A 57,671-nucleotide genomic window follows, 5' to 3' on the forward strand; every position below is an offset into this window, starting at 1 on the left:
CGTAGGAAGAAATATTTGTAGAGCAATAGAGAGTCAATATGTTTGTGAATATATTTTTAAACTTATGTCTAATTTGATTCAAAATATAAAATATGATGATACAAATACTTATACAAATTATAATTTTGCGGATATGAAAAAAGATTATAAGGGAAGTAATTTTCTTGAAGTTCCACGAGGGGTTTTATTACATAGTTTAAATATAGAAAATGAAAAGATTAAAAATTATCAAGTAATAGCTCCAACCACATGGAACGCAACTCCTAAAAATAGTGATGGTCTAAGAGGTGCTTATGAAGAAGCACTAGTTGGAATCAAAATAAGTGATACTTCAAAACCTATTGAGGTTTTAAAAGTTTTACACTCTTTTGATCCTTGTTTAGCTTGTGCTGTGCATATTATTGATACAAAGGGTAAAAATTTATCTAATTATAAAATTCATTAAAAATATCTTTATTTTTAGAGTATACCTTATAAGTTACCTCTTTATAAGTAAACTCTAAATAGTTTGCATGAAGCCACAATCTATGAGAATTTGTTACTGCAAATCTATCTTCATCACTTAGGGTTTTATTTAAATAGTTCTCAGCATTTTCATCATCAACACCATAAATAGGATCACCTAAGATTCTATGACCTTCTGAATAAAGATGAACTCTAATTTGATGTTGTCGTCCTGTTAGTGGTAAAGCTTCAATTAGTGTTATATTTTTTTCTTTATTATAAGAAATTGGTTTTATAACTGTAACTGATTCTTTCCCCTCTTCACAAACTTTCATTCTAACGCCGATAAGAAGCCCTTCCCTATCTAAGCCTTTGTCAATTTGTAATTCTTCTTTTATCTGTCCTTGCACAATTGCTAGATATGATTTATGATATTTTTTATCTTGGAACATCTCTTTTAATTCTATTTCACTTTTTTTATTTTTACCAACAATAATAAGTCCTGAAGTTTCAGCATCAATTCTATGAATTAAATTTGCATTTTCTCCAAAATGAAATCTAATTTCATCAAGTAAAGAATAAGGAGTACTTTTAGAAATTGGATGAACCATTAGGTGTGTTGGTTTATCAAAAATAGCGAAATCCTCGAACTCTAAAAGAGGCTTTAACCCCCTTGTTATCCCTTCAAAAACTGCCATATAAATATAATCTGTTGGTATATTATCACTTGGTGCTATTGTGTTCATTTCTTCATCAAAGATTCTTCCTTTAGAGGCGATTCTTTGGGCTAATCTATGATCTATTTTTAAATCTTGAAGTAAAAAAAGGCTTAATTTCTTGTCTTTAATTGCTTGATATTTTTTTAATATAAATGGCAAATTTCTTTCCTATTCTTTTTTTGAAAATCTATTGGTTTTAAATAGATTTTTTATTTTATATTTTGTCTTTTTAGATACAATATCATACTAAAATAATTAACAATACTTTATAAAAACGAAAACAAGGGACTTTAATATGGTTGAAAGATATGCAAGAGAAGAGATGAGTTCAAAGTGGACTCAAGAAGCAAGATATGCAGCCTGGCTTGAAGTTGAAAAAGCAGCTGTAAAGGCTTGGAATAAATTGGGATTAATCCCAGATGAAGATTGCGAGAAAATAGTAAAAAATGCTACTTTTTCAGTAGAAAGAATTGAAGAAATCGAAGCTATTACAAAACATGACTTAATTGCATTTAATACAAGTGTATCTGAATCATTAGGTGCAGAATCTAGATGGTTTCACTATGGTATGACTTCATCAGATGCTGTTGATACGGGTGTTGCGATTCAAATGAGAGATTCTTTAGAAATTATTATTGCAGATGTAAAAATGTTAATGGAATCTATTGAAAAAAGAGCACAAGAGCATAAATTTACTTTAATGGTAGGAAGATCTCATGGTATCCATGGTGAGCCTATTACTTTTGGTTTAACATTAGCTGTTTGGTACGATGAAATGGCAAGACATTTAGAAAATTTAGAACAAACTATGGAAGTTATTGCTGTTGGTCAAATTTCAGGAGCTATGGGTAACTTTGCTCATGCACCTTTAGAGCTTGAAGAGTATGCAATGGCAGAATTAGGACTTAAACCTGAACCTTGTTCAAACCAAGTAATTCATAGAGATAGATATGCTAGACTTGCTACTGCTTTAGCTTTAATGGCATCTTCTATTGAAAAATTTGCTGTTCAAGTAAGACACTTACAAAGAACAGAAGTTTATGAGTGTGAAGAGTATTTTGCAAAAGGTCAAAAAGGATCTTCTGCAATGCCACACAAAAGAAATCCAATTTTAACAGAAAACATCACGGGACTTGCAAGAATGATTAGAGCATATGCAGTTCCAGCTATGGAAAATGTTGCACTTTGGCATGAAAGAGATATTTCTCACTCTTCAACAGAAAGATTTTGGTTACCAGATGCATTTATAACATCTGACTTTATGCTACATAGAATGAACAGTGTAATTGCAAATTTAACTGTAATGCCTGAAAATATGATGAAAAACCTTAACTTAACGGGTGGATTAGTATTTTCTCAAAGAGTACTACTTGAACTTCCACTAGCTGGTGTTTCAAGAGAAGATGCATATAGAATTGTACAAAGAAATGCAATGAAAGTTTGGGAAGAGATACAACAAGGTAAACCTAGTACAAATGAAAAAGGTGAGTCTTTATATCTTCAATACTTATTAGCAGATGATGAATTAAGACAATCTTTAAGTGAAGTACAAATAAGAGAATGTTTCAACTTTGAATACTATACAAAAAATGTGGATAAAATTTTCAACAGAGTATTCAAAAAATAATATAAAATATTTAAGGTAGGCTAAATTATGGGAATTATGATAAAAAAAAGAAATGGTCGTAAAGAAGTTTTAGATATTACTAAAATCCAAAAAATGACTATAGATGCAACTGCTGATTTAGATGGTGTATCTCAAAGTGAATTAGAATTAGATGCACAAATTAAATTTATCGATGGAATGAGTTCATCTGATATTCAAGACGCATTAATAAAAACAGCTGTAGAAAAAATTGACATAGATGTTCCAAACTGGACATTTGTAGCAGCTAGGCTATTTATTTTTGATTTATATCACAGAGTTGGAAAATCAACTCATGGAATCAAAGGTGAGCCTTATTGTCATTTAAGAGATTATTTAAAATATGGAAAAGATGCAGGAAGATTAATTCCAAATCTCGGTGTTGGTTATGATTTAGATGATTTAAACTCTTATTTAAAACCTGAAAGAGATTTCCTTTTCAATTATTTAGGAATCAAAACTTTATATGATAGATATTTAATTAAAAATAACAAAGGTCTACCAATTGAGTTGCCACAACATATGTTTATGGCAATTGCAATGTTTCTAGCTCAAGATGAAGAAGATAAACAACAAAGAGCAAAAGAGTTCTATGACGTAGTTTCAAAATTTGAAGTTATGCTTGCAACTCCTACATTATCAAATGCAAGAACAAATAGACATCAATTATCTTCTTGTTATATTGGAAGTTCTCCTGATAATATCGAGGGGATTTTTGATGGTTACAAAGAGATGGCTCTATTATCTAAATTTGGTGGAGGAATCGGTTGGGATTGGAATCAAATCAGAGCTTTAGGTGGTGTTATTGATGACCACAAAAGTGCAGCTGGTGGTACTGTTCCATTCTTAAAAATCACAAATGATATTGCCCTTGCAGTTGATCAATTGGGTACAAGAAAAGGTGCAATTGCCGTTTATCTTGAGCCTTGGCATATGGATATTGTAGATTTTATTGACTTGAAGAAAAACTCAGGTGAAGAAAGAAGAAGAGCTCACGATTTATTTCCAGCACTTTGGATTACAGATTTATTTATGGAAAGAGTTTTAGAAGATGGTCATTGGACTTTATTTGATCCTTATGAAGTGAAAGATTTATCTGAGTGTTATGGTGATGAGTTTAAAACTAAATATATTGCTTATGAAAATGATGACTCAATTACAAAAAATGTAATGAAAGCAAAAGATTTATGGAAAAAAGTATTAACTTCTTACTTTGAATCAGGAAGTCCTTTCTTATGTTTCAAAGATACAGCAAATAGAGCAAATCCTAATCCACATGTTGGACATATTAGAAGCTCAAATCTTTGTACAGAAATTTTCCAAAATACAAATCCAAACTACTATAAAATCAGACTTGAATTTGTAGATGGAACAGTTGAAACTTATGATGAAGAAGATTTAATCATTGTTGATGGTGGAATCACAAAAAAAGCAAATAAAGTATCTGCACTTGATTCTGTAAATGGGAAAAGAGTATTTATTGTTGAAAAAGAAAAAATTGATGGAGATACAGCTGTTTGTAACTTAGCATCTGTAAACTTATCAAGAATCAACACCAAAGAAGATATTGAAAGAGTTGTTCCAATTGCAATTAGAATGCTTGACAATGTAATTGATTTAAACTTCTATCCATTACGAAAAGTAAAAGCTACAAACTTAAAATCAAGAAGTATAGGTCTTGGAGTTATGGGTGAAGCTGAAATGGTTGCTGAATACAAACTTGTATGGGGTGAAAATGACCATTTTAAAAAGATTGATGAAGTTATGGAAGCAATTTCATACAACGCAATTAAATCAAGTTCTGATTTAGCACTTGAAAAAGGTATTTATGCAACTTATGAGGGTTCTAATTGGTCAAAAGGTATTATGCCTCATGATCATGCTCCACAAGCTGTAAATGCACTTATAGAGAAGGATTTATTTGATGCTTCTTATAACTGGGATGAGTTAAGAGCTAAAGTAAAAAAAGATGGTATGAGAAATGGTTACCTAATGGCTGTTGCTCCAACTTCATCTATTTCTATTTTAGTAGGAACTACTCAAGCAATTGAGCCTGTTTATAAAAGAAAATGGTTTGAGGAAAATTTATCTGGATTAATTCCAGTAGTTGTACCAAAACTAAGTCCTGAAACTTGGAATTACTATACACCTGCTTTTGAAATTGACCAATTAAAAGTTATAAAAGCAGCAGCAATTAGACAAAAATGGATAGACCAAGGTCAATCTACAAATATTTTCATGAGCTTAGATAAAGCAAGTGGTAAATACTTACATGAAATCTATACATTAGCTTGGAAATTGGGACTTAAATCAACATACTATTTAAGAAGCCAATCACCTGAAGCAAAAAATGATGTTGAAGATAGAAGTTTAGAGTGTAGCGGTTGTCAATAAGATAACCTTACATTCTTTACATACAAACAATTATAAATATACAATAAAATTTTAGAAAAAAGCAAAGGACTTCCAAATGGAGCGAAAAACCATATATAACCCAGACTCAAAAGAGAGTTTAAATGATAGAAGAATTTTTGGTGGAAATAGTGATGGAATGATTAATTTTACTAAAATGAAATATCAGTGGGCACTTAATTTATGGGATACAATGGAAGCTAATACTTGGTTTCCAAAAGAAGTTCAAATGACAGGTGATGCTAAAGACTATAAGTTTTTAACACCTGCAGAAAAAAGAATGTATGACTTAGTTTTATCACAATTAATTTTCATGGATTCATTACAAACAAATAATCTAATGGACAATATAAACCCATATATTACAGCTCCTGAAGTAAATGCTTGTTTATCAAGACAATCTTATGAAGAAGCAAATCATAGTAAATCATATGCAGTTATGGTTGAATCAATTTCAGATAATACAGATCAAATCTACAATATGTGGAAAAATGATGCAAAACTTAGAGAAAAAAACAACTATATTGCAGATGTTTACAAGAGTCTAACCGCTGGTGATGATGGTGAAATATCTGATACAAAAATAGTATTAGCACTTTTTGCAAATCAAATCTTAGAAGGATTATATTTCTATGCAGGATTTGCAGCTATGTATGCCCTTGGAAAATCAGGGAAAATGCTAGGAAGCTCACAGATGATTAGATTCATTCAAAGAGATGAAGTAACACATCTATTACTTTTCCAAAACATGATAAACAGTGTAAGAAAAGAAAGACCAGAACTATTTACACCTGAGTTAGAAGAGACTGTAAGAGGAATGTTCAGAAAAGCAGTAGCTCTAGAAGCATCATGGGGAACATACATAACACAAGGACAAATCCTAGGATTTACAGATAAAATAATCGAACAATATATTCAATACCTAGCAGATAAAAGACTAGATGCAGTTGGATATAAACCAGAATACAATGTAAAACACCCTATTCCATGGGTAGATGGTTATGCAAGTTTTAATGACCAAAGAACAAATTTCTTCGAAGGAAATGTAGTAAATTACAGTAAAGGTTCAATCGACTTCGACGATTTCTAGAATTCCATCTTTTGACCAGACTCGGCGTTGGAACAATTTTTTTACTCAGTCACATACTTATTGTATGCTCCTTCGCAAAAAAAATGCTCCGCCTTGATTCTGAACAAAATATGAAATTCTAATATATTAATGTGTTTTAAATTTTGACCGGAATTGTCTATAAACTAAAATAAATTACTTGGAGGTTCTAATTGAAAATAGTGAGTAAATAAACACAACATTTAAAGACTTTGAAAGCTTTAAATGTGTGCTAATGTTTTTGTAGTGAGAAATACTAACATACATATCTTTCAATTTCCTTTAAAAAGTGTACTTTTTGTACACGGATATTTTTATATATTTCTGTTGAGTACTAAAATAACTTTATATTTTATACTCTAATTCTAATAAATAGTAATTCCATAAGGAGAATTAAACATGCAACGAAAAAATTCAATTCAAATCAGAAATGACGAAACAGATATTTTAAAAATATTAACAACTTATGCAAGAAAACAAGGAAGTAAAAGTCCTGAAAAATTGTATATGGTATATACGAAACTAGTATATAAAACACTAAATATTGAGAGTGGATTAAGAGGACAATTTAATTCTCATCAATTATCTATTATTGCTACAATTGAGATATTGATTGCACAAACAGTTATTGAATTAATAAAAGAAAATATTCAATATAAAAAGATATATCAAATTGTAAAACAAAAACTTCAAAGTTTTGTAGGATTGATTAGTGTTAAAGAAATTTACAGTACTGATATAGAACTTTACAATATTAAATTAGCTTCATAAAAAAAGCTAAAACTCCCAAGAAATCCAGCCTTTGTTGAAGCTAAGGTTTGATTCTTTATTTTCGGTGAAAAGAGAGGACTGTTTGAGTGAAGAAAGGTACTAAATGTACCTTTTGTAGCGAGTTCCGCAACGCAGAAAATAAAGGAGCGAAACTTAGGAAGCTTTGCCTTCAACAACTTGGCTGGGAGTTTCTTTTTGCGTACTTTTTCTTACGGTTAAGAAAAAGTGCATTCATATTTAAACTCCTCCTAAACCAAATTTGTTAAACTAATCTCTTTTTAATTGGAGAAACTAAATGTTCACAGAAACAATAAAACCAAGATTCTTAGAAACAGATGCTCTTGGGCATATTAATAACAATACTTATGGTGTATGGTTTGAAGCAGCTCGTGATGAGATATTTCGTATCTTTATGCCAACAGCAAATATCAAAGAATGGAATCTAATTATGGCTCATAGCTCTTTTGATTTTTTAAAAGAGGTATTTTGGGGTAAAGAAGTCATTGTTAAAACTGGTATTTCAAAACTTGGTAACTCTTCTATAGAGTTATCCCATGCAGTTTATCAAAATGGAAAACTTTGTACCATAGGAAAATGTATACTTATACATTATAATTTTACTACAAAGATATCCGTTAAAATTCCTGATAAAATCAGATTAGAGCTAGAAAGTCATCTGTTTGCAGAGTCTTGGCCTGCTTTATTAGCTGAGTTAGAATTATTATAAAAATATAAAGTTTAAAGGAAAAATATGAGAAATATCTTTATTATAGCACTGATTGTTGTTTCTATGGGATATATGTTTTCGATTTTATTTGATAAATATAATGTCGCAGTAGAAATTCAAGACAAAACTACATCACCGCAAAATAAATAAAGAACTTAAGCTTTTAACTCCTGATAGACTTCTTGTAAATGGTTGTTCGTTAACGTGAGGATATTATAGAGTTTTTGTAGCTAGTAGTTTATTTGGAGTATATATCTCCCCTTTTGTCTGCATAATGCTCCCAGCCTGTATCTTTGTGCTCTAATGTCACATCAAAGTTACATACCTTGCTACGAGAACAATTTACTTTTACATCAATTACTTTTACTTCATTTGCGAATAAGTTTATATCTAAAATTTCTTTTCTATATAAAAACAATTATAATTTGATCCACCATGTTCAACATTATTAATAAGTCCACCAATTCCTGAACGATGTTTTAATAAATACCCTAAATATGTTTCATGCATTGGTTTATAATCAATAAGTTTTCCCACATCAAAATCAACTGTAATATCTAAGTAATTTAAAAATCTAGCACTACTTAATATATTGTTTGGATCTTCATGCACATCATCATATTCTGCTTCAAGAATTCTACTTGTATAAGAGACCCCCTCTCCTAAACCAATTCTAACTGTATTATCTAAGAAATCTAGATTATAGTATGCTTTTATATAAACAAGTGCTTCATATGCATTGTTATTAACTTTTTCATTAAAAGTTGAAAGGCCACCTTTAAGATAAATATCTATAGGTAAGTTTAAAAAGTTTTCTTTTAATAAATAACCACCATCAATCGTTACTACTGCCAAATATTTATCTGTTGTAGCAGGATTCCCAGTTAAAATCTGACCTAAATCATTTTTATCAGCTATTCCGTAAGCCACTCTCATTAAGTATTTATCATCAGCATTTAATGCTAAGTTTAGTAGTAAAATAAGAAATAAAAAGAATTTCATATATGTCCTTAAATGTTTAATATTGGAATATTGTTGTTAATCAAATAAATTTCGGAATACTAACTAAATATAGCTGAGATTTAGGAGCATTTTTTTCAATATTTAACTGTAAAAAGTGTATTAAAAATATTTGATAACAAGGGTATTCTAAAGTTGTAGTGTTTTACTGTATAAGCGAAATACCAAAGAGCTAAAATAAGTTATATTTTACTCTTTAGTATAATTTACTTATAAATCAATTATAAGTTCTTTTAATTTTTGTTTCATCGTGTTAATGTCGATGAGCTATTACTTTAAAGTTTATTCTAAAATTTCTGTAAATCTTTTTTAAAATTTTGTTTCATCGTGATAATATTCATTAATTCCATTAAAACCTTCTAAGAAGTATAAAAAGTGATTTACTTCTTCTATTTCTTCTTCAGTGATTTTATCTTTCATTGATGGCATTACTTCAAAGTGTTTAATAACTCCCTCAAGACAGATTGTTTTTGCTAAGTTAGGATTGAATAAATAATCCTTTAAAAAATCATTTGTTTGAATTAGATGAAACTCCATATCTTCTTTATGACCTACTTGTTGTTTAAGTCTAAAAGATATCTCATTTCCTGTCGGTGCTTTTAATTTAAGGGTTTGATTGTTTTCTTCTAAAAAGTTCTTCATTAAAAGTGGAATTGGCATTGATTTAACATGGCATTCGCTACATTTATTATCAAAAATCTTCTCACCACTTATATATATATCTCTATCAAACTCAGATGGAAGGTTTGCTGCCACAGTTGAGCTTATTAGTGCAAAAGTCATTATTAACGTTTTCATTCTAACTCCTTTTTATTAATTTTAGCACAAAAAATATAATATAATTAATTTTTTTGATAGAATTTAAAAAATTATAAAGAGGATTTATGGCTGTAGAAATAGAAAGAAAATATTTAATTGATTTAGAAAAACTTGGAACTTTAAAAAATGCTAACAGAATAAAACAAGGATATATAACTACAAATAAAGATGCAGTTGTAAGAGTTAGAGTTAAAAAGGATAAGGGATATTTAACAATAAAAAGCTCAAATATTGGAGCATCAAGATTAGAATTTGAATATGAAATTCCCTTAGATGAAGCAAATGAAATGTTGGATAAACTATGTCAAAAACCAATTATTGATAAAAATAGATATATTGTAGATTTTGCTAATCATGTTTGGGAAATTGATATTTTCTATGGAGATAATGAAGGTTTAGTAATTGCAGAAGTTGAACTAGAAGATGAAAATGAGCATATAGAACTTCCCTTATGGATAAAAGAAGAAGTTACAGGCGATATTAAGTATTACAATTCAAATCTTATGAGCTATCCTTATAATAAATGGAAATAAGAAAATTAACTAATATAAAAAAAATAAAAAGGTAAATAATGCAAAGAGTAAAAGAGTTTATAGAAAAACAAATAATTGATTTAGAAGAGTTTGATTATAAAATTGAACAAGAAAATGAGTTTATATATGTTTTATTTTCACAAATACTAGGAAAAAAGATAGATAAAGAGTTAACATTCAAACTTTTTGATGATATTTTATTTTATCATTCATTAAATTATGGTTGGAAACCGCTTGAAAAAACTATAAATAATAGATATTTTTGGATTGACTTATTGTTTTAATAGTATTTTTTTAGAAAAAAATTGTAATATGTATTTTTTAAATAAGGAATAAACAAATGTCACTATTTTTTCTATTATTATTGAAAATATTCCCCTTATATATAAATATAATTTTGGGATATTTTTCAACAAAATTATTAGATGTTAAAAGAGAATCAATTGCAAGTATTTTGATTTATATTTTAGGGCCAATCGTTGTGTTCTCTGCCACACTTAGCGTTAAAATTGATATGTCAATACTTTTTCTCCCAGTGTTTTTTTATGTATTTTGTTCGGCTATTGCTTTTATCACATTATATGTATTTCGTAAAAGTTGGAGTGACCCAAGTGGAAATATATTGGCATTTAGTGCAGGTACTGGAAATACGGGATATTTTGGTATTCCTTTGGCAATTATATTTTTTCCACCTTATTTAGCAGATATTTATATTTTTACTGTTCTAGCTTCACTTTTATATGAAAGTACAACGGGATTTTATGTTACAGCAAAAGGAAACTTTACTGTAAAAGAGTCTTTTCATAAGATGTTGAAACTTCCTATTTTATATGCATTTATTTTAGGTGTAATCTTTAATCTGTTAGGAGTTGTAATACCTGAGGAAGTTAGTTCTTATACTGCACAGTTCAAAGGTGCATATGGAATTTTAGGAATGATGATGCTTGGTATGGGTTTAGTTGGATTGAAAAAAGGAAGTGATTTGGATGTAAAATTTATATCAATTAATTTTACAATGAAATTTATCTTTTGGCCGCTTGCAATTTTAGGTGTTATTTATTTAGATAGAAATTTCTATATGTTTTTGAATGAAGATTTATATAAAGTTATGTTTTTATTTGCAATTGTTCCTCTTGCTGGAAATACAGTAACCTTAGCAGTTTTATTAAATGCAAAACCAGAGAAAGCAAGTTTTACAGTACTATTAAGCACTATAGTTTCTATAATTTATATACCAATAGTTCTTGCTCTATATGGTGGATTTTAGCAATAAATCACCTAAAAATAAAGTTTAAGAAACTTTATTTTTAGGTGGAAGTGTATCAATATATTCTTCAATAGATTTTGCAACTCTTTTAGAAAAAGCAACAGCTTCTACAACTGTTCGGGCACCCGTAACTACATCTCCTGAAGCAAATACACCTTTTCTTGCAGTTACTCCATTTTCATCACTTTCTAAAAGACCATTTTCTCCAAGACTAAGACCTGTATTGTTTTTTACTATTAAGTCTCTTGCTGTTTGACTAATTGCAATTAATATTGAATCTGCTTCTTCAAAGGCAATAGAATTATCATCTTCTTTAGTATTTTCATATTTTATTCCAGTTTCACTAAACTCTAAAGGTGATTTAAAAAGATTAAATTTCACTCCATCTATTTTTGCATGTTCTATTTCTATCCTTTCAGCAGGCATATCTTCTTCACCTTTTCTATACATAATAGAAACTTCATGGGCACCATTTCTAATCGCAGTTCTAGCAACATCCATAGCAACATTTCCAGCTCCTACAACTATTACTTTTTCCCCTAAATCATACGCTTTTGGAGTTTTTAAATAATCTATTGCAAAATGAACATTTCCAAGACTTTCCCCTTTAATCCCTAGTTTTTTAGGTCGCCATACACCTGTTCCTATAAATACAGCATCAAAATCATCTCTAAACATATCATCAAGGGTGATATTTTTTCCTATCATAATATTTTTTCTAATTTTTACACCAATTTTTTTCAGTTTTTCTTCAATAGTATCAAGAATAGTTCTATCAAGTCTAAAATCAGGGATCCCATATCTTAAAACTCCACCAATTTTGTCATTTGCTTCGTACATAGTCATGTTATAACCTTTTAAGGCCATCATCATGGCTAAACTAATTCCAGCTGGACCAGAACCAATAATTGCAATATTTCTTCCATTTTGCTCTGGTTTTTCAAAGGCTCTATAATTCATATAATATGTTGAAATATAATTTTCAATTCCACCAACATTTACAGGAGTGTGTTTTTTATTTAATACACAATGTCCCTCACAATGTTTTTCATGGGGACAAACAAGTGAACAAATGATTGATAAAGGATTATTATCAAATACTTTTTGTCCTGCTTCTTTTATATCTCCACTTAAAAATAGTCTTATCATTTCTGCAATTGGTGTTCCCACTGGACAACCTATTTGACATTTTGGTTTTTTGCAGTCTAAACATGTTTGTGCTGAATTTATTATATGTTGCATTGTATTCTCTTTGAAAAATATTTATGCTCAAATTATAACAAATAAATTAAATTTTTAAATTAATTTAAATCAATAAGTTGCTTTTATATATACTTTCTATGTTTATTGAGTATAATGCGGAAATTTAATCTAATTTAATAATTAGAAGTTATAATTAAACTAACTATATTTGAAGGATTGTGATGTCGTTGATTAAAAAACTAATTTTGTTGTTAATATTTTTTATTGTTCTTAATATTTTCTCTATTTTTGAATTTGATTATAAGAGTTATTTATCAGATAACGAAAGTTTAAGTACATTAACAAGTAAAAATGATGAAAAAGATTTTCTAAATCAATTAAATGATTTCAAAAATAGAGTTTTTAGTTCATTTGCCGATGAAAAAAAAGAAGTGAAAGCACTTAATTTAGAACTAATTAAAAAAGATGGGCTTATTGAGATGAGTGGTTCATTTGCAAATGAAAATGATGCAAAAAAAATCGCAGATATTCTTAATATAAACCGTGAAGGTAACTTTCAATTTGATACACAAAGTCTTATTGAGGAGTCTTTATTAGATGATTTAGTTTTATTGGTAACTCCTTTAAAGGATTATTTTACAGATAATTCAAAATTAACTGTACTTAATAATCAAGTTTTTTTATCAGGAGAATTAATTAATCCAAGCTATAAAGATTTATTAGATTCAATTCTTTTAAGAGTTAAAGTTGATTTAAAAACTAATATTACTCTTCCAAAAGCTGAACTAACACATGCTGATAAAGTAATAAATAAAATGGAACAAGTACTTGATAGTAAAGTAATAAAAGATGAAAAAACAAATGCATCTGCTACTGATAATACTAAAGTTAAACCATCTTCTGCTGTATCTAATGAAGTTAAGAAAAAAGATATTCAATCAACAATTAATAAACTTTTATCAAGCAAAAAAATTAATTTTGAAAGAAGAAGTACAAAAATAACAGAAGATTCAAATATTGTTGTTAAAGAAATTGCAAAGATTTTACAAGATAATCCAAGTTTCAAAATTGAAATAGCAGGGCATACTGATTCAAGAGGAAGTGATTCTTTAAACAAGCAAATATCTCAAGATAGAGCTTCAAGTGTTCGTGATGTATTGATTTCACTAGGAATAGATAAAAACAGAGTTACGGCTATTGGTTATGGAGAAGAATTTCCAATTGCTCAAGATGATGAAAATGGTCTATCAGAGATTAATAGAAGAGTTGAATTTAATATTTTAGGAGAATAGTTTGATGTTTGAAATTGCTTCATTAATTGTAGTAAATTTAATTATTGCTGCAATTATTGGTTTTATTGCAGGATATTTAATTGGAAGGCCTAGAACTGCCAAAATTGATTCTATTGAGAATCCTAATGGTTCAAGTAATACTCAAGACAGTAAAGTAAAACCTGTAATTAACCCTGTTTTTCGTAAAAATGCACAGGTTGATTATAAGCCTTTAGTTTTAAGCTCTCCTAGATTAGTTGGTAAAGATAATTTACAAAAAATAAAAGGTATTGATGCTACTATAGAGAATAACCTAAATAATTTAGGTATTTATCATTTTGATCAAATATCTAAATGGTCAAATAAAAATTGTGATTGGATAGAAGAGTTTTTACATTTTCCAGGTTGTGCAAAAAACAATCAATGGATAGAGCAAGCAAAGATTTTACAATCAGGAAAAGAGACTATTTATAGTCAAAAAATAGAAAATGGTGAAATAGCAGATTAGTTATAATCTGCTTATTTCTTTTTAGTCTTTTATTCTTACCACATATCTTCCAACAGCTTTTCCTGCTAACAATAATGAATATGCATCTTTAACTTCATTTAACGTAATTTCATTAGTGATGCTATTTAATGTGCTTATCTTCCATTTACTAGCTATTTTTTCCCAAGCAGCTTGTTTTTTCTCTAATTTACATTCAACAGAATCAATTCCAATTAATCTTACTCCTCTTAATATAAAAGGGAATACATTTGTATTTAATTCATGAGATGATGTAAGACCACAACAAGTTGCTACTCCATCATATTTAATATATTTTAATGCATTTGCTAATACTTCTCCACCAACTGTATCAACAACACCTGCATATTTTTCACCCATCATTGGTTTTTTTGCTTCTTCATTAAATGTATCTCTTAATATTACTTCACTAGCACCAATTCTTTTTAAATAGTCAGTTTTTTCTTCTTTACCTGAAATGGCAACAACTGTAAATCCAATTTTACTTAAAATAGATACAGCAATAGATCCAACTCCACCTGTTGCTCCTGTCACTAAAATGCTTCCAGATTCTGGTCTAATGCCATTATCCATAAGTTCATTTACACTTAAGGCAGCTGTTAATCCAGCAGTTCCAAAAGTCATTATTTCTTTATCTGTGATTGCATCAGGTATTCTAGCTACCCAATCAGCAGGTATTTTTACAAATTCAGCATGTCCACCATTTGTATTCATTCCCATATCATAACCAGTTACTAAAACTCTTTCACCTACTTTAAATATTGAAGAAGTTGATTCATATACAGTTCCTGCAACATCAATTCCTGTAATATGTGGGAAGTTTCTAGTAACCCCTGGATTCCCAACTGAACTTAATGCGTCTTTATAATTTAATGAAGAGTAAGTTACTTTAATTACTATTTCATTTTCACCACATTTTGGAATAGCTACTTCTTTCACGTCTGCTGTAAATTCTTTATCACCAATTTTTTCTACTAAAAAAGCTTTCATGTATATCCTTTATTATTTACTTATGATAAAAGTTTAGCTAAAATACAAATAAAGTGCAAGAACTATCTTTTAAGAAAGGTACTGTCTAAAAAGATACTATGGAGTAAATAATGACTAAGAAAATAGATATAAAAGACAAAAATATGATAATAAAATGTCCTGTAGAAACTGCAATCGATGCACTTGCAGGAAAATGGAAGATTCTAATTTTATGGTATTTAAAAGATGAAAAGAAAAGATTTAATGAACTTCAAAAACTTCTTCCAAGAGCAACACAAAAGATGTTAATTCAGAAATTAAGAGAGTTAGAAGATGATGGTTTAGTTCATAGAGAAGTTTATCCTATTGTTCCACCAAAGGTTGAATATTCTCTTACAACTTATGGACAGAGTTTAAAACCTATTTTAAAACAATTATATATTTGGGGAGATATTCACAAAAAGAATAAAGCTATTTAATACTTTTTTCTTTTAAAATAAAATAAATTACCATATTAATCCCTGCGCTTGAAAGTATAGTAGCCATTACCATGATTTGATATCTAACAGCTATTAAAGGATCTACTCCTGATAATATTTGACCTGTCATCATTCCTGGTAGTGAAACTAATCCAACAGCTAACAAAGAGTTTATTTGAGGAATTAAAGCTGATTTAAAAGCTGTATTTCTTGCAATTTCAAAACTTTCATTTCTTGATATCTCTTTATCAAATCTCTCAATTGCAATTGATAATACATTCATAGAATTTGCAAGTATCATTCCTGCAATTGGTATTACATATTTAGGCTCATAAAATGTATCTAAATCTAAAATGAAATTTATAATTAATATTAGATGCAAAAAACTAGAAACACTTATAGCCAATGCAATTTTATAAAACTGTACCAATGACTTGTCTTGTGAATTTCTAAGACTAATCCAAGATGAAACTAACATCATAAATATTAATATAAATATACCAAGATATATATTTTTTTCATGAAAAAGATATATAAGTATATATCCTACTAATAAAAGCTGAACAATCATTCTTATTGTTGAATATAATATTTCAGTACTATTATTTGCCCATTTATTATAAAAATATCCAACTATTAACAGTGGTATTAATGAATAAAGTAAATTTACTAATGTGATTGTTTGCATAAAGTATTTTATCTAAATTTAACTAGTTTAATTTAAATTCTAAAGGTAAATTAAAATCTAAAAACTCTTTATTTATTGCTTTATCAAATACTTCAAACTCTTTGGTATCGTATAAAGCATTTAAAGCTGCCTTATCAAGTCTTTCTTTATTACTTGAGGATATCAGTCTAATATTTATGAATTTACCTGATTTGAGTACTCTAAAGCTAACTATCACATTTCCTTGTTCATGCAGCTTTTTTGATATAGTAGGATAGCTTTTATTTTTATTTATTTCTTCTCTTAATTTAGAAGCATATTTATCTATAAGCATATTTTCTTGATGATCTATTTTAGGAATTGGTTCTATAGTTTTTTGAGTACTTTGTTCAGTTGGAATTGTTTTTTTAATCTCTTTTACTTCTTCTATATTTTCAGAAGTTTTTTGTACAGTTTCTTTTATCACTTCTTTTACTTGAACTTTTTCTTTTTCAACTTTTTTTGGAGTTTCTTTTTTTATAGCTTTAATCTTTTCTGCAGGTTTTTGTATTTCTTCTTTTTTTATCTCTTTAATGATTTCTTTAACTATCTCTTTTTTTTCTTCAACAATTGGTTTTTCAATTTGCTTTTCTACTTCTACAATTTTCGTTAATTGAAATTGAATAATTGGATTACTTATATTTGGTAATGATGTGATTATTGGTGTATTTCTATAATAAAGAAAAAGTAAAATATGTAAGGATGTAACTACAAAAAAAGAAGCAAAAATTATAAATTTATTCATAAATTTATAATTTAACTTTTAAGTAAATCTTTTAGACTATCTTTTGGATTTTTCCCTAGAAGTACAAGATTTACTTCATTTGCAATGGGAGTATATATTTCATATTTTCTAGAAAGATTTTGAATAGCAACAGAAGTTTGAACACCCTCTGCTACTTCACCTAATTCTTCTAAAATATCTTCTAATTTCTTATCTTGTGATAATCCAAGCCCTACTCTAAAGTTTCTACTCATAGTAGAATTAGCTGTTAAAAATAAATCTCCAGCGCCACTTAGTCCTAAAAATGATGATTTTTTAGCTTTAAAAACTTTTCCAAATCTTTGCATTTCCACTAAACCACGAGCTATTAATGAAGCTTGAGCATTTTTCCCAAGATTTAAACCTTCGCAAATTCCACTTGCAATTGCTAGTACATTTTTATATGCACCTGCAACTTCTGCACCTATTACATCAGAACTATAATAAGTTTTAATAAAATTTGGGAAAAAAGGTTCGAACTTTTTATAAAGTTTTTTTGAACTAGAATTTATAACTAAAGCACATGGAAGTCCTTTTATAACCTCAGCTGCAAATGAAGGTCCTGAAATAAATCCAATATTTTTTTCAGGCACAAAAGGTGCATAAATTTCATTTAAAAATTCACCACTAGATGCTTCAATACCTTTTGAGGCTACTAATATCTTTTGTCCATTAAAAACAAAATTTTCTTTTAACCAAGCTCTAATTTCTTGAGCTGGTATTGCAATTACTAGATATTCACATTCCAATGCAGTTTGTAAATCAACAAAGTTTTTTACATCTCTAGGTGTTCTTGATGTTATAAAAACCTCTTGTTTTTGACTAAGTGCAAAATGAAGAGCACTTCCCCATTTACCTGCACCTATAACTGCAATAGAATTTTTTCTCATATTATGATAATCTTTGTTTCAATAAATCATTAACTTTAGCAGGATTAGCAGTACCTTTTGATTCTTTCATTGTTTGACCAACAAAGAATCCCATTAGTTTTTCTTTACCTGATTTATATTCTGCTACTTTTTCTTCATTTGCTGCAAGAATTGTATCAATAATAGCTAATAATGCACCATCATCACTTACTTGTTTAAGTCCTAGTTTTTCAATTGCTTCATCAACATTAGTTGCTTCATTTTCAAATAAATAATCAAGTACTTCTTTAGCTGCTTTTCCTGAAATTGTATCATCTTCAATTCTTTTTACTATTGTTGCTAATGTAATTGCATCAATAATTGAATCTTCGATTAAAGCACCCTCTTTTAATCTTGCTAATAGTTCAACAGTTAACCAAGTTACAGCATTTTTAGCATTAATTCCTTGAGTCATCATTTCATCAAAATATTTAGCCATTTCTAAAGATGCAGTTATTACAGAAGCATCATATTCTTTTAGTCCAAACTCTTTTACAAATCTTTCTTTTTTCTCATCTGGTAATTCTGGAATTACTGAATATTTAGCCAACATTTCATCTGTAATAATTACAGGTAAAAGGTCTGGATCTGGGAAATATCTATAATCAGCGGCATCTTCCTTACCTCTCATAGATCTAGTTTCTCCAGTATTTGGATCAAATAATCTTGTTTCTTGAACTATTTCTTTCGAGTGAACTCCATCTTCCCATGCTTCAATGTGTCTATTTACTTCATATGCAATTGCTTTTTCTATAAACTTAAATGAGTTCATATTTTTGATTTCACATCTTGTATAAAGATTTGTATCACCTTTTGGTCTAATAGAAACATTTACGTCACATCTAAAAGATCCTTCTTGCATATTAGCATCACTAATCCCTAAGTATCTTACAATAGAGTGTAGTTTTTTAAGATATAAAATAGCTTCTTCTGCACTTCTCATATCTGGTTCTGAAACGATTTCTAAAAGTGGAGTTCCTGCTCTATTTAAATCTACTTGAGAAACAGATCCTGAGTGGATGCTTTTCCCTGCATCATTTTCTAAGTGAGCACGTGTAACACCTATAACTTTTTGTCTACCATCAGCAAAATCAATAATAAGTTCACCAAGACCAACTACAGGAACTTCAAATTGTGATATTTGATAACCTGATGGTAAATCTGGATAAAAATAATTCTTTCTATTAAATACAGATTTTTGATTTATTTTTGCTTTTAATGCAGTTCCAAGCATGATTGCTTTGTGAACAGCTTCTTTATTTAGTGAAGGAAGTGCTCCTGGTAATCCTAAGCAAGTTGGACATACATTTGTATTTGGTTCTTCACCAAAACTTGTTGCACAAGAGCAAAAAAGCTTACTATTTGTATTTAACTGTGTATGTACTTCTAACCCTATAATTACTTCAAACATATTTTCTATTCCCTTTATCTTACTATTTTAATATCAGCTGTAAGTTTTTGTTTCTCAAAGTGATCTTTTAAATATTTTTTTTCTCTTGTACTCATAATATCATTAAAGATTTTTGCTTTTACACTTTCGTAAGAAAGTGGTGCAGAACCTTGTTTTTTTACAATAAATAATGCCATATATTGTTTATTTGCAGTGAAAATTGGAGTAAAAGTATTTTCTTTTGTCTCATTTAATAAATACTGCATTTGACCTTGTAATTTATCAATAGTTAATGTTATTGGTTCTCTTGTAACTTCAGTAGATATAACCAATGGATTTTTGATTGTGCTAATTAAAGCAGCTTTGTCTTTTGATGCATATTGAACAACCTCATAATTACTTGCAGCTAAAAATTGATTTTTATTTTTTTCATAATAAAGTTTCATATCTTCTTCTGTTGCAATTGTTAATTGACCTTTTACAATTTTTTGAACAAGTTTTTGTCTTATTACAGCATTTTTTGCTTCATTTTCAAAAACTTCATAATCTGGATATTTTTGTTTAACTACTGATTTGAATGTATAAACATCCATACCATTTGAACTAGCAAGTTTTTCCGTATAATCATTTATATCGAAAACATCTGCTGTAATATTATTTTCTTGAACCAATTGATCATAAAGAATCTTGTCAATTAAATAGCTTACCGCTTCATTTTTGCTTATATTATTTACCGACATAGTTTTGTCTATATCATAAAGAGTTATTGGCTCATCATTTACAATTATTGCTATACCATTTACCATTGCAGCGAATGATATTCCTGAACTCACAAGTAGTGATAAAAAAAGTTTGTACATTATTATTCCCTCTTTCATAAAACAGACATTTTACCAAAAAAATAGTAAATATCTGTTTTGATTGAAAAAAGATTATAAATTTTTAGATTTTGTTACTTTATTAACTAGATAAAAGATTGAATTATAATCAAGACCTGATTCATCACTTAATCCAATTTCACAAGTTTTAGATGTAGAAAATGCCATTTTAGCACCACTTGTTTGCTCTTTTAGATATCTAAGTGCTGATTTATTTAATTCAGGAAAATTAAACCCTCTATCTCCTGCAAAACCACAACATTTTACATCTGCTGGAATTATTACATTTGTTGAGCAAAGTTTTGCTAAAGAGTTAAATTTATCTTCTAATCCCATTTTTCTTGAACTACAAGTTGTATGAATTGTAATTGGTTCTTCAATTGCTGTAAATTCTAACTCTTTCGTTAAAAATTCTAAAGCAAATTCAATTGGTTCATAAATATTTAATTTATGTGAAAAACTTTCAAGCATTTTTTTAGTACAAGGACTTGTATCGCATAAAATTGGATATTCACCAAATTCACTTACATGTAATAATGCATCTTCCAATTGAGCTGATTTTGTATGTGCAGCATCATTAAAGCCTTTTGATGAAAATGGCATACCACAACATAAGTTTGGAAGGTTTTGTGGGAATAAAATTTGGTAACCAGCTTTTTGTAATAGTTCTACTGTTACATCAAATAATTGTTTCTCCTCTTGTGATGCATCATTTAATCCCATACTTCTTGTTATACATGAAGGGAAATAAACTACTTTTTTATTACTAACCTTTTGTTCAAAATTAATATTAATACTTGTAGCTTTTGGCATAGTAATACTCCATTTAGGAAGAGTATTTCTACTTAGGTCTCTGAATGTTTTAGTAACCGTTTCCATACTAGGTGTTCCTAAAACTTTGTGAATAAAGTTTGCAGAATGAAGACCAATTCTTACACCTTTTAAAGTTGCTGAAAAATTATTTGCAACAAAATTTGCAATTGATTTAGATGTATCTGAAATTTGCTCCGCTCTTAAGTGTTTAGTTAAGTTTCCTGTATCAATTTTAACAGGACAAGCAGATGAACATAAACTACATGTTGCGCATGTTTCTATTCCATCATATTGATATAAATCTTTGTACTCTTTTGCTTCTTTATGCTCTCCAATACTTTCAAGTCTTGAGATTTCTCTATTTACAACAATTCTTTGTCTTGGTGTTAATGAAAGTTCATTTGATGGACATGTAGGTTCACAAAAACCACATTCAATACATTTATCAACTATTTCATTTGTTGCAGGAAGTGTTTTTAAGTTTTTCAAGTGGGCTTGTGCATCATCATTTATAATAACACCTGGATTTAACAATCCTTTAGGGTCAAATAAATTTTTTATTTTCTTCATCATCATATAAGCATCATAACCCCACTCAACTTCAATAAATGCAGCCATGTTTCTACCTGTTCCATGTTCTGCTTTTAGGCTCCCTTGGTATTTAACTGCAACACTATGAACTACATCATTCATAAAGTCATCATATCTTTTTACTTCTTTGGGATCTGAAAAATCTTGTGTAAATACAAAGTGGAAGTTACCTTCAAGTGCATGCCCAAAAATCAAAGCTTCACTGTAATTATGTTTTTTAAATAATTCTTGTAATTCTAATGTAGCTTCAGCTAAACACTCAATAGGATAAGCAACATCTTCAATTATAACTGTAGTTCCAGTTTCTCTCACAGCTCCAACTGCTGGAAATAGACCTTTTCTTATTTTCCAATAAAGAGTATATTCTGCAACATTTTTTGTAAAATAAATATCTCTAACAACTGAAAATTCACTTAATAATTCTTCTATCTGAGCAGTTTGAATATCAAGTTGCTCATCACTTATAGCTCTTGTTTCAATTAAAAGTGCAGTTACCTTCTCATCAAAATCTTTAATAAAAACTGGCATTGCTGGATCATTCTCAATACTTGCAAGTCCTGCTCTATCCATTAACTCAACTGCTTCTACATTAATTGTTTTTGCTTCTTTTGCAAGTTTTAATTTAGTAACTGCTGAACATGCTTCTTTAATATCTTTAAAATAAATAAGAGTACTAGCCTTATCTTTTAAATCTTCAACTGTGTAGTATGTGATTTCTTCAATAAAGGCTAAGGTTCCTTCGCTTCCAATGATTAAATGTTCTAATATTTCAAACTCATCATCAAAATCAATTAAAGAATTTAATGAGTAACCACATGTATTTTTAATTTTATATTTTCTTTCTATTTTTGCTCTTAATTCCTCATTTGCTTTTGTATCATCTGAAAATGATTTTAAATTTTTTAAAAATTCACCATGTGTTTTTCTAAATGAGTCTTTACTTTTTTCACATGAAGTATCAAGTTTTGTTCCATCAGAAAATATTAGTTTCATTGATTTTAAAGTTTTATACGAGTTTTGTGAAATCCCACAACACATTCCAGATGCATTATTTGCAGCAATCCCACCTATCATAGCAGCATTTATAGAAGCTGGATCTGGACCTATTTTTTTTGAATATCTTGCAAGTAATCCATTTACTTGAGCACCTGTAAGTGCTGGTTCTAATGAAATATAACTAACATCACTAGCAATTTTGAAATTAGAGAAATTTCTTGAAGTAATTATTAAAATAGAATCACTAATAGCTTGTCCAGAAAGAGAAGTTCCCCCTGCCCTAAAAGTTATGCTTAAATTCATAGAGTTTGATAATTCTATAATATCTTGAACTTCTTTTGCATTGTCAGTTTTAATTACAATTTTTGGAATCAATCTATAAAAAGATGCATCTGTTCCATAAGCTAAAGTATGTAGCTTGTCTGTGAAAATTTTTTCTTTTGGGATTTTATGAATTATTTGATCATAAAAATCTTGATATTTTGCTTCTAACATTTTTTATCCTTTTTTATATATATATTTTTTTGATTATGAAAAAAATATTTATCATTCAAGGCGTGGTACGGTATAGATTCTTTGTTGAGAGTCGTAAATAAAAGCAAACATTTTATCTTTTATTTTAAAAACAATATTAGAGAGTAATTTTAAAAAGTTTTTATTTTGCATTTTTGCTTCTTAATTAAATAAAGTTAAGAAGCTTTTGCCCCTTAACTTTTTGTTTACATACTTGAACTAATTCCAAATATTTCTGGATAAAATACAAGCAATAATAATACTGCTACTTGTATAAATATAAATGGTAAAACACCTTTATAAATTTCAACAGTTCTAACACTATCTGGAACAACACCTTTTAGGTAAAAAAGTGCAAACCCAAATGGTGGGGTTAAGAATGAAGTTTGTAAATTCATTGCAATTAATATTGCAAACCAAACTGGATTTATATCTAAGTTCATTGCAATTGGAACTAAAATAGGAACAATAATATATGAAATCTCAACGAAGTCAATAAAGAATCCTAAAATAAATATTGCTAACATTGTAAATAATATAAATGCAATTTTTTCATCACCTGGTAAATTCATCATAAAGTGTTCAACAATTTCATCTCCACCAGTATAAGTAAATACCATTGAGAATGCTGTTGCACCAATTAAAATACCAAATACCATTGAAGTTACTTTTACAGATTCAAAAGCTGCTTCTTTTACCATGTCCAGTGAAAATGATCTATAAGCAACAGCTAATAATACAGCACCCAAACACCCAATTGCTGAAGATTCAGTTGGTGTAGCAATTCCAGCAAAAATCGAACCTAATACAAATAATATCAGTGTTAATGACGGAATAATATCTATTAATGCTTTAATTACTTGTTTCATTTTTGAACCACGAGAAGGATCTTTTGGAATTGCAGGTGCCATATCTTTTTTAAAATATGAAACAATTAAAATAAATATAATATAAGCTGCAACTAATCCAAGTCCAGGCCAAACAGCAGCTGAAAATAAATCACCGACAGGAACTCTAAATACATCTCCTAAGATAATTAATACAATTGATGGAGGAATTATTTGACCAAGTGTTCCAGATGCACAAATAGTTCCACATGCAAGTGGAGTATTATATTTGTATTTCATCATAACAGGTAATGAAATAACACCCATTGCAACAACTGATGCACCAACAACTCCAGTAGAAGCTGCTAATAATGTACCAACTAAAACAGTTGAAATAGCAACTCCACCTCTGATTTCACCAAATAAGAATCCCATAGATTCTAAAAGTTTTTCAGCAAGTCCTGTTTTTTGTAAAATAATACCCATGAAAATAAACATTGGTATTGCCATTAAAACAGTATTTTCCATAATTGACATAATTCTATATGGCATAAAGTCAAACATAGAAAGACCTTCACTTATTCCTTCTGTTAAACCTTCAATTAAACCATCATCAAAACCAATCTCTACAATTCCTGCAATTACACCAAATAATAAAGATACTGCTGCAAAAGTAAATGCTACTGGAAAACCATAAAGTAGCATTACTAATGAAGCAAAAAACATAATTATACCAATCATTTGTTTTCTCCTTTATCATCTATGTCAACAACATGATGTTTATGTTTATTTAATTCATTTTTAAGATTTTCAATTTCACCTTTTAAATTATATTCAGTTGATCCATGAAGACCTTTATATATATTTAGATTTTTTATAAAAAATCCAATAGTTGTGATGATAAGTAAAAAGAATGATAATGGAATTAATGATTTTACAATCCATCTATATGGAAGACCACCTGGATCGCCACTTTGCTCATTTGAATTAAAAGATTCAACAACATAAGGAATTGATTCAATTCCTATTAAAAGTGCAACTGGAAGTATAAATAGAATTGCTCCAATCATATTAACTCTAGCTTTTTTCTTTTCAGTCAATCTATCATAGATTAAATCCACTCTTACGTGACCATCTTCTTTTAGTGTGTATGATATTCCTAATAGAATAACCACAGAAAATAAGTGCCACTCCATCTCTTGCATTGCAATACTACCTGTATTAAAAAAGTATCTCATAACAACGTCATAAGTTACATTTAAAATCATTAGTACTAATACAAATGCAGTTAGATAACCAATTGCATCAGCAAATTTATCAAAACCACGTTCTAGTTTTAACAGCATAATAATCCTTTTGAAATCATAGATAAGTTAAATAAATATAAATTAGTTTATACATTTATTAAACTTATTATATCTATTTTATTTTTAGAAGCTAACTCTCTTAGAAAGAGAGTTAGAGTTTTTTATAAATTGTCTTTTAAGTATAAGAAATCAGACATTTCTGTCCATTTTCTTGCTTGTTTTTGGTAAGCTTCTTGAGATTCTAATACTTCTTTTACTATTGGAGATTCTTTTTTAACCTCTTCTAATAAGTCTGCATTAGCTTTTTTCATAGCATCCATAACATCTTTAGGGAAAGTTTTAACTTTGATATCTGGGAATTCAGTTAACATTGTTGACCAAGCTTTAGCACTCATGTCATAGTTTTGAATATACATATCATAAGCTGATACTCTCATTGCTGTTAATAGAATTTGTTGATAATCTTTTGGTAATTTTTCAAATGATTTTTCATTTACTAAAAACTGTAATTCAGTTGCTGGTTCATGCCAACCTGTGTAATAGTAAGGTGCAATTTTATGGAATCCCATACTGATGTCCATACCTGGGCCAACCCATTCTAAAGCATCGATAGTTCCTCTTTCAAGTGAAGTATATAATTCACCTGGAGCTATATTTGTAACAGATAATCCAAGTTTTGCCATAACTTCACCAGCAAAACCAGGAACTCTCATTTTTAAACCTTGTAAATCAGCAACAGTATTGATTTCTTTTCTAAACCAACCACCCATTTGATTTCCTGTGTTTCCACCTGGGAATGATAAAACACCATGCTTTGCATATGCTTTTTTCATTAATTCCATTCCACCACCATAGTAGAACCATGCATATTGTTCAGGTGTAGTCATACCAAATGGCATTGTTGTAAATGGAAGAGTATCAATATCTTTACCTTTCCAGTAATATGATGCAGAGTGACCCATTTCATATTGACCACCTTTAACCATATCTAAAATACCAAGGGCAGCTTTATGCTTATTTGCAGCATCAACTCTAATTGTAAATTTACCATCAGACATAGTTTCAACTAAGCTTGCCATATTTGTTGGAGCATCAATAAATGGAGTTAAAGTTGAACCCCAAGTAGTAGCTAATTTCCATTTAACTTTATCAGCAGCACTTGCAGCTGTAGTAATACCTGCGATTAAAGCAGTAGTAACAAGTAGTTTTGTAGTAGTTTTTAACATTTCATTTCTCCTTAGATTTGTTATTTTAAATTCTAACTATAAGAAATGATATTGATATGATATTTTTCTTCAATAAATCAAATTCAAGTTAGTTTTTTACTTGACATATTTTTATCATTATTTTTAATTAAAATTTAAAAACTATATTATTAAGGTTTAAAATGAAAAGAGTGATTATTATTGGATCTAGTTATGCAGGGCTTTATGCAGTTAAAAGATTTTCAAAGTATAAAAATATTGAAGTTATATTATTTGATAAAAATGATTATCATTATATACAAGTAGAATCTTATGGTTTTGTATCAACATCTTATAGTATGTCTGATGTTACTATAAATATAAATAAATATATAAATAGTTTAAATAAAAATATCAAATTTCATAAAGAAAAAGTAGATTCTTTTGACTCAAATTTAAAAGAAATTACAACATCTAATAATATGAAATATTCTTATGATTATTTAATAATGGCAACTGGATCTCTTACTAACTTTCCAATTCAAGTTCCAAATATACAAAAGTATTCAGTAGGAATTAAAACTCTTCAAAGTGCTACTAAGGTTGAACAAACTTTCAATTCTCTTATTACTAATAAAAAATATCAAAAAGTTAGTCAAAATAATAAATTTAATATTGTAATTGGTGGAGCTGGTCTTTCAGGGGTTGAAATAGCAGCAGATATGGCAGCACATATTAAAGACAAATTTCCTGATACACAAGATAATACTTTAAAAATAAATATAATTATTGTTGATGGTATGCAAACTGTTTTACCAAATATGGATGATAGATTGGTTAGTGCTTGTAAAAAAAGATTGGATGAATTAAATATCAAAACATATTTAGGATCATTTATAAAAGATGTAGATGAAAATAAAATTTATTTAGCAAATGATACTATTATTGACTATGATTATTTTATCTTCTCAGGGGGAATAAAAGCAGTTAATATTGAATCGAATAAGAATTATGAAATTAATAAATTAAATCAATATATTGTAAATAATAATTTAAAGTTAAAAGGTGAAAAAGATATTTTTGTTATTGGAGATGCAGCAGAAATAATATCAAATAATAAATATGTACCTCCAACTGCACAACTTGCAATTCAATGTGGTGAATATGTATCAACTTATATTCATAATGAATTATCATATAAATACACAGAAGAGTTTACTGCGAAATCAAATGGTGTTTTAATCTCTTTAGGTGGTAATTATGCAATAGGATTAGTTTATAATAAATTTTTTGTAGAAGGTTATTTTGCTCATTTAATAAAAAAATTTGTTACGTATAGTCATAAATTGAAATTTATTTAATTTCTCATTTCTTGCCATAAGTTTGTCATTTTATATATATATACTAATTTAATTTAAAAGAAATAGGAGAAGGTTAATGACTACTAAACTTATAGTTGATAATATTGCAATTGAAGATATTAAAGAAGGAATGGAAGCTAGTTATTCTCAAACAATAACTGATGCTGATGTAAAAACTTTTGCTGGAATGTCAGGTGATCATAATCCTGTTCATGTAAATGATGAATATGCTGCAAATTCAAGATGGGAAAGAAGAATAGCTCATGGTATGATTTCAGCATCATTTTTTTCAGGATTAATGGGAACAAAATTACCAGGAATTGGATGTGTTTGGGTTTCTCAAACTTTGAAATTTTTAAAACCTGTATATATTGGTGATACTGTTACTGCAAAAGTTATTGTAAGAGATATTGATTTAGAAAGAAGAAGAGTTTTCTTACGAACAGTATGTAGTGTAAAAGGTGAAATTGTAATTGATGGAGAAGCGGAAGCTTTTGTTCCTAGAACATAATTTACCTATCTTTTAAGAAACTAATATAGCTATAAAATATCAAATTTTATAGCTTCTTCCTTTAAAATTTTCAGCTTAAAAACTTTTTTTTATTCTATTTAATACCACACATTATTAATTCAAAAATTAGTATATTTTATTGCTATTAATAGTATTCAATATCATTAAAATGTCATCTTTTATAAATATACTTTTTTAAATTAATAAGGAGAGAAAAGATGAGTATTAATTTAAAAATTAAAGTAAAAAGGAACAAGTATGCAGTTTAAAAAGAGATCTGAAGGTGCAGAACAACCTCATTGGCCATTAGGTCCATTTAAAATACGACTTCCATTTGTTCATTATCGTTGGGAATTACCTGAAATGATGCAGGGGTTCTTTATGTTTGTTGTTGGTTTAGCAATGATTCCATTATTGGAAAAATATCTTGGTATGCCATATGAAGCTGCATTGGCATTTTGTTTTATTGCAGGTATTGGATATATGTTACCAGCACTACTTGGTGTTCCATTAGTTCCAGGTTGGATTACTCCAGCAATTCCTGTCGTATTACTTTATTTAAAAGGTTTTGAACCAGGTCCTGAGGCTATTAAAGCAATGTTTGCTTTACAGATTGAAGTAACATTAATTTTCTTATTCTTAGGGATTACAAGACTTGGATCTAAATTAGTTGATTCAATACCAAATTCATTAAAATCTGGTGTAATTATTGGGGCAGGAATAGCTGCATTAATGGGTGAATTAAAAGTTGGTGGTCGTATTGATATTACTCCAATTTCAATTATTATAGGTTCTTTAGTTTCAGCATATGTATTATTTTCATTATCATTTAAAAATGTTATTAAAAATAATGCTTTTGCAAAACAAATAGCAAATTTTGGTTTGGTATCAGGAATGATTATAGCTATGATTGTTGGATGGAGTGTTGGTGAATATAGTTTACCTGATATTAAATTTGGAATTACACAACCTGATTTTTCTTTAATGTGGAATTATTTGATATTTTCTACAGGTTTACCTTCTTGGGATATATTTTTATTAGCTATTCCTACAGCGTTAATTGCTTATGTAATTGCTTTTGGAGATATTATTATTGGCTTTACATTAGTTAAAAGAGCTGATGATATTCGTACAGATGAAGTAATTGAAGAAAATGTTGATAGAGTTCATTTAGTTACAGCTCTTAGAAATGCATTACATTCTTTATTTGCACCATGGCCTGGACTTGCTGGACCTTTATGGACAGCTGCTCATGCTACATTAGCAGAACGTTATGCAATGGGAAGAAAATCAATGGACTCTATTTATAGTGGTGGAGGAACATTTTGGATAAGTGGGATGTTAGCTTTATTTATGTTGCCTTTAGTGACATTTTTTAAGCCAGTATTACCAATAGCTTTATCTCTTACCTTGATTCTTACTGCATATATTTGCATTTTAGTTGGTGTAGAACAACTTAAAAATTCAACTGAAAGAGGTGTTGCTGGAATTGTTGCAATTACTTTATCTATGCCAGATCCTAAATCAACTTTGTATGCAGTTGCTATTGGATTAGTATTGTATTTCTTACTTGAAAGACCAAAACTATTAGGTAAACATGATGAAAGTAGTATCCTTTCTGGTGAAGATCAAGAGTCATCTATCCCTAATAAATCATAGTTATTTATTATGTCTAAAAAATAATCAGCCCTAAACTAGGGTTGATTGTACAGTAATCTAATAGTAAAAAAATCATTTTATTTACCTTCTAATGTATTATTAAGTTATTATTTATTCTTCAATATATTTAATATTTCTTCTTTCTAATATCATTAAATTGTCATTTTTTCTAAATATACTGCTTTATATTAAATTAATCAAGGAGAATAATTATGAATTTTGAATTAAGTGAAGATCACAAGGTTTTAACAGACAGTCTTAAAGATTTTGTTGATAATGAGATAAAACCTATTGCTATGGAAATTGATGAAAATCATGAGATACCAATGTCATTAATTACACAAATGAGTGAATTAGGATTTATGGGTACATATATTCCTGAGGAGTATGGTGGTGCTGGAATGGATTACTTCTCTTATATTTTAACTGTTGAAGAAGTTTCAAAAGCTTGCGCTTCATCTGGCGTATTAATAGCTGCTCATACTTCTTTATGTTGTGGACCAATCTTAACTTATGGAACAGAAGAACAAAAGAAAAAATTTCTTCCTGCACTTGCACGTGGAGAAAAAATTGGTTGTTTTTTACAAACAGAACCAAATGCTGGAAGTGATGTTGTTAATATTGATACTAAATATGTTGAAAAAGATGATTGTTATGTAATAACTGGTTCTAAAATATTTATTACAAATGGTGCATATAAAGGTACAGGTATTGTAATTGCTACAAAAGATAAATCATTAGGACATAAAGGTTTATCTGCATTTATAGTTGATTTATCAACTCCTGGTGTTGAAGTATTAAAAAATGAAGTAAAAATGGGTATTAGAGGAAGTTATACAACAGCCTTTGGTCTTGATGGCGTAGTTGTTCCAAAAGAAAACTTATTAGCAAATGAAGGTGACGGTTTTAAAATAGCAATGGAAACTCTAAATGCTGGAAGAATCAGTGTTGGAGCTCAAGCTTTAGGTATCGCTGAAGGTGCTTTTGAAAGATCAGTTGATTATACTCAAGAGAGAAAACAATTTGGGAAACCACTTGCAGCTTTCCAAGCAGTATCAATGAAATTAGCAGAAATGAAAGTTAGAATTGAACAAAGTAAAATGTTAATTTATAGAGCTGCTTGGTTAAAAGAAAATCACAAACCATATATTATGGAATCAGCGATGGCAAAACTTTCAGCTTCTGAAACAGCTACTTTTGTAACAAAAGACGCTATTCAGGTTCATGGTGGATATGGATTTATTTGTGAATATGAAGTTGAAAGAATGTATAGGGATGCAAAAATTACAGAGATTTATGAAGGTACTAGTGAAATTCAAAGAGTTATCATAGGTAAGATGCTGATTAAATAAATCTTTTTAGGAGTAAAAGTATTTTACTCCTAGATTATTAGAGATTTGATTTTAGATTTATGTGGAGAGTATTATGGAAATATCTAGAGAAATATATTGGAATGTTGGAAATAGTTTAACAACAATTGCACTTATGTACTTCTTTACTTTTTTAGCTATGGGATACGTTGTATATCTTTTTTACAAAAGATATAAAGTATATCAATTAGGGAAACCTTTAAATAGAACAGATAATCTTGCTGAAAGAATTAAATATATGCTAACTAATATGGCAGGACAGATTAAAGTTAGAAGAAGAAGTCGTCCTGGTATTGCACATAGTATATTCTTTTGGTCATTTACTATTTTGTTTATAGGGACATTTTTAGTTTTCGTTCAAGCTGATATTACAGATTTATTTTTTGATTATGTATTTTTAAAAGGTGACTTTTACAAAGCATATTCATTTTCTTTAGATATTGCAGGTTTAGTTGGAATTATTATGTTAGGTGGGTTATTCATAAGAAGATTTGTGTTTAAACCTAAAAGTTTAGTAACTTCGAAAGAGGATACTATTATTCATGTTCTTTTATTTGCAATTCTTATTACAGGATTTTTAATTGAAGGTGTAAGAATGGCCGCTACTGAATTAAAAACTAATCCTGAATGGATGATTTTTTCACCAGTTGGTATGGTTATCGCAAATATGCTTTCACAAGTTAGTGATAATGTTCTTCTTCTTTCTCATAAAATAATCTGGTGGGTACACCTATTTATAGTTTTAGCTTTTTTTATTGTAATACCAGTTACAAAATTAAGACATATGTTTACAATAACAGCTAATTATGTATTTAAAGATAATGGACCTACGGGAAAACTTGTAACTTTGAATATGGAAGACGAAACTATAGAAAGTTTTGGTGTTTCAAAAGTAACAGATTTTACATGGAAAGATATATTTGATGCAGATGCTTGTATTAATTGTAGTCGTTGTCAAGATATTTGTCCAGCTAATGCAACAGGAAAACCATTATCTCCAATGAGTGTAATAAATAGAATTGGAAATGCTGCATTTAATGACCCAAGTATAAATTTAATTGATGATATTGGACGAGATTCTATTTGGTCTTGTACAACTTGTAGAGCTTGTGAAGATATTTGTCCTGCGAATAATGAACATGTAAATAAAATTATTGATTTTAGAAGAAATCTTGTTCTTATGGAAGGTGAGTTTGCAGGTGATGAGGTTATGCAAGCTATGGATAATGTTGAGGTAAATGGTAACCCAATGGGATTAGCAATGGCTTCAAGAGGAGATTGGGCAATAGGACTTGATGTAGTTATCATGAGTGATACTTATGAAATAGTGAAAAATCCTGTTGATGTTCTTTATTATGTTGGATGTTATGCTTCTTTTGATGCAAGAAATCAAAAAATTGCAAAGAACTTTGTTGAAATATGTAATGTCTCAGGAATCAAAGTTGGTATTTTAGGAAAAGAAGAAAAATGTTGTGGAGAGCCTATTCGTAAGATGGGGAATGAATATTTATATCAAGAATTAGCAAAAGAAAATATTGAGAATTTAGGAAAATATAATGTTCTTAAAATTGTAACAACATGTCCACACTGTTTTAATACACTAAACAAAGATTATAGAGATTTAGGGTTTGAAACACAAGTTGAACACTATACTGTTTTCCTTGATAGATTGGAAAAAGAGAATCGAATTCCAATGAAAGAAGAAGCATTTGATTGTACATATCATGATTCTTGTTATTTAGTAAGACACAATGATATAGATGATCAACCAAGATCTCTTTTAAATGCAGCGGGTGCAAATATTATAGAAATGGATAAGAGTAGAAAAAACACTTCTTGTTGTGGTGCTGGAGGAGGAAGAATTCTTGCAGAAGAACATCTTGGAACTAAGATAAATATTGCAAGGGTTAATATGGCTCAAGAAACAGGAGCCCCTACTTTGATTTCAAATTGTCCATTCTGTCTTACAATGTTTGAAGATGGGATAAAAATGGCTGATTGTGAAGATAGCTTAGTAGTAAAAGATTTATCAGAAATAATTGTTGAAAGACTTAAAAAATCGTAAAAGGATAAAAATATGAAAGTACTTGTATGTATTAAACAAGTTCCAGATATGGAATCAAAATTTAAAATAAATGCTAATGGAACTTGGTTTGATGAAAATGATTTAGCATATCGTATAAATGAGTACGATGAGTATGCAATTGAGCAAGCAGTTCAATTAAAAGAGCAGTTAAATAATGTAGATATTACAGTTCTAAGTGTTGGACCAGCAAGAGTAAAAGAGGCTTTAAAAAAAGCACTAGCAATGGGTTGTGATGATGCTGTTCATATTGAAGATGAGCAATCTTCTTTAAAAGAGCCTTTTCAAATTGCAAATTTGATAGCTGATTTTGCTAAAGATAAAGGCTTTGATATTGTGTTTACTGGTATGCAGTCTCAAGATAGAGGTTCAGGACAAGTTGGAATTATCCTTTCAGAATTATTAAATATGTCTTGTGTTTCGACAATTGCAGAATTTGAATATAAAGATGGAATCACTGTTAAAAGAGAACTTGAAGGTGGTTTAAAATCAATTGTAAAAGTTTCAACACCAGTTGTTTTAACTTGTCAATTAGGATTAAATACTCCTAGATACCCAACTTTGCCAAATATTATGAAAGCTAAGAAAAAAGAGTTACTTACAATTGCATCTACAGAACTTTTTGCAGTTGATAGTTCTTATGAAACAGTTAATTTTTACCACCCACAAAAAAGTGGAGGAAGCCTTATTTTAGAAGGTTCCGTATCAGAACTTGTTGATAAATTAATCGTAATATTAAAAGAAAAGACTTCGGTTCTTTAAGAAAGGAAATAATCATGAAATTATTATTAGTTGGAGAATATCGAGAAAAGAAGTTATTAAATGTAACTTATGATTTAGTTGGCATTGCAAATAAATTAGGAGCTGATAAAGTGATGGTTGCCTCAGGTTATGAATCTGATTTACCAAAATTTGATGGAAAACTATATTTAGCTAATGCAAATGATGTTGGAGAATATAATCCAAACATACATAAACAAATGATTTTAGATGTAGTTGAAAAAGAGAATCCAGATGTAATTGTATTTATTCACTCTTCTTTTGGTTGGGATTTAGCTCCAAGAGTTGCAACTGCTTTAAAAGCTGCCCAATTTACAGAAGTAATTGATTTTAAAGATGGTTCTTTTATAGTTCCTTCTTGTAATTCAAAATTAAGAAGAGAACTAAAATCAAAAACTAATAAAACTGTAATAACAATTCAGGCTGGTGCATTTGCATTTTCAGATGAATCAACTGCTTCACCTATTGTAGAAAAGATAACTCCTTCAAATACATCAAATGTAGAATTTGTAAGTTATGAAGAAGCTGAAGCAAAAGGGCTTGATCTAACAAAGGCAGATATTATCGTTACTGCTGGTAGAGGTGTTGGTAAAAAGGACAATATTCCTATTATTCAAGCATTAGCTACAAAACTAGGTGGAGAATTAGGTGCAAGTCGTCCAGTTGCAGATAATGCATGGGTTGACCATAGCCATCAAGTTGGGACTACTGGACAAACAGTATCTCCAAAATTATATATAGCTTGTGGAGTTTCAGGAGCGATCCAACATCTTGCAGGTATGAAAAAATCTGAGTTTATAGTTGCTATAAATACAGATAAAGATGCACCAATTGGTGAAATAGCTGATGTTTTAATAGTTGCAGATGTACTTCAATTTGTACCTGCTTTAACTAATAAATTATAAGAATTTTAATAAAAGGTTGATACTTTGGATAAAGATTTTTGGAATGAGAGATGGGAAAAAGAGGAAATAGCTTTTCATATGAATGAAGTTAATCCTATGCTTATAAAACATTTTTCAGAGTTATCTTTAGAAAAACAAAAAAGAATCTTTATTCCTTTATGTGGAAAAACATTAGATATTGAGTGGTTATTGGCTAGAAACTACAAAATTATTGGGGTTGAATTAAATGAATTAGCTGTTAAAAGTCTATTTATTGAATTAAAAATAGAACCAACAATTTTAAAAACAAGTGACTTTATAATTTATAAACATGAAAATATAGAAGTATTAGTAGGAGATTTTTTCAATCTATCTAAAAGTCTTTTGGGAAAGGTTGATTTAATTTATGATAGAGCAGCTCTTGTTGCTCTACCTAAAGATATGAGAAAAAAATATTCAGCGCACTTATTAAATATTACAAGTGGTGTTTCTCAACTACTACTAACTTATGAATATGATCAAAATACAATGAAAGGTCCACCTTTTTGTGTGGATAGCCTTGAAGTAGAAGAATATTATTTTGATATTTATTCATTAGTTTTACTTGAAAAAAATGAAAACCTTCCAAGTGGATTAAAAAGAAAATCAAATGGATGTGAAAAAGTTTGGCTATTAAAAAAAAATAAAAAAGTTTAAAAGGAGAAATAATGGAAATAAAAGAAGTAGGAATCATTGGTTCTGGACAAATGGGAAATGGGATAGCTCACGTATGTGCTTTATCTGGATATAAAGTTGTATTAATAGATATTGCAGAAGAAGCATTAACTAACGCAATAGGAACTATTAAGAAAAATCTTAAGAGACAAGTAGAAAAAGAAAAAATTTCTCAAAGTGATATGGATAGAGCTTTATCTAATATTGTTACTAATACAGAGTCAAAAGCTCTTAAAAATGCAGATTTGATTATTGAAGCTGCTACTGAGAATTTTGATTTAAAAGTTAAGATTTTTAAAGGAGTATTAGAATATATTAAAGAAAGTTGTTTATTATCAACAAATACTTCAAGTATGTCTATTACTAAATTAGCTGCTAATACAGATAGACCTGAAAGATTTATTGGTTTACATTTTATGAATCCAGTTCCAGTTATGAAGTTGGTAGAAATTATTCCTGGAATTGCAACAAGTGATGAAATGTTAGAAACAACAAAATCATTCGCTGAATCTTTAGGTAAAACAATTGCAGTAGCAAAAGATTATCCAGCTTTTATTGCTAATCGTATTTTAGTTCCGATGATAAATGAAGCAATTTATTCTTTATATGAAGGAGCAGGAGATATTAAGTCAATTGATACTGCTATGAAACTTGGAATGGGACATCCAATGGGTCCATTAGAGTTGGCTGACTTTGTAGGTTTGGATACTTGTCTAGCAATAATGAATGTATTATATGAAGGATTTGGTGATACTAAATATAGTCCTTGTCCATTATTAGTTAAATATGTGGAAGCTGGATGGTATGGAGTTAAATCTGGAAAAGGTTTCTATGATTACTCAGGTGCTACACCTATTCCTACTAAATAAAAATTTTATAAACTATTTTAGCAAATAGCTAAAATAGTTTATCTAAGATTTCTCATTAAATATTACTTATCATAATTTTGTCATTATATATTTATATACTTCTTATATGTAAATTATTAGGAGAATTATTATGAGTATCTGGAAAAAAACTTTTACATTAGAGTCACTTAATGAAAAATGTAAAAATACTGCTGTAGAAACTTTAGGTATTAAAATTACAAAAATTGAAGATAATTCTTTAGAAGGTGAAATGCCTGTAGATTCAAGAACCCATCAAATACATGGTATCTTGCATGGAGGAGCTTCTGTTTTATTTGCTGAAACATTGGGAAGTATTGCCGGTGTTGTAGCTGCTAAACCTGGTTATACAGTTGTTGGATTAGATATAAATGCAAATCATTTAAGAGGTGTTAGTGAAGGCTTTGTTGTAGGTATTGCAACTGCTATTCATATTGGTAGAACTACTCAAGTTTGGGATATTAAAATAAAACATAAAGAAACTGATAAGTTAGTTTGTATCTCAAGATTAACAGTTTCTGTTATAGAAGAGAAGGAAGAATAGAAATGAAAGTTAGAATTTATTATGAAGATACAGATGCAGCAGGAATTGTGTATCATGCAAATTTTATAAAATATTGTGAAAGAGCTAGATCTGAAATATTCTTTAAACAAGGATTTAATTCTCATAATAAAACAAAAAATGAGCATTTTGTTGTAAGAAATATCGTTTGTGATTTTGTACAAACTTCAGTTCTAGGTGACTTATTAGAAGTTAAAACAAAAGTTCTACAGAGAAAGAATACTTCTGTTATCTTAAATCAAGATATCCTTAGAGGCAAAGAGTTAATTTGTTCTTTTCAAGTTGTTCTAGTTTATGTACAAAACTTTAAAGCTATAAAAATACCCGATGAAGTATTTGAAATATTAGAAAATAATAGTTAATTAGCATATTATATATCTCTTTTAATCTTTTGTGTGTTAAATAAATTAAATATTTATTTAACACACGATATTACTATTTACTTACCCTTATAAATAATTCTTTTAATTTTTTAAATTTAAATAACTTTATTTCTAAATTAATTTAGAGATGATAAATTTGCCATGTTTTTATCATTATTTATTCATATACTTTCAGTGTAAAAATAATTTATGCTATGAAAAAAGGAGGCAGAGATGGAAAAGGTAATAGATATATCTGAGATTAAAAAATTTCTAAAAGATGGAATGATAATTTCTATTGGTGGTTTTTTTGGCTGTGGAAATGCTCATAATATTATAGATGAAATATTAAAAACTGATGTAAAAAATTTGACTATTGTCGCTTCTGATACAGTTGTTGATGGTAAAGGAATAGGAAAACTAGTTGCTGATAATAGAATATCTAAACTTATGGCTACCCATATTGGTACAAATAAAGATACTCAAAAGCAAGTAAACGAAGGTCTTATTGAATTAGAATTAATACCTCAAGGAACTTTAGCTGAAAGATTGAGATCAGCATCTGCTGGATTAGGTGGCGTTTTAACACGAACCGGATTGGGTACATTAGTTCAAGAAGGTAAAGAAGTAATTATTGTAGATGAAAAAGAGTACATTTTAGAAAAACCAATATTTGTTGATTTAGCCATTATAAAAGCGCATACTGCAGATAGAGCTGGAAATTTAATTTATAACGGTTCTTCACGAAATTTTAATGTCGCAATGGCAGGAGCAGCTAAGATAACTATAGCTGAAGTTGAGAACATAGTTGAAAATGGAGAGTTAAATCCCAACTTTATACATACACCATTTGTTTATGTAAATTATTTAGTAAAGGCTTAACATGGAAGCAAAAGAGATAATAGCACAAAGAGTTGCAAAAGAATTTAATAATGGTGACTTTATAAATTTAGGTATAGGCTTACCTACTTTAGTAGCCAATTATGTACCTAAAGATGTAGAAATTATTTTACATTCTGAAAATGGTTTTGCAGGGGTTTGGGATAAGGCACATGGGGATGATATTAGCAAAGATTTGATTGATGCAGGTGGTACGAATGTTGTATTAAGAGCTGGTGGAGCATTTTTTGATTCTTGTACATCTTTTGAAATCATTAGAGGTGGTCATATTGATATTACTGTTTTAGGTGCTTTAGAAGTAGATCAAGAAGCTAGTTTGGCTAGTTGGAATATTCCTGGGAAATTTGTTCCTGGAATGGGTGGTTCTATGGACCTAGTAAGTGGGGTGAAGAAAGTAATTATTGCTATGTTACACACTGCTAAAGGAGCTCCTAAAATACTTGAAAAATGTACTTTACCTTTAACTGGAAAAAATGTAATAAGTATGATTATAACTGAGTTGGGAGTTTTTAAATTTATAAGTGGGAAGTTACATTTAGTAGAACTTATTGGTGATACAACATTAGAACAGATAAAAGAAGTTACTCCAGCTTCTTATATTGTTGCATTAAAAAATAATTAATAGAATATGAGGATTAAAAATTGAAAGTATATATTGTAGAAGCAAAAAGAAGTGCTATTGGGAGTTTTTTAGGAACTTTAAAAGATGTGAAACCTGGTGATTTAGCTGGTCAGGTAATAAAAGATTTAACAAAAAATATTGATAATAATATTGTAGATGAAGTTATTGTTGGGAATATCTTAAGCGCAGGACACTCTCAAGGGATAGGAAGACAAGCTGCAATATTTGGAGGAATGCCACATTCAACTGTTGCATATTCATTAAATATGTTATGTGGTTCAGGAATGAAAGCTGTATTAAATGCTGTTGCTGAAATAAAATCAGGTGAAAAGAATGTAATAATTGCTGGTGGTGTTGAAAGTATGTCTGGAGCACCATTTTTAGTTTCATCAAAAGCTAGATCTGGTTTAGGACTAGGAGATGAAAAACTTGTTGATTCTATAAGTGATGCTCTAACAGATGCCTTTGAAGGTTATCATATGGGAATAACTGCTGAAAAAATTGCTGAAAAATTCAATATTTCTAGACAAACGCAAGATGAATATGCTTTAGATTCTCAAAGAAAAGCAATAGCCGCGGATAATGCCGGAAAATTTGTAGATGAGATAACTCCTATTGTCGTTAAAACAAGAAAAGGCGAGATAATATTTAATAAAGATGAATATATTAATAGAAATACTTCTTTAGAAAAATTGAATAATCTAAAAGCTGTTTTTAAAAAAGATGGAACAGTAACTGCTGGAAATGCCTCTGGAATAAATGATGGTGCAAGTTTTACTCTAATTGCATCAGAAGATGCTGTTAAAAAATATAATTTGAAACCTTTGGTAGAAATTGTAGATATAGCTCAAGTTGGGATAGATCCTTCTGTTATGGGATTAAGTCCAGCATATGCAATCGAAAAGTTATTAAATAAAACAGGTGTTGATATAAGTGATATTGATGTTATTGAAATAAATGAAGCTTTTGCTGCCCAAATTTTAGGTGTATTTGAACTATTAAAAGAGAAAGTAAATTTAACAGATGAAATTTTAAATGAGAATATGAACGTAAATGGAAGTGGAATAGCTTTAGGACACCCTGTTGGTGCTAGTGCAAATAGAATTATTGTTTCATTAATTTATGAGATGTTAAAACAAAACTCTACATATGGTTTAGCTTCATTATGTATCGGAGGGGGACTAGGAACTGCTATTTTACTTAAAAAAGTATAGTAAGTTTATTGATATTATATTATTATGATATTATATTTTCAAATAACAATCGGGATGTGAATGAAGAAGAAGTATTATAATAAGTTAAATAAAAAATTAAATTTTGAGGATGTATTGTTGGACGCATTACCAAACCCCATATATTATAAAGATATAAAAGGGGATTTTATAAGATGTAATACTAGATTTGCAGATTTGGCTAGTACTTCTAAGAAAAAAGTTATAGGTAAGTCTGCTTATGAATTTTTTCCTAAAAGTGCTGCTGATAGGCATAAACAAATTGATGTGCAAATCATGAAAACTTTGCAACCTTATGAGGATGAAGTACATTTCATAAAAAAAGATGGTGAAGTAAGATATTACAATTTAAGTAAGGCTGTATGTTTAGATTATAAAGGCATGGTTGCTGGTATTGTTTGCATTATGACAGATATTACTGAAAGAATCAAAGAAAAAGAACTTTTAATCCAACAAAGTAAGTTTGCTGAAATGGGTGAAATGATAGCTGCAATTGCTCATCAATGGAATGAGCCTTTGGTTGAACTTTCTGCACAAATTCAGAAAATGCAACTTTTTTACTCTTCAAATGTTATTGATAAAGAAAAAGTATCTAATTTTGTAATTGATTCTATGGTTCAAATTCAATATATGTCTGTGACTTTAAATGATTTTAGAAATTTCCTAAAACCATCTGTTTTAAAAGAAGAGTTTGAAGTTAAAAAAGCAATAAAAGAAATTTTTGAAATAGTCGGTAAACAAATTTTTTATTTTAATATCAAAGTAAACTTTGAATATAACACTAATGATGAAATAATGATTTATGGCTATAAAAATGAGTTAAAACAGGTTTTATTAAATGTTATAAATAATGCAAAAAATAAACTTGTAAAACTTAATGAAAAAAATACTTTCAATGGAATCATCACAATTAGAATAAATGAGAGTAAAAAATATAATATTATTGAAGTTATTGATAATGGAGGTGCTATTGAAGGAAGTATTATGGACCGTTTATTCGATCCATTCTTTACAACAAAAGAAAATGGCACTGGAATTGGATTATATATGGCAAAAATTATAGTTGAAGATAAAATGTCTGGAAAAATTGAAGTTAAGAATGATGGTAAAAATGTAATATTTTTAATCAAAATCCCAAAAATAAAGAAGCATAAATATGAAGATATTCTTATTAGAAGATAATAAAACATTAAATGAAGCAATTAAATTAAAATTTGAATTAAAAGGTTATAAAGTATATTCATACTTATGTGGTGAAGAAGCTTTTAATAATATTACAAATGGTTTTTCATGTTTTCTTCTTGATATTCATGTTCCAAATGTAGATGGATTAAAAATTCTTAAAAAGATACGTGAATATTATGATAATGTTCCTGTTGTAATTATCTCATCAACTGTAGAACTTGATATTATAAAAAAATCATATAGTTTTGGTTGCAATGATTATTTAAAAAAACCATTTTTTATAGATGAATTGGAAATCAAAGTTGATAAACTTTGTAATATTCCTGATAATGAAGTTCTTTTTGATGAGAAGAGTTTTTTCAATTTTAGTGAAAGTATTATTACTATTGATGGAGAAAAGAAAGTATTAACTGAAAAAGAAAATCTACTTGTAAATCTATTTTTATTAAATAAAAATAAATTAGTGAGTTATGAAAACATACAAAACTATGTTTGGAAAGGTGAATATGCATCTATTGATGCAATAAGAACACTTATTAGAAGATTAAGAAAGAAAATAGATAAGACTACTATAAAAGCTTCATCTAACAGAGGATACTATTTATATGTAGAATGTTGAATTTAAAATATATTTTTAAATTCTTTCTTTTTAATATTTTAGTTACTTTTAAATATATATCCTGTATCAACAACAGTTTGAATATACTCTTTATCAATTACTTTTCTTACTCGTCTAATAAGGCTTCTTATTGATTCTAAAGATGCAAAATTACCTTCCCAAACATAATTTTCTATAGATTCGTATGATATTACTTGATTCTTTTTTGTTAAAAATAGATTCATTAAAAGTTTTTCTTTTTTTGTTAATCTAATTTCTTTATCATTCATTTTAATTACTGATGATTTAAAATCAAAACAACAATTCTCATCAAAAAATATCTCATCATTTTGTATTTTACAGAGTTTTTCAATTTTGATTTCTAATTCATCTATGAAAAATGGTTTCTTTAAAAAATCATTACATCCAAAATCATAGGCTTGTTTTATGACATCAAGTTCAACACTTGCGCTTATAATAATTACAGGTAAAGTAGGATAATACTCTCTAATTTTTTTAAGGATCTTTATTCCATCAATATTTGGAACATTTATATCTAAAATAAAACATGAAAAACCATCTGATACCGCTTCAAACGCCTGTGCTCCGTCTGTAAAAGTTAAAAGATTATATCCTTTCATTTTTAGTCGTTTTGTTATAGTTTCATTTAACTTTTTATTATCTTCTAATAATAGAATTTTCAATTTTGTACCTTTTTATGGGGAAGTTTTATAGTGAAAACAACATTATTGTTATCATTTCTAACTTTAATTATTCCTCTCATTTTATCTTCAATTATTACTTTTGCCATATAAAGACCAAAGCCAGTTCCTGATTCTTTTGTAGTGAAGTATGGATCAAATATTGAATGTATAATTTTTTCATCAATTGCTCCACCATCATCAATTATTTCAATAATATTGTAATTTGATGATCTTTCTATATTGATATTGATATGTGCTTTTTTACCAAAATCAGTATTTTTTTCAACTATTTTATTTTTTGCATTATTCAACAGATTTAATAAAACTTGCTTAAATTCATTTTCATAGCCATAAATTAGAAGTTCTTCATTTTCATTTTTATAATTAAAAGTCATTTCAATATTTGAATAAAATATTTGTTTTCCAATAATTTCATTAATCTCTCTTAATGCTTTTGATATGGAGAATAACTTTTTTTTAGTTGATGGTTTCAAGAAGTTTCTAAAATCACTTAATGTTTTTGACATATATTTAATTTGCACCATTGAATCATTTACGAAATCTTTAACTTCCATATCTTTTAATTCATTTAATAAATATGATGTTTGTATATCTTGAACCAATGCTGATAATTCCACCAAAGGTTCATTCCATTGGTGGGCAATTGCAGCAATCATATCACCCATTTCTGCCAATTTACTTTGTTGTATCAAGAATTGTTTTTGTTGAACTCTTTCTGTTATATCATCCATAATACAAACAATTCCACCAACGGTTCCATCTATATTTTTATAAACAGCTTTATTTAAAATTATATGTTTCATCTCATTTGTTGGTGTATGAAAAGTAAATTCAGAGGTACTTGTTGAAAAAGTTGTTAGTAATTCTTGGTCTATTATAGTGTTTGCATTTGCAACTTTAAATGAAAAGAAATCAAAAGCAGTTTTTCCAATAATTTCATCTCTGCTACTATTTACTAAAGATGCAAAGCTGATATTACAGCCTAAAAACTTACCATCAACATTTTTGTAATATATTGGATTTGGAATGGTATCTAGTAAAACTTTATCAAATTCTATTCTATTTGATAACTCTAATTCTAGTTTTTCTCTTCTTTGAATATTTGCTTTTAATATAATAACAATTGTACTAAGTATAAATATTATTAAAGCTGTAAATATAAAAAGTTTTGAATGCTCTTTATATACAGTTGCAGGCTCATTTATTATCACTGGATTACCAATATAAGGAGAAATGTCAATGTTAAATTTATCTAACTCTTTGTAGTCAAACATATAAATATTTGGAGATTTTTCAATTATTGGAATATCAGATATTTTTTTTCCATTAAAAATTTGAAGAGCCATTTTTGAAACCGATTCTCCTTGAGCAATTGCAGAAGTTAAAAGACCACCTACTATCCCATTATCTAAATAGAAATCCCAAAGACCATAAATTGGAACTTGACTTACTTCTTTTACTTGTGCAAAACTTTGTTTATAGGTAAAGTATTTTCCCGTGGTATCTTTGAATAAAAGAACAAATAGTATTACACTATTTTCTTTATCTAAATTTGAAACTTTTTGTCTTAAATTATTTATTTCTAAATCATCTGTATATTCAATGTTAAATTTATTTTTGTATTTTTCAATTATTGGTCGCAAATCTCTTTTAACTGCATAACCTGTATTTGAAGTATCATTAATTATTAAAAGATTTTTCAATTTTGGATGTAGTTTTGAAATAAGTTCAAAGTTTTTTTCTAAATCAACATCTTCAGCAACACCTGTCATATAGTTTTTTAAATTATTTTCATCTAATAATACCTTGTCAAAATTGTTTATTCCACAAAATAAAACGGGAGTATTTTTAAATAAATATTCATGATATTTAATCATAAAATCAAAAGCAGTGTTATCACTTACGATTATTAAATCAAAGATTCTACCCTCAAATTGTTGTTTGTAAAGTTTTGCGAGGCTATTTAAGTATTCTGCATTATCAATTCTTTTTGTATCCATATAAACAGTTGTAACTTCTATTTCTGCTTTTTTATATTCAGAAAAAGTTTTTTCTATAGCTTTTGATATGTCATCACTCCAAGCATATCCCTTATGATAAGAGTGTAAAACCAATACTTCTTTGCTAGTATTTGCAAAAAGAAAATTTAAAAAAAGTATGCTAAATAGTAAAAAAAATTTCATTATGATCCCCTATTTAGCAATTATATCAAGATTTTGTAAAAATTACATAGCCAGATTTTGGTCCATGAGCTCCGATAACTAATGATTGTTCTATATCAGCTGTTTTTGATGGTCCTGAAATAAATACACCATATCCATTATTATCAAAATTTAATTTTTGATAAGCTTCATGCATATTATTTAGTATATCTTTTTCATCAATTACAATAACAATATTCTGTGCTATAAAATATAAAGCTCTATGTCTATTTTCTTCATCTTTCATCCAAATAGCACCATTTTCTGCAATTGCAAAATTACCTTTTACAACTGCTAAATCAATATCTTTTAAAGTATGAACATCTTCTTGTTCATTAGCATTAAAATTTCCAACATTGCAAAATTCAACATTTGATGCAATTTGTTTTTCATCTGGGTACAACTCTTTAATAGTTTTATCCAAATCAGATTTATTTATTAATAAAGCTTTCCCTCCCACACTTTCAATCATTGTTGAAAAAGTTTGAAACTTATCTTCAAATTTTATTCCAAAGTTATCATATGATGGAAGAGGAACTTCTTTTACTATATTATTCTCTTTTATATTTTTAAGTATTAATTCTTTACTAGTCATCTAAGTCTCCTGCTATAAACATTTCTTTAAAACTTTTCTCTGGCATTTTTGGTAAATCTCTTTGTTTCCCCCAAATATTTCCTTTATTATAAAGTAGTGAATTTGGTAGTTTTGGAACAATTTTTCTAGCAACTTTTCCAGCAAAGTCAAATAATGCAGGTTTTCCCATTAACCAAGCGGTTACCTTCATAGCCATTTTTTTCTTTGAATCGATTAAATTTGCATTTCCTAAGTCTTGTCTTAAACTATAAAGTTGTGAGTCTAAATCTATTTTTACAGGACAAACATTTGTACAAGAACCGCATAAAGTACATGCAAATGGCAATGAATTATGTTTTTCAGGTTCTTTTTTGGCTCCTAATATTGAACCAATTGGTCCAGGAATTACATATTCGTAAGAGTGACCACCACTTCTTCTATAAACAGGACAAGTGTTCATACAAGCACCACATCTAATGCAGTTTAATGCTTTTTTATTTTTTTGTGATGCTAAAAATTGAGATCTATTATTATCAACAATAATAATATGCATTTCTCCACCTTCAATAGGAGCGTGAAAATGAGAAGTATATGAAGTGATTGGCTGTCCCGTTGCACTTCTTGCTAGTAACCTTGTAAATACAGATAAATCTTCAAGTCTAGGAATGATTTTTTCAATTCCCATTGAAGCGATATGTAGCTTTGGAACACTAGCTCCCATATCAGCATTTCCTTCATTTGTACAAACAACAACTCCACCTGTTTGAGCAATTGCGAAGTTTACACCTGTCAGTCCTGCTTGTGCAGTTAAAAAATCTTCTCTTAAACTGGCTCTTGCTGCTCTTGTTAAATAAGTAGGATCATCATTTCCTTTTTGGGTTCCTAAATGTTCATGAAAGGTATCAGATACATCCATTTTTTTAAGATGAATAGCTGGTAATACAATATGAGAAGGTGGTTCATTTCTCAATTGAACAATTCTTTCACCTAAATCTGTGTCAATAACTTCTATACCCCTTTCTTCTAAAAATGGATTTAAATGACACTCTTCTGTTAGCATAGATTTTGATTTAACTAATTTCGTAACATTTTTTTCTTTTAAAAGTCTATATGCAATTTCATTGTGCTCTTTTGCATCAATTGCAAAATGAACTGTAATTCCCTTTGCTTTTGCATTTTTTTCAAACTCAATTAAATATTTATCAAGATTTGCCATAGTATGAGTTTTTATTTGACTTGCAAATTCTCTTAATTGTTCCCATTCTGGAATTGATTTACTAGCTCTGTCTCTTTTTTCTCTTACGAACCATAATGCTTGGTCATGCCAGTGCATTCTTTCATCATTGGCTACAAATACTTTTGCATTATCTGAGTGATTGTGATTTGTACTCATGGTTTAACTCCTGCAAGAATTTCAACTATATGCATTACTTTTATTGGATAGTTATTTCTGTTTATTAATCCATCCATATGCATTAAACATGACATATCAGCTCCTGTCATAATTTGTGCTGATGAATCTAGATGATCTTTGATCCTATCTTTTCCCATTGCAACTGAAATATCTTCTTCTGCAACTGAAAAGGTACCACCAAAACCACAACATTCATCTTTTCTTTTTAACTCAACTAATTCAATATTATTAACTGTATTTAAAATATTTTCTAACTTTGAATTATATGGAACATTAAGTTCACTAGCCGTTCCTAATTTTAAAACTCTATGTCCATGACAAGAGTTATGTAATCCTACTTTATAAGGAAATGAAATATTTAAATTTAAATTTTCAACTTTTATAATATCATGTAAAAATTCGCATACTTCATAAATAGAAGCTTTTACTTTATTGTAATCTTTATCATTATTGAAAAATTCATTATAGTGTTCTTTTACCATTGATACACAAGAGCCACTAGGTGCTACAATATAATCAAATTCTTTAAATGTATTTACGAAGTTTATTGCTAGATTCTTAACATCTTTGGAACAACCAGAATTTGCCATTGGCTGACCACAACAAGTTTGATTAAGTGGATACTCTACATTTAAACCTTGTCTTTTTAATACTTGGTATGTTGCTTTGCAAATATCAGGATATAGTTCATTCATAAAACATGGTATAAATAAGCCTATTTTCATTTCTATTCCTTGTGTTTATTTAAACTAATTTTATATTTAAAATATGATAAATGTATGATAATTTTATTTTTCCAGATATATTGAAAAATCGTTACTTAAATAATTTTCCTTAATTTTTATTTTAGAAGAAAGTGTTGAACAATGGTTTATTACTTGTGTTTTACTAACTTTTGTTAAAGAATCATTTTTTAAAAAATTAAAAATAAAAGCTTTTTTTGAAGAGTAGTAACATTTATTTATAAAAATAAAAACTTCGTTTTCTTCTAATATGTTCATAGCGCCACTACAAATATAATAATCTGCAAAGTCTAATTCTTCTTTTAATATATCTTTCTTTTTAAATGTAGTATTCAGAAATCTCTTTGAAGCTAGATTAATCATTTGCTCTTCACAATCTATTCCTAAATAGGATTTTGGTTTTAGATCATTATCAAACAAATAATTATAATACTCTGCAAAGCCGCATCCTGCATCAATTATTGAAGATTCTTTAATGTTATTTTTTATAAAGCTTGTTAGTATTTCAAATCTTTTATATTGTGAATAATCTGAATTCCACTGTACCCCTTGAGCACTTATTCCATATTTCTCAATTGATTTTTTATAAAATTCAGTATTATCTTTTTGTGCCATTTGTTAATTTTTATCTTTTATTTGTTCAATTTGTACATTATTATCTTTTATAAATTTTGAGATAATTTCAGAATTTGTATGTTCATATGCTTTTTCATAAACAATTCTTACTATTCCACTTGCAATTACATTTTTTGAACATTCACTACAAGGCTCAAGGGTAACATAAATAGTTGCGCCTTCGATTGATATACCTTTTCTTGCTGCCCAAATTATTGCATTCATTTCTGCATGAATTTCATAAGTTTTTGACCAATCATGATGGTCTTTCGTATAATTACCTTCCCAATGGTCACTACAATTTTTGTAACCAGCTGGTGTTCCATTATATCCCGTTGAAAGAATTCTTCCATCTTTTACAATAACAGCACCCACTTGTTTTGAAACACATTTTGAAGCTTTTGAGATTTCTTTTGCAATATTTATAAAACTTTGATCGTTTAACATTTTTTTCCTAACTGAAACTTTTTTAGATTATATCAAAAGATTTTTTATAAAATATTATTTTGATTTTACTTTTAATCTTAAATAAGACTTAATTAATTATACAAAAATATATTTATTAGAAAAAATGTGCTATTATGAGAAAAAATTTTACTAAATAAAAAAGGCTAAGTATGGATTTTAAAGAAATCAGAGAATTAATAAGAGTATTTGATAAGAGTGAACTTAACAAATTAAAGGTTAAAGAAGGTGAATTTGAAATTTCTATGCAAAGAGGTTTTGAAAGTGGTGTAACTACAGTTACTACGTCTGCTCCTGTTGCTCAAGTTTCAAGTGTATCTGCTCCTGTTGCTATATCTGCTCCTGTTGCTGAAACAGTAGTACGTGCAGCTGGCGAAACAATCAATTCACCAATGGTTGGGACATATTATTCATCTCCATCTCCTGAATCACCTGCATTTGTAAAAGTTGGTGCGACAGTTAAAAAAGGTCAAACTCTTTGTATTTTAGAAGCTATGAAAATTATGAACGAAGTTGAAGCTGAATTTGATTGCAAAATTGTAGAAATTCTTGTTACAGATGGTAATCCTGTTGAATATGATATGCCAATTTTTGTTGTTGAAAAGTTATAAGAGTAATCTATGGCAGAAATAAAAAAAATCTTAATAGCTAATAGAGGTGAAATTGTTCAACGTGCTATTAGAACTATTAGAGAAATGGGTAAAAAGTCGGTTGTTGTTTATAGTGCTGGAGATAAAAACGCTTCATATCTAAAACATGCGGATGAAGCTGTATGTATTGGTGGAGCAAAATCTAGCGAATCATATTTAAATATTCCAGCAATTATCACAGCAGCAGAAATGACAGGTTGTGATGCAATTTTTCCAGGATATGGATTTTTATCTGAAAATCAAGACTTTGTAGAAATTTGTCAATTACATAATATCAAATTTATTGGTCCATCTGTTGAAGTAATGGAAAAAATGGCTGATAAATCAAAAGCTAAAGATGAAATGATAAAAGCTGGAGTTCCTGTAGTTCCAGGATCTAAAGGTGCTGTACATTCTGTTGAAGAAGGTAGAAGAGTTGCCCTTGAAATTGGTTATCCAATTATGGCAAAAGCATCTGCAGGTGGTGGTGGTAGAGGTATGAGACTTATTGAAAATGAAGATAAGTTTGATCAACTATTCACAGCTGCATCAAGTGAAGCTTTAGCTGCTTTTGGTGATGGAACAATGTATCTTGAAAGGTTTATCAATAATCCAAGACATATTGAAGTTCAAGTTGTTGGAGATTCTCATGGTAATGCTATTCATATAGGTGAAAGAGATTGTTCATTACAAAGAAGACATCAAAAAGTTATTGAAGAGTCACCTGCGATTTTATTAAACGATGAAACAAGAGCAAAACTTCATGATGTTGCAGTAAAAGCGACTAAATATTTAAAATATGAAGGTGCAGGAACTTTCGAATTTTTAGCCGATGATAAACAAAACATCTATTTTATGGAAATGAATACAAGACTTCAAGTTGAACATCCAGTTTCAGAAATGGTTTCAGGTATTGATATTGTTGAATTAATGATTAAAGTAGCTGAAGGTGAAAAAGTTCCTCCACAAGAATCTATTAAATTCAGAGGTCATGCAATAGAATGTAGAATTACAGCAGAAGATCCAAACTCATTTTTACCAAGTCCAGGAAAAGTGACTCAATGGATGGTTCCAGGTGGAAGAAATGTAAGAGTTGATTCTCATGTGTACGCAGGATACGTTGTACCTCCTTATTATGACTCAATGATTGGAAAACTAATTGTTTGGGGAAGAGATAGAAATAAAGCTATTAATATTATGAAAAGAGCTTTAGCTGAATTTGAAGTAGAAGGAATTAGAACAACAATACCATTTCATCAAAAAATGATGGAAAATGAAGATTTTATTTCAAATGATTATGACACTAAATACCTAGAAAACTACAAAAAACTAGAAGACTTATAAGAAGTAGGAGCATAGCTCCTCTTTCTTAAAGCTTAAATTTATCTAAAACTAGATATAATCCGCCAAATTATACACATTTATATACCCATTTTACTTTGATATATTAATCAAAGATTCATTTTCATTAAACTGACTTACTTGCAAGACTCAAATTGCGTTTTAATTGTACATTTATGGGGAGATTAAATCTAACATATAACCGTGTGTATTAATTTAATAAATATACTAAGGTAAAAAAATGACTTTTAACGAATTCAATTTAAAAGAATTATTGCAAAAAGCAATAGATGAAGCAGGTTTTAAAGAACCAAGTCCAATACAAGAACAAGCAATTCCATTTGTATTAGATGGAAGAGATATTGTTGGTCAAGCACATACAGGAACTGGTAAAACAGCTGCTTTTGGTCTTCCAATTTTAAATAAAATGAAGGGTAATAGTGGTGTTGAAGCTGTTGTTATTGTTCCTACAAGAGAACTTGCAATGCAAGTTTCAGATGAATTATACAGATTTGGTAGATTTTTAGGAATTAACACTGCAACTGTATATGGTGGACAAGCTTATGCTAGACAAATCAAATTAATAGAAAATGCAGGTATTATTGTTGCTACTCCAGGAAGATTTTTAGATCTTTTAAGAGGTGGTAAAATTGATATTAAACCTGAGTACGTAATTCTTGATGAAGCAGATGAAATGCTTGATATGGGATTCTTAGATGATATTAAAGAGATTTTTACTTTCTTACCAGAAGAAAGACAAACTTTATTATTCTCTGCAACTATGCCAGTTGCTATCAAAAATCTTGCAAAAACTATTTTAAAAGATCCAGAATTTATTACTTTAACTAAAAAAGATGTAACTAATTCAAAAATTACTCAAACTTTTTATGTTGTTGATGAAAGAGAAAGAGATGATGCTTTAATTAGATTGTATGATTATAAAAATCCTACTAAATCTATTATTTTCTGTCGCACAAAAAAAGAAGTTGATAGATTATCAACTTTTATGGTATCTCAAGGATTCATGGCTAAAGGTCTTCATGGAGATATGGAGCAAAGACAAAGAGAAGAAGCAATTAGAGCATTTAAAACTTCTAAATTAGAGATTTTAATTGCAACTGATGTTGCTGCAAGAGGATTAGATGTAAATGATGTTTCTCACGTATTTAATTATCATTTACCATTTGATTCTGAGTCTTATGTTCATAGAATTGGAAGAACAGGACGTGCTGGAAAAGAAGGTGTTGCTGTTTCTATTGTAACTCCACATGAATTCAGAATGTTACAAAAAATTGAAAAAAATATTGGTACAAAATTAGAAGGGAAAGCTATTCCTAATATTGATTCAGTTAAATTAAAAAAAGTTGCTGAATTAAAAAATCAAATTAGTGAGCAAGAAATTCAAGATTATGCTTTGGCATTAGTTGAAGAATTAAAAGAAGAATTTGATATCTCTACAATTGCATTTAAATTAGCTTCAATGATTTCTGCATCTACATTTGTTCAAGGTAATAATAATATCGGTAAATCTGAATCTGATATTAAAAGACTTGTTGAAAATGCAAGTAGATATGAAGGTGAAGGTAGAGGAGATAGAAACTCTAGAGGTGGCCGAGGTGGAAGATATGGTTCTTCTAGAGGTGGCGATTCAAGAGGCGGAAATAGAGGGGGAAGACCATCTGGAGATAGAAACTCAAGAGGTGGCGATAGAGATAGAGCACCAAGAGGTGATAGACCATCAGGTGATAGAGCTCCAAGAGGAGACAGACCATCTGGAGATAGAGCACCAAGAGGTGACAGACCAAGTGGTGATAGAGCTCCAAGAGGCGATAGACCTTCTGGGGACAGAGGTTCTAGACCAAGTGGTGATAGAAGTAGAAAAAGAGATTAATTCTCTTTTCTATTCAATCAACTCTCTTTAACAAAAAACTCCCTAATAAATACTTTCTTTTACTAATATTTAAACCCTATAAAATATAAACTTTATCCACAAATACTAGAGTATGACTATAAACTATTTAAGCTTATTTAAAGCTTTGATAAGGAAAAGTTCACTATAATATTAACCTACTTAAATTACAAAATAGTTACAAAAGGTATACTTTGGATATTAAAACAATCAATCGAATCGATAAGGCTAGGGATAAGACATTACCTGGTTTCGCAAAACTTTCATTAGCACTACTTTTTATAGTAGTTGTTTTTCTTTGGTCATATGCTTCTCATGGCAATCTTCCAAATAATACATTTTTAATTATTGGTGCAGTATTTGGAGCTTATATGGCTATGAATATTGGTGCAAATGATGTTGCAAATAATGTTGGGCCTGCTGTTGGGTCTAAAGCTTTAACGTTAACAGGTGCTATTATAATAGCAGCAATTTTCGAGTCTTTAGGTGCATTCATTGCAGGTGGTGATGTTGTTAAAACTATTAAAGATGGAATTATTAATCCTGCTTTAATTTCTGATCCTCAGATTTTTATATGGGCAATGTCAGCTGCCTTATTATCAGCAGCTCTTTGGTTAAATTTTGCCACTTCAATTGGTGCTCCAGTTTCAACAACTCACTCAATTGTAGGTGGAGTTATGGGTGCTGGTATTGCAGCTGCTGGGTTTTCCATAGTTGATTGGGATAAAGTTGGTCAAATTGTCGCTTCATGGGTTATTTCACCATTAATGGGTGGTATTATTGCTGCTGCATTTTTATATTTTATTAAAACTCAAATTGTTTTTAAAGAAGATAAAGTAGAAGCTGCTAAAAAATTTGTTCCTTTATTAATTGCTTTAATGTCTTGGGTTTTTAGTGCTTATATTATTTTAAAAGGTATTAAACAAATAATAAAAGTTGATTTTATAACTGCTATTATTTTAGGTTTAATTATTGGAGTTGTTGTATATTTTATCGTTAAACCTTTAATTATCAAAGCAGCAGAGAAATTAGAAAATAATAGAATATCTGTTAATACTTTATTTAATATTCCTTTAGTTTTTGCTGCAGCTTTATTATCATTTGCCCATGGTGCAAATGACGTTGCTAATGCAATTGGACCATTAGCAGCAATAAATGATGCTATAGTAAATGTTGAAGTTGCATCAAATGTTAGTATTCCATTTTGGGTTATGGCTGTTGGTGCTTTTGGTATTGTTGTTGGATTAATGCTTTATGGTCCAAAATTAATCAAAACAGTAGGTTCAGAAATTACAGAACTTGATCAAATGAGAGCTTATTCTATTGCAATGGCTGCTTCATTTACCGTTATTGTCGCAAGCCAGTTAGGTCTTCCTGTTTCTTCTACTCATATTGCTGTTGGTGGGGTATTTGGAGTTGGATTTTTAAGAGAATTTTTAGATGCGAATGAAAAAAGATTTTTACAAGAAACACGAAAAAAATTCAAAAAACATAAAAAAGAACTTGAAGTAATGAATGAAGAATTAGCTAAACTTGAACTTATTGTTGATAAATCAAAAAGTAATTATATTAGAATTGTTGAGCTTATTAAAAATATTGATGATAGAGAAGATTTAGTTAAACAAGATAGAAAAGATGTAAAAGATGCAAAAAGAACTAAGTATGTAAAAAGAGATGCAGTTAAAAAAATTATTGCAGCTTGGATTATTACAGTTCCTGCAGCTTCAATATTAGCAGCTGCAATCTTTTTTATGATAAAAGGTATTATGGCTTCTTGGTAAGTATAATATATGTAAGTCACCTTTTATTTATCTCTTTAATGGTAGAATCCCTTTTAAAAATCTTATTAGGGATCTGCTTTGGATGCTGTATTTGCTGTTTTACCTGTTTATTTTTTTATTTTACTTGGATTTTCTGCAAAAAAAATCTTTACGAACCAACTTGATGAAAAAACTCTAGTTTTAATTTCTTTATATTTTTTCCAACCAATTTTGATATTTTGGGGACTAACAAAAACACCTATCAATTATGAATTAATCGCTTCACCTTTTGCTTATTTATCTATTGTACTTATTTGTTTAGTATTTTTATTGTTGATTAATAAAAAAATATTTAAAGAAAGAAGTGATCAATCAGTTTATCTGGCATCTTCTCTTGTTGGAAATACAGGCAATCTTGGTATTCCTCTTGGAATTGCCATATTTGGTATTGAATCTGTTCCCTATACAAGTATTATAAATATTGCGAATATCTTATTTATTTATATATTTTCAGTTTATTTTTTTGCAAGAGAACAGTTCTTATTAAAAGAAGCCATATATTCAATTTTAAAAATTCCTGCTATTTGGTTTGCCTTATTTGCACTTTTTGTTAATTATCAAGGTATTACAATTAATAAGCATATTTATACTGCACTTGAAATGGGTGCATATACTTCAATGGTTATTCAATTGCTAATTTTTGGTATGTATTTATTTAATGTTAAAATCAAAACTATTCCTTGGCATATATCTATACAAATTTCTGTAGTTAAGCATATATTTTTGCCTCTTGTTGGTTTAGTTTTTGTTTTATATTTTACAAATCTAAACTCTTATGTGGCTTCTATTTTAATTATGGAGTTAATGGTACCCTTAGCGGTTAATAATGTAAATCTTGCAGCTTTATATAATTGTAAACCATTTAATGTTGCAGCTTCTGTTTTAGTTTCAACAGCATTATTTGCAATACTTCTTTATTTTAATATTGAAGTCATTAAGTATTTTATTAAGTAGGTAATTATGTGTGGAATTATAGGTACAAATTTTATTTCAGATAAATTTGATAAATCATTAGAATTATTAAATAATAGAGGTCCAGATTTTCAAAAATCTATTATTCTTGATAATAAACAATTTGGGCATACTAGGCTTGCAATTATTGATTTAAATGAAGAAGCAAATCAGCCTATGATATTTGATGATATTTTACTTGTTTTCAATGGTGAAATTTACAATTATAAAGAATTGATTCACGTGGAACAATTGCAATGTAAAACTCAAAGTGATAGTGAAGTACTAATTAGACTTTATCAAAAATATGAATTTGATTTTTTAAATAAACTAAATGGAATGTTTTCTTTTTGTCTTTATGATATGAAAAAAGATAGATATTTTTGTGCAAGGGATAGATATGGGAAAAAACCTTTTTTCTATTATTTTAAAGATAATAAGTTTATATTCTCTTCATCAATTAAATCAATATTAAACCTACTTGATTATAAACCAAATCTAAATAAAGTTGCAGTTTCAAAATATATGCAATATTTTGTTTCATATGGAGAAGATACATTCTATCAAAATATATTTAAACTAGAATCATCTTCATATATGATTTATGAGCCTTTAAAGGCCCAAGAGCTTCTAAAAAAGAAATATTATAAGATTAACACATATAAAGCTATAAAGGATGAAAAACAGGCTTTAAATGATATAGAAGAGTTTTTATTTAAAAGTGTTGAATTAAGGCTTAATAGTGATGTAGAAGTTGCATCATTATTAAGTGGTGGAATTGATAGTTCGTTGATTTCTGCTTTATATACAAAAATTTCAGGCAAAAAGATAAATACTTTCAGTATTGGTTATGATGAACATAAAAACTATTGTGAGTTATCTTATGCACAAATTACTGCAAAGCATATAGGTTCAAATCATAATCCTATTGAAATAAATCAAAAAGAGTATATTAATCATTTTGAAGAAACTTTAGAATTTTTGGAAGAACCACATGGAGATAGTGCTGCAATTCCTTTAAATATTTTAACTAAACAAATTCATAAAGCAGGAATCAAAACTGTATTGTCAGGTGAAGGCAGTGATGAAATTTTTTTAGGGTATGATAACTATGCTAAATTTTTAAAATATTATGAATTCGAAAAAAGTTTATCATCTGAGCAAAATCTTTTTTTAAATGATATTATTGGAGCACTTCAAAACAATACAAAAGAAAGCGAATACTTAAGAAGAATAGTAAAAAAACAAAATCTTTATAATTCTTTTGGTGAAATATATACAGATATTCAAAGAAAAAGATTATTTAAAAAAGTTCCAACTTTTAAAAGTGAAACAGCAAAACAAGACCCTGTTGATTGGATGAGTTATATTGATTTAAAAATTTGGTTAGGAGAAGCTTTATTATCAAAAGTTGATAGAATTTCTATGGGTAATTCTTTAGAGGTTAGAACTCCATTCTTGGATTTTAATTTAGTAAACTATATGTTTAGTGTTGAATCAAAGATAAAAGTTGGAGATACAAATAAATATCTATTAAAGAAAATTGCTTCAAAATATATTCCAAATGAGATTATAAATAGAACAAAAAAAGGCTTTAATTCACCCTTTAATGAATGGCTAAATAAAGAATACAAAAGTTCTATTCTTGATGTTATACTTGACGTAAATAATAATACTAATTTGTTTAATGATGAATATATTTTGCATATCTATGAGTTATCTAAATCAAATAAATTTAAACAGCATTTGTATTCTCTTTTTATATTCTCTTTATGGTATAAAAAA

At 28.6% G+C, this 57,671-nt stretch carries 56 protein-coding genes (2 of these 56 cut by a window edge); 35 read left to right on the top strand and 21 right to left on the bottom strand.

The window, feature by feature from the left end:
- A protein-coding gene (locus AACT_RS00330; protein WP_172123877.1) for a nickel-dependent hydrogenase large subunit crosses the window boundary here: on the top strand, positions 1-445 show its final stretch. Its footprint begins 1,217 nt before the window's first position; the window shows 445 of its 1,662 coding nt (coding positions 1,218-1,662); its start codon lies off the left edge, out of view; it ends in the stop codon at positions 443-445.
- Here the strand turns inward: AACT_RS00330 and AACT_RS00335 are convergent.
- Complete coding sequence (locus tag AACT_RS00335; protein WP_172123879.1) at positions 426-1,322, bottom strand: RluA family pseudouridine synthase; 897 nt, start codon at positions 1,320-1,322, stop codon at positions 426-428. The two genes, AACT_RS00330 and AACT_RS00335, sit on opposite strands and share 20 nt — an antisense overlap.
- A gap of 136 nt (positions 1,323-1,458) precedes the next feature.
- Here AACT_RS00335 and purB point away from each other — a divergent pair, with 136 nt between their 5' ends.
- The 6 genes from purB (at position 1,459) to AACT_RS15585 (ending at position 7,976) form a co-directional block, all read left to right on the top strand.
- On the top strand, positions 1,459-2,790 hold the full coding sequence (gene purB / locus AACT_RS00340) for an adenylosuccinate lyase (RefSeq protein WP_172123881.1): 1,332 nt from the start codon (positions 1,459-1,461) through the stop codon (positions 2,788-2,790).
- A gap of 27 nt (positions 2,791-2,817) precedes the next feature.
- A complete protein-coding gene (locus AACT_RS00345; RefSeq protein WP_172123883.1) occupies positions 2,818-5,202 on the top strand; it encodes a ribonucleoside-diphosphate reductase subunit alpha in 2,385 nt (794 codons plus the stop codon).
- Positions 5,203-5,278: 76 nt separating this feature from the next.
- Entirely contained in the window at positions 5,279-6,310 is a 1,032-nt protein-coding gene (locus AACT_RS00350) for a ribonucleotide-diphosphate reductase subunit beta (protein ID WP_172123885.1), read from the top strand.
- A gap of 417 nt (positions 6,311-6,727) precedes the next feature.
- Complete coding sequence (locus tag AACT_RS00355) at positions 6,728-7,099, top strand: hypothetical protein (RefSeq protein ID WP_172123887.1); 372 nt, start codon at positions 6,728-6,730, stop codon at positions 7,097-7,099.
- A 295-nt stretch (positions 7,100-7,394) separates the two neighbouring features.
- Entirely contained in the window at positions 7,395-7,826 is a 432-nt protein-coding gene (locus AACT_RS00360) for an acyl-CoA thioesterase (protein ID WP_172123889.1), read from the top strand.
- Between the two features lie 24 nt (positions 7,827-7,850).
- Complete coding sequence (locus AACT_RS15585; protein ID WP_272953560.1) at positions 7,851-7,976, top strand: hypothetical protein; 126 nt, start codon at positions 7,851-7,853, stop codon at positions 7,974-7,976.
- A 240-nt stretch (positions 7,977-8,216) separates the two neighbouring features.
- On the opposite strand, the gene AACT_RS00365 is transcribed toward AACT_RS15585, so the two are convergent.
- Both AACT_RS00365 and AACT_RS00370 read right to left on the bottom strand, forming a co-directional pair.
- Positions 8,217-8,828: a hypothetical protein gene (locus AACT_RS00365; protein WP_172123891.1), complete on the bottom strand. Its 612-nt coding sequence runs from the start codon at positions 8,826-8,828 to the stop codon at positions 8,217-8,219.
- A gap of 327 nt (positions 8,829-9,155) precedes the next feature.
- On the bottom strand, positions 9,156-9,644 hold the full coding sequence (locus AACT_RS00370; protein WP_172123893.1) for a hypothetical protein: 489 nt from the start codon (positions 9,642-9,644) through the stop codon (positions 9,156-9,158).
- 86 nt (positions 9,645-9,730) lie between these two features.
- Here AACT_RS00370 and AACT_RS00375 point away from each other — a divergent pair, with 86 nt between their 5' ends.
- Genes AACT_RS00375 through AACT_RS00385 form a run of 3 tightly spaced genes read left to right on the top strand, consistent with a single transcriptional unit; the run spans position 9,731 to position 11,465 of the window.
- Positions 9,731-10,198: a CYTH domain-containing protein gene (locus AACT_RS00375; RefSeq protein ID WP_172123895.1), complete on the top strand. Its 468-nt coding sequence runs from the start codon at positions 9,731-9,733 to the stop codon at positions 10,196-10,198.
- Positions 10,199-10,236: 38 nt separating this feature from the next.
- Entirely contained in the window at positions 10,237-10,482 is a 246-nt protein-coding gene (locus AACT_RS00380) for a hypothetical protein (protein WP_172123897.1), read from the top strand.
- Between the two features lie 56 nt (positions 10,483-10,538).
- The gene (locus AACT_RS00385) at positions 10,539-11,465 is read left to right on the top strand and encodes an AEC family transporter (RefSeq protein ID WP_172123899.1); all 927 of its coding nucleotides are present in this window, start codon (positions 10,539-10,541) and stop codon (positions 11,463-11,465) included.
- Positions 11,466-11,489: 24 nt separating this feature from the next.
- Here the strand turns inward: AACT_RS00385 and AACT_RS00390 are convergent, their stop codons facing one another.
- Positions 11,490-12,707, bottom strand: a complete 1,218-nt coding sequence (locus AACT_RS00390; RefSeq protein ID WP_172123901.1) for an NAD(P)-dependent oxidoreductase — start codon at positions 12,705-12,707, stop codon at positions 11,490-11,492.
- A 182-nt stretch (positions 12,708-12,889) separates the two neighbouring features.
- Between AACT_RS00390 and AACT_RS00395 the strand changes: the two genes are divergently transcribed.
- Together AACT_RS00395 and AACT_RS00400 are read left to right on the top strand one after the other, a co-directional pair.
- Positions 12,890-13,960, top strand: coding sequence for an OmpA family protein (locus AACT_RS00395; RefSeq protein ID WP_172123903.1), 1,071 nt, complete (start codon positions 12,890-12,892; stop codon positions 13,958-13,960).
- A 4-nt stretch (positions 13,961-13,964) separates the two neighbouring features.
- A complete protein-coding gene (locus AACT_RS00400; RefSeq protein ID WP_216658208.1) occupies positions 13,965-14,447 on the top strand; it encodes a hypothetical protein in 483 nt (160 codons plus the stop codon).
- Between the two features lie 21 nt (positions 14,448-14,468).
- Here the strand turns inward: AACT_RS00400 and AACT_RS00405 are convergent, their stop codons facing one another.
- Positions 14,469-15,455: a YhdH/YhfP family quinone oxidoreductase gene (locus tag AACT_RS00405; protein ID WP_172123907.1), complete on the bottom strand. Its 987-nt coding sequence runs from the start codon at positions 15,453-15,455 to the stop codon at positions 14,469-14,471.
- Positions 15,456-15,565: 110 nt separating this feature from the next.
- Between AACT_RS00405 and AACT_RS00410 the strand changes: the two genes are divergently transcribed.
- Positions 15,566-15,913, top strand: coding sequence for a winged helix-turn-helix transcriptional regulator (locus AACT_RS00410; protein WP_172123909.1), 348 nt, complete (start codon positions 15,566-15,568; stop codon positions 15,911-15,913).
- Here AACT_RS00410 and AACT_RS00415 read toward each other — a convergent pair.
- From AACT_RS00415 to AACT_RS00455, 9 genes are all read right to left on the bottom strand, one after another.
- Positions 15,906-16,601, bottom strand: a complete 696-nt coding sequence (locus AACT_RS00415) for an ABC transporter permease (protein WP_172123911.1) — start codon at positions 16,599-16,601, stop codon at positions 15,906-15,908. The genes AACT_RS00410 and AACT_RS00415 overlap by 8 nt on opposite strands.
- A 22-nt stretch (positions 16,602-16,623) precedes the next feature.
- On the bottom strand, positions 16,624-17,364 hold the full coding sequence (locus AACT_RS00420) for an energy transducer TonB (RefSeq protein WP_172123913.1): 741 nt from the start codon (positions 17,362-17,364) through the stop codon (positions 16,624-16,626).
- Positions 17,365-17,375: 11 nt separating this feature from the next.
- Positions 17,376-18,272, bottom strand: a complete 897-nt coding sequence (locus AACT_RS00425) for an NAD(P)H-dependent glycerol-3-phosphate dehydrogenase (protein WP_172123915.1) — start codon at positions 18,270-18,272, stop codon at positions 17,376-17,378.
- Position 18,273: 1 nt separating this feature from the next.
- On the bottom strand, positions 18,274-19,701 hold the full coding sequence (gene gatB / locus AACT_RS00430; RefSeq protein ID WP_237682643.1) for an Asp-tRNA(Asn)/Glu-tRNA(Gln) amidotransferase subunit GatB: 1,428 nt from the start codon (positions 19,699-19,701) through the stop codon (positions 18,274-18,276).
- Between the two features lie 14 nt (positions 19,702-19,715).
- A complete protein-coding gene (locus AACT_RS00435; RefSeq protein WP_172123917.1) occupies positions 19,716-20,540 on the bottom strand; it encodes a peptidylprolyl isomerase in 825 nt (274 codons plus the stop codon).
- A gap of 72 nt (positions 20,541-20,612) precedes the next feature.
- The gene (locus AACT_RS00440) at positions 20,613-23,453 is read right to left on the bottom strand and encodes an FAD-binding and (Fe-S)-binding domain-containing protein (RefSeq protein ID WP_172123919.1); all 2,841 of its coding nucleotides are present in this window, start codon (positions 23,451-23,453) and stop codon (positions 20,613-20,615) included.
- 224 nt (positions 23,454-23,677) lie between these two features.
- On the bottom strand, positions 23,678-25,039 hold the full coding sequence (locus AACT_RS00445) for a TRAP transporter large permease (protein WP_172123921.1): 1,362 nt from the start codon (positions 25,037-25,039) through the stop codon (positions 23,678-23,680).
- Entirely contained in the window at positions 25,036-25,644 is a 609-nt protein-coding gene (locus tag AACT_RS00450) for a TRAP transporter small permease subunit (protein WP_172123923.1), read from the bottom strand. The genes AACT_RS00445 and AACT_RS00450 overlap by 4 nt, the downstream gene beginning before the upstream one ends.
- A gap of 122 nt (positions 25,645-25,766) precedes the next feature.
- On the bottom strand, positions 25,767-26,831 hold the full coding sequence (locus AACT_RS00455; protein ID WP_172123925.1) for a TRAP transporter substrate-binding protein: 1,065 nt from the start codon (positions 26,829-26,831) through the stop codon (positions 25,767-25,769).
- Between the two features lie 161 nt (positions 26,832-26,992).
- Between AACT_RS00455 and AACT_RS00460 the strand changes: the two genes are divergently transcribed.
- The 16 genes from AACT_RS00460 (at position 26,993) to AACT_RS00535 (ending at position 42,520) form a co-directional block, all read left to right on the top strand.
- Positions 26,993-28,150 carry an NAD(P)/FAD-dependent oxidoreductase gene (locus AACT_RS00460; RefSeq protein WP_172123927.1) on the top strand — a complete coding sequence of 386 codons (1,158 nt, stop codon included), beginning with the start codon at positions 26,993-26,995 and terminating at the stop codon, positions 28,148-28,150.
- A gap of 76 nt (positions 28,151-28,226) precedes the next feature.
- Positions 28,227-28,661 carry a MaoC family dehydratase gene (locus AACT_RS00465; RefSeq protein ID WP_172123929.1) on the top strand — a complete coding sequence of 145 codons (435 nt, stop codon included), beginning with the start codon at positions 28,227-28,229 and terminating at the stop codon, positions 28,659-28,661.
- A 258-nt stretch (positions 28,662-28,919) separates the two neighbouring features.
- Positions 28,920-30,320: a solute carrier family 23 protein gene (locus tag AACT_RS00470; RefSeq protein ID WP_172123931.1), complete on the top strand. Its 1,401-nt coding sequence runs from the start codon at positions 28,920-28,922 to the stop codon at positions 30,318-30,320.
- A gap of 212 nt (positions 30,321-30,532) precedes the next feature.
- Entirely contained in the window at positions 30,533-31,672 is a 1,140-nt protein-coding gene (locus tag AACT_RS00475; RefSeq protein WP_172123933.1) for an acyl-CoA dehydrogenase family protein, read from the top strand.
- A 73-nt stretch (positions 31,673-31,745) separates the two neighbouring features.
- Positions 31,746-33,755 carry a heterodisulfide reductase-related iron-sulfur binding cluster gene (locus AACT_RS00480; RefSeq protein WP_172123935.1) on the top strand — a complete coding sequence of 670 codons (2,010 nt, stop codon included), beginning with the start codon at positions 31,746-31,748 and terminating at the stop codon, positions 33,753-33,755.
- A gap of 12 nt (positions 33,756-33,767) precedes the next feature.
- Complete coding sequence (locus AACT_RS00485; protein ID WP_172123937.1) at positions 33,768-34,535, top strand: electron transfer flavoprotein subunit beta/FixA family protein; 768 nt, start codon at positions 33,768-33,770, stop codon at positions 34,533-34,535.
- 14 nt (positions 34,536-34,549) lie between these two features.
- Positions 34,550-35,458: an electron transfer flavoprotein subunit alpha/FixB family protein gene (locus tag AACT_RS00490; RefSeq protein WP_172123939.1), complete on the top strand. Its 909-nt coding sequence runs from the start codon at positions 34,550-34,552 to the stop codon at positions 35,456-35,458.
- A 24-nt stretch (positions 35,459-35,482) separates the two neighbouring features.
- A complete protein-coding gene (gene tmpT / locus AACT_RS00495; RefSeq protein WP_172123941.1) occupies positions 35,483-36,133 on the top strand; it encodes a thiopurine S-methyltransferase in 651 nt (216 codons plus the stop codon).
- Between the two features lie 11 nt (positions 36,134-36,144).
- The gene (locus AACT_RS00500) at positions 36,145-37,020 is read left to right on the top strand and encodes a 3-hydroxybutyryl-CoA dehydrogenase (protein WP_172123943.1); all 876 of its coding nucleotides are present in this window, start codon (positions 36,145-36,147) and stop codon (positions 37,018-37,020) included.
- A gap of 130 nt (positions 37,021-37,150) precedes the next feature.
- Complete coding sequence (locus AACT_RS00505; protein WP_172123945.1) at positions 37,151-37,582, top strand: hotdog fold thioesterase; 432 nt, start codon at positions 37,151-37,153, stop codon at positions 37,580-37,582.
- Between the two features lie 2 nt (positions 37,583-37,584).
- Positions 37,585-37,962 carry a YbgC/FadM family acyl-CoA thioesterase gene (locus AACT_RS00510; RefSeq protein WP_172123947.1) on the top strand — a complete coding sequence of 126 codons (378 nt, stop codon included), beginning with the start codon at positions 37,585-37,587 and terminating at the stop codon, positions 37,960-37,962.
- 234 nt (positions 37,963-38,196) lie between these two features.
- Complete coding sequence (locus AACT_RS00515; RefSeq protein WP_172123949.1) at positions 38,197-38,844, top strand: CoA transferase subunit A; 648 nt, start codon at positions 38,197-38,199, stop codon at positions 38,842-38,844.
- 1 nt (position 38,845) lies between these two features.
- Entirely contained in the window at positions 38,846-39,484 is a 639-nt protein-coding gene (locus AACT_RS00520) for a 3-oxoacid CoA-transferase subunit B (protein ID WP_172123951.1), read from the top strand.
- 20 nt (positions 39,485-39,504) lie between these two features.
- Complete coding sequence (locus AACT_RS00525) at positions 39,505-40,698, top strand: thiolase family protein (RefSeq protein WP_172123953.1); 1,194 nt, start codon at positions 39,505-39,507, stop codon at positions 40,696-40,698.
- A gap of 117 nt (positions 40,699-40,815) precedes the next feature.
- On the top strand, positions 40,816-41,898 hold the full coding sequence (locus tag AACT_RS00530; protein WP_172123955.1) for a PAS domain-containing sensor histidine kinase: 1,083 nt from the start codon (positions 40,816-40,818) through the stop codon (positions 41,896-41,898).
- Entirely contained in the window at positions 41,873-42,520 is a 648-nt protein-coding gene (locus AACT_RS00535; RefSeq protein ID WP_172123957.1) for a response regulator transcription factor, read from the top strand. Before AACT_RS00530 ends, AACT_RS00535 begins: the two co-directional genes overlap by 26 nt.
- Before the next feature lie 38 nt (positions 42,521-42,558).
- Here AACT_RS00535 and AACT_RS00540 read toward each other — a convergent pair whose 3' ends face one another.
- The 7 genes from AACT_RS00540 to AACT_RS00570 form a co-directional block, all read right to left on the bottom strand.
- Positions 42,559-43,203, bottom strand: coding sequence for a response regulator transcription factor (locus AACT_RS00540; RefSeq protein WP_172123959.1), 645 nt, complete (start codon positions 43,201-43,203; stop codon positions 42,559-42,561).
- Entirely contained in the window at positions 43,200-45,407 is a 2,208-nt protein-coding gene (locus tag AACT_RS00545; RefSeq protein WP_172123961.1) for a sensor histidine kinase, read from the bottom strand. The genes AACT_RS00540 and AACT_RS00545 overlap by 4 nt, the downstream gene beginning before the upstream one ends.
- A 25-nt stretch (positions 45,408-45,432) precedes the next feature.
- On the bottom strand, positions 45,433-46,020 hold the full coding sequence (locus AACT_RS00550; RefSeq protein WP_172123963.1) for a LutC/YkgG family protein: 588 nt from the start codon (positions 46,018-46,020) through the stop codon (positions 45,433-45,435).
- Positions 46,013-47,392, bottom strand: coding sequence for a lactate utilization protein B (locus tag AACT_RS00555; protein ID WP_172123965.1), 1,380 nt, complete (start codon positions 47,390-47,392; stop codon positions 46,013-46,015). The genes AACT_RS00550 and AACT_RS00555 overlap by 8 nt, the downstream gene beginning before the upstream one ends.
- Positions 47,389-48,138, bottom strand: a complete 750-nt coding sequence (locus tag AACT_RS00560; RefSeq protein WP_172123967.1) for a (Fe-S)-binding protein — start codon at positions 48,136-48,138, stop codon at positions 47,389-47,391. The genes AACT_RS00555 and AACT_RS00560 overlap by 4 nt, the downstream gene beginning before the upstream one ends.
- 63 nt (positions 48,139-48,201) lie before the next feature.
- Positions 48,202-48,771 (bottom strand): class I SAM-dependent methyltransferase, encoded by a 570-nt coding sequence (locus AACT_RS00565; RefSeq protein WP_172123969.1) that lies wholly within the window; start codon positions 48,769-48,771, stop codon positions 48,202-48,204.
- A gap of 3 nt (positions 48,772-48,774) precedes the next feature.
- Positions 48,775-49,218, bottom strand: a complete 444-nt coding sequence (locus tag AACT_RS00570) for a deoxycytidylate deaminase (RefSeq protein ID WP_172123971.1) — start codon at positions 49,216-49,218, stop codon at positions 48,775-48,777.
- Positions 49,219-49,388: 170 nt separating this feature from the next.
- On the opposite strand from AACT_RS00570, the gene accB reads away from it, so the two are divergent.
- The 6 genes from accB to asnB form a co-directional block, all read left to right on the top strand.
- Positions 49,389-49,847 carry an acetyl-CoA carboxylase biotin carboxyl carrier protein gene (accB, locus tag AACT_RS00575; RefSeq protein ID WP_172123973.1) on the top strand — a complete coding sequence of 153 codons (459 nt, stop codon included), beginning with the start codon at positions 49,389-49,391 and terminating at the stop codon, positions 49,845-49,847.
- A gap of 9 nt (positions 49,848-49,856) precedes the next feature.
- On the top strand, positions 49,857-51,209 hold the full coding sequence (locus tag AACT_RS00580) for an acetyl-CoA carboxylase biotin carboxylase subunit (protein WP_172123975.1): 1,353 nt from the start codon (positions 49,857-49,859) through the stop codon (positions 51,207-51,209).
- A gap of 238 nt (positions 51,210-51,447) precedes the next feature.
- The gene (locus AACT_RS00585; RefSeq protein ID WP_172123977.1) at positions 51,448-53,097 is read left to right on the top strand and encodes a DEAD/DEAH box helicase; all 1,650 of its coding nucleotides are present in this window, start codon (positions 51,448-51,450) and stop codon (positions 53,095-53,097) included.
- 212 nt (positions 53,098-53,309) lie between these two features.
- Positions 53,310-54,896, top strand: coding sequence for an inorganic phosphate transporter (locus AACT_RS00590; RefSeq protein WP_172123979.1), 1,587 nt, complete (start codon positions 53,310-53,312; stop codon positions 54,894-54,896).
- A 78-nt stretch (positions 54,897-54,974) separates the two neighbouring features.
- On the top strand, positions 54,975-55,889 hold the full coding sequence (locus AACT_RS00595) for an AEC family transporter (RefSeq protein ID WP_172123981.1): 915 nt from the start codon (positions 54,975-54,977) through the stop codon (positions 55,887-55,889).
- A 6-nt stretch (positions 55,890-55,895) separates the two neighbouring features.
- A protein-coding gene (gene asnB, locus AACT_RS00600; protein WP_172123983.1) for an asparagine synthase (glutamine-hydrolyzing) crosses the window boundary here: on the top strand, positions 55,896-57,671 show its 5' portion. 15 nt of this gene lie beyond the right edge of the window; 1,776 of the gene's 1,791 nt are visible here — the first part of the coding sequence; the start codon lies at positions 55,896-55,898; the stop codon falls past the right edge of the window.

The sequence above is a fragment of the Arcobacter acticola genome (genome assembly GCF_013177675.1).
In the GTDB taxonomy this organism is placed as follows: domain Bacteria; phylum Campylobacterota; class Campylobacteria; order Campylobacterales; family Arcobacteraceae; genus Aliarcobacter; species Aliarcobacter acticola.

Coding starts and splice junctions, on each gene's coding strand:
- AACT_RS00560 (WP_172123967.1), bottom strand. CDS start 48,138: ATGAAAATAGGCTTATTTATACCATGTTTTATGAATGAACTATATCCT.
- AACT_RS00500 (WP_172123943.1), top strand. CDS start 36,145: ATGGAAATAAAAGAAGTAGGAATCATTGGTTCTGGACAAATGGGAAAT.
- AACT_RS00425 (WP_172123915.1), bottom strand. CDS start 18,272: ATGAGAAAAAATTCTATTGCAGTTATAGGTGCAGGTAAATGGGGAAGT.
- AACT_RS00490 (WP_172123939.1), top strand. CDS start 34,550: ATGAAATTATTATTAGTTGGAGAATATCGAGAAAAGAAGTTATTAAAT.
- purB (WP_172123881.1), top strand. CDS start 1,459: ATGGTTGAAAGATATGCAAGAGAAGAGATGAGTTCAAAGTGGACTCAA.
- AACT_RS15585 (WP_272953560.1), top strand. CDS start 7,851: ATGAGAAATATCTTTATTATAGCACTGATTGTTGTTTCTATGGGATAT.
- AACT_RS00565 (WP_172123969.1), bottom strand. CDS start 48,771: ATGGCACAAAAAGATAATACTGAATTTTATAAAAAATCAATTGAGAAA.
- AACT_RS00475 (WP_172123933.1), top strand. CDS start 30,533: ATGAATTTTGAATTAAGTGAAGATCACAAGGTTTTAACAGACAGTCTT.
- AACT_RS00470 (WP_172123931.1), top strand. CDS start 28,920: ATGCAGTTTAAAAAGAGATCTGAAGGTGCAGAACAACCTCATTGGCCA.
- AACT_RS00400 (WP_216658208.1), top strand. CDS start 13,965: ATGTTTGAAATTGCTTCATTAATTGTAGTAAATTTAATTATTGCTGCA.
- AACT_RS00450 (WP_172123923.1), bottom strand. CDS start 25,644: ATGCTGTTAAAACTAGAACGTGGTTTTGATAAATTTGCTGATGCAATT.
- AACT_RS00390 (WP_172123901.1), bottom strand. CDS start 12,707: ATGCAACATATAATAAATTCAGCACAAACATGTTTAGACTGCAAAAAA.
- AACT_RS00505 (WP_172123945.1), top strand. CDS start 37,151: ATGAGTATCTGGAAAAAAACTTTTACATTAGAGTCACTTAATGAAAAA.
- AACT_RS00405 (WP_172123907.1), bottom strand. CDS start 15,455: ATGAAAGCTTTTTTAGTAGAAAAAATTGGTGATAAAGAATTTACAGCA.
- AACT_RS00535 (WP_172123957.1), top strand. CDS start 41,873: ATGAAGATATTCTTATTAGAAGATAATAAAACATTAAATGAAGCAATT.
- AACT_RS00510 (WP_172123947.1), top strand. CDS start 37,585: ATGAAAGTTAGAATTTATTATGAAGATACAGATGCAGCAGGAATTGTG.
- AACT_RS00580 (WP_172123975.1), top strand. CDS start 49,857: ATGGCAGAAATAAAAAAAATCTTAATAGCTAATAGAGGTGAAATTGTT.
- AACT_RS00385 (WP_172123899.1), top strand. CDS start 10,539: ATGTCACTATTTTTTCTATTATTATTGAAAATATTCCCCTTATATATA.
- AACT_RS00480 (WP_172123935.1), top strand. CDS start 31,746: ATGGAAATATCTAGAGAAATATATTGGAATGTTGGAAATAGTTTAACA.
- AACT_RS00585 (WP_172123977.1), top strand. CDS start 51,448: ATGACTTTTAACGAATTCAATTTAAAAGAATTATTGCAAAAAGCAATA.
- accB (WP_172123973.1), top strand. CDS start 49,389: ATGGATTTTAAAGAAATCAGAGAATTAATAAGAGTATTTGATAAGAGT.
- AACT_RS00545 (WP_172123961.1), bottom strand. CDS start 45,407: ATGAAATTTTTTTTACTATTTAGCATACTTTTTTTAAATTTTCTTTTT.
- AACT_RS00345 (WP_172123883.1), top strand. CDS start 2,818: ATGGGAATTATGATAAAAAAAAGAAATGGTCGTAAAGAAGTTTTAGAT.
- gatB (WP_237682643.1), bottom strand. CDS start 19,701: ATGTTTGAAGTAATTATAGGGTTAGAAGTACATACACAGTTAAATACA.
- AACT_RS00455 (WP_172123925.1), bottom strand. CDS start 26,831: ATGTTAAAAACTACTACAAAACTACTTGTTACTACTGCTTTAATCGCA.
- AACT_RS00515 (WP_172123949.1), top strand. CDS start 38,197: ATGGAAAAGGTAATAGATATATCTGAGATTAAAAAATTTCTAAAAGAT.
- AACT_RS00570 (WP_172123971.1), bottom strand. CDS start 49,218: ATGTTAAACGATCAAAGTTTTATAAATATTGCAAAAGAAATCTCAAAA.
- AACT_RS00355 (WP_172123887.1), top strand. CDS start 6,728: ATGCAACGAAAAAATTCAATTCAAATCAGAAATGACGAAACAGATATT.
- AACT_RS00435 (WP_172123917.1), bottom strand. CDS start 20,540: ATGTACAAACTTTTTTTATCACTACTTGTGAGTTCAGGAATATCATTC.
- AACT_RS00520 (WP_172123951.1), top strand. CDS start 38,846: ATGGAAGCAAAAGAGATAATAGCACAAAGAGTTGCAAAAGAATTTAAT.
- AACT_RS00360 (WP_172123889.1), top strand. CDS start 7,395: ATGTTCACAGAAACAATAAAACCAAGATTCTTAGAAACAGATGCTCTT.
- AACT_RS00375 (WP_172123895.1), top strand. CDS start 9,731: ATGGCTGTAGAAATAGAAAGAAAATATTTAATTGATTTAGAAAAACTT.
- AACT_RS00350 (WP_172123885.1), top strand. CDS start 5,279: ATGGAGCGAAAAACCATATATAACCCAGACTCAAAAGAGAGTTTAAAT.
- AACT_RS00445 (WP_172123921.1), bottom strand. CDS start 25,039: ATGATTGGTATAATTATGTTTTTTGCTTCATTAGTAATGCTACTTTAT.
- AACT_RS00410 (WP_172123909.1), top strand. CDS start 15,566: ATGACTAAGAAAATAGATATAAAAGACAAAAATATGATAATAAAATGT.
- AACT_RS00420 (WP_172123913.1), bottom strand. CDS start 17,364: ATGAATAAATTTATAATTTTTGCTTCTTTTTTTGTAGTTACATCCTTA.
- AACT_RS00550 (WP_172123963.1), bottom strand. CDS start 46,020: ATGACTAGTAAAGAATTAATACTTAAAAATATAAAAGAGAATAATATA.
- AACT_RS00485 (WP_172123937.1), top strand. CDS start 33,768: ATGAAAGTACTTGTATGTATTAAACAAGTTCCAGATATGGAATCAAAA.
- AACT_RS00465 (WP_172123929.1), top strand. CDS start 28,227: ATGACTACTAAACTTATAGTTGATAATATTGCAATTGAAGATATTAAA.
- AACT_RS00370 (WP_172123893.1), bottom strand. CDS start 9,644: ATGAAAACGTTAATAATGACTTTTGCACTAATAAGCTCAACTGTGGCA.
- AACT_RS00415 (WP_172123911.1), bottom strand. CDS start 16,601: ATGCAAACAATCACATTAGTAAATTTACTTTATTCATTAATACCACTG.
- AACT_RS00460 (WP_172123927.1), top strand. CDS start 26,993: ATGAAAAGAGTGATTATTATTGGATCTAGTTATGCAGGGCTTTATGCA.
- AACT_RS00555 (WP_172123965.1), bottom strand. CDS start 47,392: ATGAGTACAAATCACAATCACTCAGATAATGCAAAAGTATTTGTAGCC.
- AACT_RS00380 (WP_172123897.1), top strand. CDS start 10,237: ATGCAAAGAGTAAAAGAGTTTATAGAAAAACAAATAATTGATTTAGAA.
- AACT_RS00440 (WP_172123919.1), bottom strand. CDS start 23,453: ATGTTAGAAGCAAAATATCAAGATTTTTATGATCAAATAATTCATAAA.
- AACT_RS00395 (WP_172123903.1), top strand. CDS start 12,890: ATGTCGTTGATTAAAAAACTAATTTTGTTGTTAATATTTTTTATTGTT.
- AACT_RS00365 (WP_172123891.1), bottom strand. CDS start 8,828: ATGAAATTCTTTTTATTTCTTATTTTACTACTAAACTTAGCATTAAAT.